Annotated in this window: 53 protein-coding genes and 5 tRNA genes (2 of these 58 only partly in view); 38 read left to right on the top strand and 20 right to left on the bottom strand. The window is 70.0% G+C overall.

Features of this window, described 5'->3' with window-relative positions; translation table 11 throughout:
* From ACIBI4_RS30375 to ACIBI4_RS30355, 5 genes are all read right to left on the bottom strand, one after another.
* Positions 1 to 1,104, bottom strand: the start of a protein-coding gene (locus ACIBI4_RS30375) for a nitrate- and nitrite sensing domain-containing protein (protein WP_399207343.1). It extends 2,139 nt beyond the left edge of the window; the window shows 1,104 of its 3,243 coding nt (coding positions 1–1,104); the start codon lies at positions 1,102 to 1,104; its stop codon lies off the left edge, out of view.
* A gap of 378 nt (positions 1,105 to 1,482) precedes the next feature.
* Complete coding sequence (locus ACIBI4_RS30370; protein ID WP_399207342.1) at positions 1,483 to 2,067, bottom strand: GTP-binding protein; 585 nt, start codon at positions 2,065 to 2,067, stop codon at positions 1,483 to 1,485.
* Positions 2,048 to 2,452 (bottom strand): DUF742 domain-containing protein, encoded by a 405-nt coding sequence (locus tag ACIBI4_RS30365; protein WP_399207340.1) that lies wholly within the window; start codon positions 2,450 to 2,452, stop codon positions 2,048 to 2,050. The genes ACIBI4_RS30370 and ACIBI4_RS30365 overlap by 20 nt, the downstream gene beginning before the upstream one ends.
* 102 nt (positions 2,453 to 2,554) lie before the next feature.
* A complete protein-coding gene (locus ACIBI4_RS30360) occupies positions 2,555 to 2,968 on the bottom strand; it encodes a roadblock/LC7 domain-containing protein (protein ID WP_399207355.1) in 414 nt (137 codons plus the stop codon).
* A 9-nt stretch (positions 2,969 to 2,977) separates the two neighbouring features.
* The gene (locus ACIBI4_RS30355; RefSeq protein ID WP_399207339.1) at positions 2,978 to 6,520 is read right to left on the bottom strand and encodes a nitrate- and nitrite sensing domain-containing protein; all 3,543 of its coding nucleotides are present in this window, start codon (positions 6,518 to 6,520) and stop codon (positions 2,978 to 2,980) included.
* 580 nt (positions 6,521 to 7,100) lie between these two features.
* Between ACIBI4_RS30355 and ACIBI4_RS30350 the strand changes: the two genes are divergently transcribed.
* The 3 genes from ACIBI4_RS30350 (at position 7,101) to gltX (ending at position 9,707) form a co-directional block, all read left to right on the top strand.
* Positions 7,101 to 7,319, top strand: coding sequence for a hypothetical protein (locus tag ACIBI4_RS30350; RefSeq protein ID WP_399207338.1), 219 nt, complete (start codon positions 7,101 to 7,103; stop codon positions 7,317 to 7,319).
* Between the two features lie 128 nt (positions 7,320 to 7,447).
* A complete protein-coding gene (locus tag ACIBI4_RS30345) occupies positions 7,448 to 8,221 on the top strand; it encodes a fumarylacetoacetate hydrolase family protein (RefSeq protein ID WP_399207337.1) in 774 nt (257 codons plus the stop codon).
* The gene (gene gltX, locus ACIBI4_RS30340) at positions 8,214 to 9,707 is read left to right on the top strand and encodes a glutamate--tRNA ligase (RefSeq protein WP_399207336.1); all 1,494 of its coding nucleotides are present in this window, start codon (positions 8,214 to 8,216) and stop codon (positions 9,705 to 9,707) included. Before ACIBI4_RS30345 ends, gltX begins: the two co-directional genes overlap by 8 nt.
* Positions 9,708 to 9,765: 58 nt before the next feature.
* Here gltX and ACIBI4_RS30335 read toward each other — a convergent pair whose 3' ends face one another.
* The 3 genes from ACIBI4_RS30335 to ACIBI4_RS30325 all read right to left on the bottom strand — a co-directional run bounded on the left by ACIBI4_RS30335 (position 9,766) and on the right by ACIBI4_RS30325 (position 12,591).
* Complete coding sequence (locus tag ACIBI4_RS30335; protein ID WP_399207335.1) at positions 9,766 to 10,281, bottom strand: hypothetical protein; 516 nt, start codon at positions 10,279 to 10,281, stop codon at positions 9,766 to 9,768.
* Between the two features lie 98 nt (positions 10,282 to 10,379).
* On the bottom strand, positions 10,380 to 12,248 hold the full coding sequence (locus tag ACIBI4_RS30330) for an alpha/beta hydrolase (protein ID WP_399207334.1): 1,869 nt from the start codon (positions 12,246 to 12,248) through the stop codon (positions 10,380 to 10,382).
* A 7-nt stretch (positions 12,249 to 12,255) separates the two neighbouring features.
* Positions 12,256 to 12,591, bottom strand: coding sequence for a hypothetical protein (locus tag ACIBI4_RS30325; protein ID WP_399207333.1), 336 nt, complete (start codon positions 12,589 to 12,591; stop codon positions 12,256 to 12,258).
* Between the two features lie 294 nt (positions 12,592 to 12,885).
* Here ACIBI4_RS30325 and ACIBI4_RS30320 point away from each other — a divergent pair, with 294 nt between their 5' ends.
* From ACIBI4_RS30320 to ACIBI4_RS30295, 6 genes are all read left to right on the top strand, one after another.
* Positions 12,886 to 13,608: an HAD family hydrolase gene (locus ACIBI4_RS30320; RefSeq protein WP_399207332.1), complete on the top strand. Its 723-nt coding sequence runs from the start codon at positions 12,886 to 12,888 to the stop codon at positions 13,606 to 13,608.
* Between the two features lie 84 nt (positions 13,609 to 13,692).
* Positions 13,693 to 13,764 (top strand) — tRNA-Gln (locus tag ACIBI4_RS30315).
* A 41-nt stretch (positions 13,765 to 13,805) separates the two neighbouring features.
* Positions 13,806 to 13,878 (top strand) — tRNA-Glu (locus tag ACIBI4_RS30310).
* Positions 13,879 to 13,940: 62 nt separating this feature from the next.
* A tRNA-Glu gene (locus tag ACIBI4_RS30305) sits at positions 13,941 to 14,013 on the top strand.
* A 22-nt stretch (positions 14,014 to 14,035) separates the two neighbouring features.
* Positions 14,036 to 14,107: transfer RNA gene (locus ACIBI4_RS30300), tRNA-Gln, on the top strand.
* A 22-nt stretch (positions 14,108 to 14,129) separates the two neighbouring features.
* A tRNA-Glu gene (locus ACIBI4_RS30295) sits at positions 14,130 to 14,202 on the top strand.
* Between the two features lie 46 nt (positions 14,203 to 14,248).
* Here ACIBI4_RS30295 and ACIBI4_RS30290 read toward each other — a convergent pair.
* A complete protein-coding gene (locus ACIBI4_RS30290) occupies positions 14,249 to 14,896 on the bottom strand; it encodes a MerR family transcriptional regulator (protein WP_399207331.1) in 648 nt (215 codons plus the stop codon).
* Positions 14,897 to 14,981: 85 nt separating this feature from the next.
* Here ACIBI4_RS30290 and ACIBI4_RS30285 point away from each other — a divergent pair, with 85 nt between their 5' ends.
* The gene (locus tag ACIBI4_RS30285) at positions 14,982 to 15,467 is read left to right on the top strand and encodes a DUF4188 domain-containing protein (protein WP_399207330.1); all 486 of its coding nucleotides are present in this window, start codon (positions 14,982 to 14,984) and stop codon (positions 15,465 to 15,467) included.
* A gap of 109 nt (positions 15,468 to 15,576) precedes the next feature.
* Here ACIBI4_RS30285 and ndgR read toward each other — a convergent pair whose 3' ends face one another.
* The gene (gene ndgR / locus ACIBI4_RS30280; protein WP_015036427.1) at positions 15,577 to 16,293 is read right to left on the bottom strand and encodes an IclR family transcriptional regulator NdgR; all 717 of its coding nucleotides are present in this window, start codon (positions 16,291 to 16,293) and stop codon (positions 15,577 to 15,579) included.
* Positions 16,294 to 16,480: 187 nt separating this feature from the next.
* Here ndgR and leuC point away from each other — a divergent pair, with 187 nt between their 5' ends.
* The 5 genes from leuC to ACIBI4_RS30255 all read left to right on the top strand — a co-directional run bounded on the left by leuC (position 16,481) and on the right by ACIBI4_RS30255 (position 20,126).
* Entirely contained in the window at positions 16,481 to 17,914 is a 1,434-nt protein-coding gene (gene leuC / locus ACIBI4_RS30275; RefSeq protein WP_399207329.1) for a 3-isopropylmalate dehydratase large subunit, read from the top strand.
* Positions 17,915 to 17,920: 6 nt separating this feature from the next.
* Positions 17,921 to 18,514, top strand: coding sequence for a 3-isopropylmalate dehydratase small subunit (leuD, locus tag ACIBI4_RS30270; protein ID WP_399207328.1), 594 nt, complete (start codon positions 17,921 to 17,923; stop codon positions 18,512 to 18,514).
* 251 nt (positions 18,515 to 18,765) lie between these two features.
* On the top strand, positions 18,766 to 19,011 hold the full coding sequence (locus tag ACIBI4_RS30265; RefSeq protein ID WP_399207327.1) for a hypothetical protein: 246 nt from the start codon (positions 18,766 to 18,768) through the stop codon (positions 19,009 to 19,011).
* 148 nt (positions 19,012 to 19,159) lie between these two features.
* Entirely contained in the window at positions 19,160 to 19,819 is a 660-nt protein-coding gene (locus ACIBI4_RS30260) for an HU family DNA-binding protein (protein WP_399207325.1), read from the top strand.
* Between the two features lie 103 nt (positions 19,820 to 19,922).
* Positions 19,923 to 20,126 (top strand): hypothetical protein, encoded by a 204-nt coding sequence (locus ACIBI4_RS30255; protein WP_399207324.1) that lies wholly within the window; start codon positions 19,923 to 19,925, stop codon positions 20,124 to 20,126.
* Here the strand turns inward: ACIBI4_RS30255 and cofC are convergent.
* Positions 20,098 to 20,778 (bottom strand): 2-phospho-L-lactate guanylyltransferase, encoded by a 681-nt coding sequence (gene cofC / locus ACIBI4_RS30250; RefSeq protein WP_399207323.1) that lies wholly within the window; start codon positions 20,776 to 20,778, stop codon positions 20,098 to 20,100. The genes ACIBI4_RS30255 and cofC overlap by 29 nt on opposite strands.
* Positions 20,779 to 20,930: 152 nt before the next feature.
* On the opposite strand from cofC, the gene ACIBI4_RS30245 reads away from it, so the two are divergent.
* The 3 genes from ACIBI4_RS30245 to ACIBI4_RS30235 all read left to right on the top strand — a co-directional run bounded on the left by ACIBI4_RS30245 (position 20,931) and on the right by ACIBI4_RS30235 (position 23,959).
* Positions 20,931 to 21,680 (top strand): lysophospholipid acyltransferase family protein, encoded by a 750-nt coding sequence (locus ACIBI4_RS30245; RefSeq protein WP_399207322.1) that lies wholly within the window; start codon positions 20,931 to 20,933, stop codon positions 21,678 to 21,680.
* On the top strand, positions 21,677 to 22,687 hold the full coding sequence (locus ACIBI4_RS30240) for an NAD(P)H-dependent glycerol-3-phosphate dehydrogenase (protein ID WP_399207321.1): 1,011 nt from the start codon (positions 21,677 to 21,679) through the stop codon (positions 22,685 to 22,687). Before ACIBI4_RS30245 ends, ACIBI4_RS30240 begins: the two co-directional genes overlap by 4 nt.
* Positions 22,688 to 22,768: 81 nt before the next feature.
* Positions 22,769 to 23,959 (top strand): D-alanine--D-alanine ligase family protein, encoded by a 1,191-nt coding sequence (locus ACIBI4_RS30235; protein ID WP_399207320.1) that lies wholly within the window; start codon positions 22,769 to 22,771, stop codon positions 23,957 to 23,959.
* A gap of 75 nt (positions 23,960 to 24,034) precedes the next feature.
* Here ACIBI4_RS30235 and ACIBI4_RS30230 read toward each other — a convergent pair whose 3' ends face one another.
* Together ACIBI4_RS30230 and ACIBI4_RS30225 are read right to left on the bottom strand one after the other, a co-directional pair.
* Positions 24,035 to 24,517, bottom strand: a complete 483-nt coding sequence (locus ACIBI4_RS30230) for a DUF3515 domain-containing protein (RefSeq protein ID WP_399207319.1) — start codon at positions 24,515 to 24,517, stop codon at positions 24,035 to 24,037.
* 20 nt (positions 24,518 to 24,537) lie between these two features.
* Positions 24,538 to 24,771 carry an Lrp/AsnC family transcriptional regulator gene (locus ACIBI4_RS30225; protein ID WP_052579718.1) on the bottom strand — a complete coding sequence of 78 codons (234 nt, stop codon included), beginning with the start codon at positions 24,769 to 24,771 and terminating at the stop codon, positions 24,538 to 24,540.
* Between the two features lie 272 nt (positions 24,772 to 25,043).
* Between ACIBI4_RS30225 and ACIBI4_RS30220 the strand changes: the two genes are divergently transcribed.
* Both ACIBI4_RS30220 and thiD read left to right on the top strand, forming a co-directional pair.
* Positions 25,044 to 26,009, top strand: a complete 966-nt coding sequence (locus tag ACIBI4_RS30220; protein ID WP_399207318.1) for a thiamine-phosphate kinase — start codon at positions 25,044 to 25,046, stop codon at positions 26,007 to 26,009.
* Positions 26,010 to 26,023: 14 nt separating this feature from the next.
* Positions 26,024 to 26,806, top strand: a complete 783-nt coding sequence (gene thiD, locus ACIBI4_RS30215) for a bifunctional hydroxymethylpyrimidine kinase/phosphomethylpyrimidine kinase (protein ID WP_399207354.1) — start codon at positions 26,024 to 26,026, stop codon at positions 26,804 to 26,806.
* A 96-nt stretch (positions 26,807 to 26,902) separates the two neighbouring features.
* Here thiD and rpmB read toward each other — a convergent pair whose 3' ends face one another.
* Positions 26,903 to 27,088: a 50S ribosomal protein L28 gene (gene rpmB / locus ACIBI4_RS30210; protein ID WP_037625034.1), complete on the bottom strand. Its 186-nt coding sequence runs from the start codon at positions 27,086 to 27,088 to the stop codon at positions 26,903 to 26,905.
* 249 nt (positions 27,089 to 27,337) lie between these two features.
* On the opposite strand from rpmB, the gene ACIBI4_RS30205 reads away from it, so the two are divergent.
* Positions 27,338 to 29,023, top strand: coding sequence for a DAK2 domain-containing protein (locus tag ACIBI4_RS30205; protein ID WP_399207317.1), 1,686 nt, complete (start codon positions 27,338 to 27,340; stop codon positions 29,021 to 29,023).
* 70 nt (positions 29,024 to 29,093) lie between these two features.
* On the opposite strand, the gene recG is transcribed toward ACIBI4_RS30205, so the two are convergent.
* Positions 29,094 to 31,295 (bottom strand): ATP-dependent DNA helicase RecG, encoded by a 2,202-nt coding sequence (gene recG, locus ACIBI4_RS30200; RefSeq protein ID WP_399207316.1) that lies wholly within the window; start codon positions 31,293 to 31,295, stop codon positions 29,094 to 29,096.
* A gap of 160 nt (positions 31,296 to 31,455) precedes the next feature.
* On the opposite strand from recG, the gene rsmD reads away from it, so the two are divergent.
* The 7 genes from rsmD to mutM all read left to right on the top strand — a co-directional run bounded on the left by rsmD (position 31,456) and on the right by mutM (position 36,541).
* Positions 31,456 to 32,061, top strand: a complete 606-nt coding sequence (gene rsmD, locus ACIBI4_RS30195) for a 16S rRNA (guanine(966)-N(2))-methyltransferase RsmD (protein WP_399207315.1) — start codon at positions 31,456 to 31,458, stop codon at positions 32,059 to 32,061.
* A 35-nt stretch (positions 32,062 to 32,096) separates the two neighbouring features.
* Positions 32,097 to 32,579 (top strand): pantetheine-phosphate adenylyltransferase, encoded by a 483-nt coding sequence (gene coaD, locus ACIBI4_RS30190; protein ID WP_399207353.1) that lies wholly within the window; start codon positions 32,097 to 32,099, stop codon positions 32,577 to 32,579.
* 101 nt (positions 32,580 to 32,680) lie between these two features.
* Positions 32,681 to 33,775: a cell division initiation protein gene (locus ACIBI4_RS30185; RefSeq protein WP_399207314.1), complete on the top strand. Its 1,095-nt coding sequence runs from the start codon at positions 32,681 to 32,683 to the stop codon at positions 33,773 to 33,775.
* A 156-nt stretch (positions 33,776 to 33,931) separates the two neighbouring features.
* Positions 33,932 to 34,585 (top strand): YceD family protein, encoded by a 654-nt coding sequence (locus tag ACIBI4_RS30180; RefSeq protein ID WP_399207352.1) that lies wholly within the window; start codon positions 33,932 to 33,934, stop codon positions 34,583 to 34,585.
* 2 nt (positions 34,586 to 34,587) lie between these two features.
* The gene (gene rpmF, locus ACIBI4_RS30175) at positions 34,588 to 34,761 is read left to right on the top strand and encodes a 50S ribosomal protein L32 (protein WP_030676011.1); all 174 of its coding nucleotides are present in this window, start codon (positions 34,588 to 34,590) and stop codon (positions 34,759 to 34,761) included.
* Positions 34,762 to 34,780: 19 nt separating this feature from the next.
* A complete protein-coding gene (rnc, locus tag ACIBI4_RS30170) occupies positions 34,781 to 35,569 on the top strand; it encodes a ribonuclease III (protein WP_399207313.1) in 789 nt (262 codons plus the stop codon).
* Positions 35,570 to 35,686: 117 nt separating this feature from the next.
* Entirely contained in the window at positions 35,687 to 36,541 is an 855-nt protein-coding gene (mutM, locus tag ACIBI4_RS30165) for a bifunctional DNA-formamidopyrimidine glycosylase/DNA-(apurinic or apyrimidinic site) lyase (RefSeq protein ID WP_399207312.1), read from the top strand.
* Positions 36,542 to 36,547: 6 nt separating this feature from the next.
* Here the strand turns inward: mutM and ACIBI4_RS30160 are convergent, their stop codons facing one another.
* Complete coding sequence (locus tag ACIBI4_RS30160; protein ID WP_399207311.1) at positions 36,548 to 37,276, bottom strand: hypothetical protein; 729 nt, start codon at positions 37,274 to 37,276, stop codon at positions 36,548 to 36,550.
* A gap of 83 nt (positions 37,277 to 37,359) precedes the next feature.
* Positions 37,360 to 38,226, bottom strand: coding sequence for a CAP domain-containing protein (locus ACIBI4_RS30155; protein WP_399207310.1), 867 nt, complete (start codon positions 38,224 to 38,226; stop codon positions 37,360 to 37,362).
* A 130-nt stretch (positions 38,227 to 38,356) separates the two neighbouring features.
* On the opposite strand from ACIBI4_RS30155, the gene ACIBI4_RS30150 reads away from it, so the two are divergent.
* The 4 genes from ACIBI4_RS30150 (at position 38,357) to ACIBI4_RS30135 (ending at position 44,475) form a co-directional block, all read left to right on the top strand.
* Entirely contained in the window at positions 38,357 to 38,638 is a 282-nt protein-coding gene (locus ACIBI4_RS30150; protein ID WP_399207309.1) for an acylphosphatase, read from the top strand.
* 380 nt (positions 38,639 to 39,018) lie between these two features.
* A complete protein-coding gene (locus ACIBI4_RS30145; protein ID WP_093607949.1) occupies positions 39,019 to 39,219 on the top strand; it encodes a hypothetical protein in 201 nt (66 codons plus the stop codon).
* A gap of 227 nt (positions 39,220 to 39,446) precedes the next feature.
* Entirely contained in the window at positions 39,447 to 43,001 is a 3,555-nt protein-coding gene (smc, locus tag ACIBI4_RS30140; protein ID WP_399207308.1) for a chromosome segregation protein SMC, read from the top strand.
* A 139-nt stretch (positions 43,002 to 43,140) separates the two neighbouring features.
* Positions 43,141 to 44,475, top strand: coding sequence for a sugar porter family MFS transporter (locus ACIBI4_RS30135; RefSeq protein ID WP_399207351.1), 1,335 nt, complete (start codon positions 43,141 to 43,143; stop codon positions 44,473 to 44,475).
* Between the two features lie 20 nt (positions 44,476 to 44,495).
* Here the strand turns inward: ACIBI4_RS30135 and ACIBI4_RS30130 are convergent, their stop codons facing one another.
* Complete coding sequence (locus ACIBI4_RS30130) at positions 44,496 to 45,476, bottom strand: LLM class flavin-dependent oxidoreductase (protein ID WP_399207307.1); 981 nt, start codon at positions 45,474 to 45,476, stop codon at positions 44,496 to 44,498.
* Between the two features lie 372 nt (positions 45,477 to 45,848).
* Here ACIBI4_RS30130 and ftsY point away from each other — a divergent pair, with 372 nt between their 5' ends.
* Complete coding sequence (ftsY, locus tag ACIBI4_RS30125; protein WP_399207306.1) at positions 45,849 to 47,066, top strand: signal recognition particle-docking protein FtsY; 1,218 nt, start codon at positions 45,849 to 45,851, stop codon at positions 47,064 to 47,066.
* 100 nt (positions 47,067 to 47,166) lie between these two features.
* Here ftsY and ACIBI4_RS30120 read toward each other — a convergent pair whose 3' ends face one another.
* Entirely contained in the window at positions 47,167 to 47,823 is a 657-nt protein-coding gene (locus ACIBI4_RS30120; RefSeq protein ID WP_399207305.1) for a bifunctional DNA primase/polymerase, read from the bottom strand.
* A 437-nt stretch (positions 47,824 to 48,260) separates the two neighbouring features.
* On the opposite strand from ACIBI4_RS30120, the gene ACIBI4_RS30115 reads away from it, so the two are divergent.
* From ACIBI4_RS30115 to ffh, 5 genes are all read left to right on the top strand, one after another.
* Positions 48,261 to 49,733 (top strand): hypothetical protein, encoded by a 1,473-nt coding sequence (locus ACIBI4_RS30115; protein ID WP_399207304.1) that lies wholly within the window; start codon positions 48,261 to 48,263, stop codon positions 49,731 to 49,733.
* A 313-nt stretch (positions 49,734 to 50,046) separates the two neighbouring features.
* Entirely contained in the window at positions 50,047 to 51,411 is a 1,365-nt protein-coding gene (locus tag ACIBI4_RS30110; protein ID WP_399207303.1) for an ammonium transporter, read from the top strand.
* The gene (locus ACIBI4_RS30105; RefSeq protein WP_030231663.1) at positions 51,408 to 51,746 is read left to right on the top strand and encodes a P-II family nitrogen regulator; all 339 of its coding nucleotides are present in this window, start codon (positions 51,408 to 51,410) and stop codon (positions 51,744 to 51,746) included. The genes ACIBI4_RS30110 and ACIBI4_RS30105 overlap by 4 nt, the downstream gene beginning before the upstream one ends.
* 30 nt (positions 51,747 to 51,776) lie before the next feature.
* Positions 51,777 to 54,212 (top strand): [protein-PII] uridylyltransferase, encoded by a 2,436-nt coding sequence (locus tag ACIBI4_RS30100; protein WP_399207302.1) that lies wholly within the window; start codon positions 51,777 to 51,779, stop codon positions 54,210 to 54,212.
* Between the two features lie 243 nt (positions 54,213 to 54,455).
* Entirely contained in the window at positions 54,456 to 56,012 is a 1,557-nt protein-coding gene (gene ffh, locus ACIBI4_RS30095) for a signal recognition particle protein (RefSeq protein WP_399207301.1), read from the top strand.
* 71 nt (positions 56,013 to 56,083) lie between these two features.
* On the opposite strand, the gene ACIBI4_RS30090 is transcribed toward ffh, so the two are convergent.
* Positions 56,084 to 56,131, bottom strand: partial view of a phosphopentomutase gene (locus ACIBI4_RS30090; RefSeq protein WP_399207300.1) — the end only. The gene runs 1,191 nt beyond the window's last position; the window shows 48 of its 1,239 coding nt (coding positions 1,192–1,239); its start codon lies off the right edge, out of view — the gene reads right to left on this strand; its stop codon occupies positions 56,084 to 56,086.

Genomic DNA, 56,131 nt, shown 5'->3' with positions numbered 1-56,131 from the left:
CTGCGCGGCGTCGGCCACGGCCTTGTCGATGAGGTCGGTCTCGACGGTGCCGTAGCCGTCCATCTTTGCGGTGCCGAGTGCCTGCCAGGTCTTGGCGTCGACGCCCTCGGCGTCGAGTACGGCCTTCGGGTTGTCCGTCTGGAAGGCCGCTGCCATCACCTGGAGCTGGGCGTCCATCGCGGGCAGTGCGCTGAACTGGCGGGACTGCGCGTCGCGTCCGCCCTCGGGCGCCTTCAGGCCCGTGGCCTTCTGCCGCTCGTCCATCTCGCTCTCGAGGGCCACGACGTCGTCCTCGGTACCACTGGAGACGTACTCGCCGACGGCGATGCCCTCCAGGTAGCGGTACGTGCTGAGCTGGCGCAGCTGCTCGGTGATGACCTTCTCGCTGCTGGGGCGCACGAGGATGTGGGTGCCGATGGAGCGCTGCAGCGAGGCGGCGGCGCGGGCCAGCGAGACGGCGTAGACGGTACGGCCGTAGCTCGTCACGTTGCCGGTCCCGAGGCTGAGCTCGTTGGCGAACTCCATCAGGAAGTGCTGGATGTCGCTGTAGGCCTCTTCGGTCTTCAGCGGGTCCTGGGCGCGCGTGTAGGCCTTGTCGCGGACCGTCTTGAGCTTGCCCTCGTTCGCCTGGAAGAGGTTGAGACGACGCTCCAGGCCCTGGTTCTGCGGCATGTCGGCGACGGCGGCGTCGAACTTGGCCTTCGCCTCGTCCGTGGCGTCGTACAGCTTCTCGACGCTCGTCGCGTCGCGGTTGCCGAGCAGCAGCGCGGGAGCGGAGAGGTCACGCTCGTCGAGCAGCGCATGGCTGTAGTCGGCGGCCGCGCGCACGATGAGCGCGGTCTTCTCCGCGTCCTGCGCCTCGGACCAGGTGTCGATGGAGCCCTTCACCTGGAAGCCGCCCATGACGAGGGCGATGAGCGCGGGTATGAGGAGAATCGCGTTCAGACGGACGGGCACGCGCCAGTTGCGCGGGGACAGCCGCCCCCCGCCGCCGGCCGGCGCGGGGTCGTTGCCCGGCATGGGCGCGGGAGCCATGGCTTCCCGCGGGGGCGGGGTGAAGTTGCCCCGTGCCGACGGCTCGGGACTGTTCTTGCTTCGCCTCACTCGACCAACAACCTCTCGGCGTCGGCACACCCTGCGCTGTGCCGCTGTCGTTTTTCGTTCAGCCCGGTACTACTGGGCAGTTCAGCGCATTCCAGCACGTCAGCGCAGGCGATTCCAAACGTTCGGAAGAAATCATTCCGGGTGATCTGCGCCTCAGATAAAACGGGCATAAAGAGCGAGCCCCGCCAAAAGGCGGGGCTCTTGTGAGCGCAGCGATACCGAGTGAACGCACGGGGTGTCGGGAGGCTCGGAATTCTCTGTCGAAACGTTATGAACACACGGGCGGATCGTGTCAAACGACACAGAGTGCTCACACAAGATCCTAGACAACTTACGGCAACTTCCGTATGTCCAGGAGTACTTGATCTCCGTACGCGACTACTTCAACCGTGCCATAAGTGCATGCTCGACCAGCGTGATCAGCGCGGACTTCGCATCTGCACGGTGTCGCGCGTCGGTCATGATGATTGGGGTGTCCGGTCCGATCTGCAGTGCTTCGCGCACTTCGTCGGGCTGGTACGGCTGGTGGCCCTCGAAGCCGTTCAGGGCGATGACGAACGGCAGGCCCGAGTTCTCGAAGTAGTCGACGGCAGGGAAGCAGTCCGCGAGACGGCGCGTGTCCACGAGGACCACGGCACCGATCGCACCCTTCACCAGGTCGTCCCACATGAACCAGAAACGGTCCTGACCCGGCGTACCGAACAGGTACAGGATCAGGTCCTGGTCCAGGGTGATACGGCCGAAGTCCATGGCGACCGTCGTGGTCGTCTTGTTCCCGGTGTGCGTGAGGTCGTCGATCCCGGCCGACGCCGAGGTCATCACGGCCTCGGTCCGCAGCGGGTTGATCTCGGACACGGCGCCGACGAACGTGGTCTTGCCCACGCCGAAGCCTCCCGCCACCACGATCTTCGCGCTGGTGGTGGCGGAACGGACGGCCTCGCCGCTAGAGCTTGCGAAGTCCACTGAGCACCCTCTCGAGCAGTGTTACGTCAGGCTGGCCGCCGGCGTTCTCGTCGCCGCCGGGCTGGTGGATGGCCACGAACCCGGCCTCGGCCAGGTCGGCGACAAGGATGCGGGCGACCCCGAGCGGCATCGTGAGCAGCGCGGAGACCTCCGCCACCGACTTGACCTCACGGCACAGATGGCAGATCCGCTGGTGCTCGGGGAGCAACCCCTGCAGCTGCACCGGATCGGCCGTGGTGCTCACCAAGGCCTCGATGGCCAGCTGGTAGCGCGGCCTGGTCCGGCCGCCCGTCATGGCGTACGGGCGGACCAGCGGCTGCTCGGCCTCCATCCCGTACTCGGCCTGAGCTCCGTACGGATCGTGAGAGGCGGTGGGCGGGGTCATGAATCCTCCGGGCGGGACAGCAAGTTGTCGGTGCCGTCTGGGTGGCCGGTGGGGGGATTGGGGGGCGGCCGGACGGGGTGAGCGGTTCGTGCGGACGACCGGTCAGTGCAGGAGGCTGCCCTGCAGCTCCGCGCGCAGGTCCGGGGTGAGGACCGTGCCCGCGCGGTCGACGAGCAGCGCCATCTCGTACCCGACGAGGCCGATGTCCGCCTCGGGGTGGGCGAGCACGGCCAGCGAGGAACCGTCGGAGATCGACATGAGGAAGAGGAAGCCGCGCTCCATCTCCACCACGGTCTGGGCGACTTCGCCGCCCTCGAAGATCCTCGACGCCCCCGCGGTCAGCGAGGTCAGACCGGAGGCCACGGCCGCCAGCTGATCGGCGCGGTCGCGGGGGAAACCCTCGGACAGGGCGAGCAGCAGGCCGTCGGCGGAGACCACCACCGTGTGCGACACCCCGGGGGTGTTGTCCACGAAGTTGGTGATCAACCAGTTCAGGTTCTGTGCCGCCTGGCTCATCTGGCTCAACTAACGCTCCTGCTGGTGAGAGGGGCTGGGGAAGCTGCCGGTGTCACCGGAGCCCGCCTGCCGGCCCTGCTGGATACCGCGCCGCAGATTCGTCAGCCGCCCGCGCACATCGTCGGGACGGCGGGAGACCTGCGGGCCGCCCTGGTGCTGCTGCTGTTCGGCCGTGCCCGCGACAAGGTTGGCGCGCGGCACACGGCGCGGCAGACCCGAGGTGGTGATGCCGCCCGCGGAGGGCTGCCGCACCCGCTCGGCCTGCCGGACGAGCTCGTCGTTGGGGGAGTTCCGCCAGGCCGGGTTGGCGGCCGGGGACTGCTGCGGACGCGGCGGCACCGGCGTCTGCGCGGTCTGCGGCTGCTGCTGCGGAGCGGCGGCCGGGGCCTGCTGGCCCTGCTGCTGACCGCCCCGGAACCAGTTGGTCTCCAGGGTGTCGTACAGCGGCGTGCGACCGTCACCGGGACCGCTGGCCGGAGGCAGCGCCCAGGCGTCGTTGTCGGCCTGCTGCTGCGGGGCCGGCTGCGCCTGCTGCTGCGGCGGTACGGGCTGCATCGGCCGGCCGCCGGGCGCCTGCTGCTGCGGAGCCGGACGGCTGTCCGGCGGACGCGGCACCGCGAACTCGGCGGCATCGCGCATCCCGCCCGGCGCACCGGCACCCGCGTGGGGAGCCTGCGGCGGTACGGGCTGCTGCGGAACGGACTGCGGCCGTACGGGCGGCTGCTGGGGCCGGCCCTGGCCGGGCTGCTGACCTTGGCGGCCGGGCTGCGCGAACTGACCGGTGGCACCCGGACCCTGCGGCCGCTGCGGGGCGGCGGGGTTCGGCGGGTTGGGTATCCCGGCCGGCCGCGGACCGTTGAAGTCCGGACGGTCGAACTGGGCGGTGGAGCCCGGGCCCTGACGGTCGTCCTGGCCCGCACCCTGGTGCCCGAAGCGCCCGGTGGTCTCCGGCTCCTCGTGCCCGCGCGGCTGCTCCTGCGGGATGTCCTTGCCCCAACTGGGCGTACGCGCCTGGGGGTTGCCGCCGGGCAGTTCGGCCCGCGGACCGCCGGTGGGCGGCAGCTGACGGCCGTCCTGGCCGTTCGGACCGTTCTGGCCACGGGCGCGCAGCGGCTGCTGCGGGGCGGCGGGCTGCTGCGAACCGGCCGTGGTGCCCCGCTGCGCGCCGTTGCCGGCGCCGCCCTGCGGTGCGTTCGGCCGCGGTGCGGCCGGGCCGCCGTCACGGCTGGGCAGGGCCGCCCGCGGACCGGTGCCCGCGACCTGGCCGCGCTGCGGGGAGGCGGCGAGCCGGCCCGCGCCTGCGGAGGTCTGCTGGCGCGCGGCCGCGGCACCCGCCGTGGCCTGGGCGATACCGCCGCCGCCACCGCCGGGGCCGCCCGCGGACGGACCCTTCTTGCCGCCCTGGGCGACATCGACGGGCAGCATGACGAGCGCGGTCGTACCACCGGAGTCGGAGGGACGCAGCTGGATCCGGATGCCGTGACGCTGCGACAGACGGCCGACCACGAACAGACCCATGCGGCGCGAGACCGAGACGTCCACGGTGGGCGGCGACGCGAGCCGCTCGTTGATCGCCGCGAGGTCCTCGGGCGAGAGGCCGATACCGGTGTCGTGGATCTCGATCAGTACGCGGCCGTCGGGCAGCGCGTGACCGGTCACCTTGACCTTGGTCTGCGGCGAGGAGAACGAGGTGGCGTTCTCGAGCAGCTCGGCGAGCAGGTGCACGAGGTCGTTGACCACGCGTCCCGCGACCTCGGTCGCGGGCACGGCGGCCAGTTCGATGCGCTCGTACTGCTCCACCTCGGAGGCGGCGGCGCGGAGCACGTCGACCAGCGGGACCGGGCGGGTCCAGCGGCGGCCGGGCTCTTCACCGGCGAGAACGAGGAGGTTCTCACCGTTACGGCGCATGCGGGTCGCGAGGTGGTCGAGCTTGAACAGCGAGGACAGCTGGTCCGGGTCGGCCTCGCGCGACTCCAGCTCGGAGATGAGCGAGAGCTGACGCTGGATGAGGCCCTGCGAACGGCGCGAGAGGTTGGTGAACATCGCGTTGACGTTGCCTCGCAGCAACGCCTGCTCGGCGGCGAGACGCACGGCCTCGCGGTGCACGTCGTCGAAGGCCGCGGCCACCTGGCCGATCTCGTCCCGGGAGTGCACACCGACGGACTCGACGGAGGTGTCGACGTCCTGCGGGTCCGCCTCGGAGAGCTGCTTGACGAGCTCGGGCAGCCGGTCCTGGGCGACGCGGGTCGCGGTGTCCTGCAGCCGGCGCAGCGAGCGGATCATGGACCGCGCCACGACGAAGGCGCCGATCAGCGAGATGCCGAGGACGAGCAGGATGACCGCACCGTTGAGGATGGCGGACTGCTCGGACTCGTTGCGGAGCTTGCGGGCTTCCTGCTCCATCTCGTTGAGGAGCTGCGTCTCGATGAGACGCATGTTGTGGATCTTGGAGTCGGCCTGGTCGGTCCAGTCGCGGTAGGACCGGGGGTCCTCGCTCTTCAGACCCCTGTCGGTCTCCAGGACACGCTTCGCGTACGCGTCGGACTCTCTGATGTCCTCGGACTGGATCGTCTGCAGGAGCTTGTTCGCGTCGCCGCCGGCGTCCTCGTACGAACGCTCCGCGTTCGAGAGAGCCACCTGCTCGTTCTCGTAGGCCGACCAGCCGTACTGACGGTCGGTCTCATCGATGGAACCGCGCTTCTCGTCGGTGTCCGGCAGCGCTGCCGCGATGACGGCGCGCTGGACCGACGCGTACTCCTTGGCCGACGAGAAGGCGGTGAGGATACGAGTGCGCTGGATGATCTCGGGGTTGCTCGTGGCGAGCGCCATGTCGCGTGAGAGGTCGAGCAGCTGCTCGATCAGACGGTTGTAGCTCTGAACGGTCTGGGAAGCAGGCACACCCTTCTTGAACGCGTCACGGCGCACGTCCTTGAGGGTGTTCAGGCGGGTCACGATCGCGTTCAGGTCCTGCCGGACCGAACGCAGGGACGTGTCGTCGCGCCGCTCGTTCAGGCCCAGCGTCGCCTTGACGAACTTGTCCTGGTCCCGCTGCGTCTCGTTCCGGTAGCCGACGACCTCGGTCGACTTCGCGTCGCTGCCCGTCGACAGCGGACCCGCCGTCTTGTCGCGCTCCTCCTGGAGTGCGCTGGCGAGCTGCGTCGCGCTCTTGGTCATCTCGGTGAGCAGCTTCATGTTGTCGAGCTGCTCGATCTCGTCCATCGACTCGTTGATCCGCAGCGCGCCGAGCGACGTGGCCGCGACCACGGGCAGCGCGAGCAGCGAGACGAGACGGGTCGAGATGCGCCAGTTGCGCAGGGCGAGCCGTGAGCCGGGTCCCTTGGCGGGGCTGCCCGTCAGGGCAGGGGTGGTCACGCCGCCTGCCGTGGTCGAGCCCGCGGAGCGCTCGGAGTCACCTGAAGCGCCCGAGGCGTGCGGGGGTGCGGAGTTGCCTGGAGTGGGGCCGGTCCCGCCGCGCAGCTCCGGCTCGTCCACCCCACCGGTCTGGCGGCCCTGGGGAGACCCCGAGCCATCCCTCTTGAAACGTCCCTGCACTAGCGTCGCAACCTCTGGACCAGGCGTCCCCCCGCGTAGACGGTGGGACGGTGTCGGCGTTATGGAGCGAAAAAGCCCCGGTGGTCGTCAGTGACCGGCGCGTCTTCCCCCCTTTTCCCACCGCCGCTCGACGCTGCGTTGCGTCATGCGCGCCGGCTCATTCCCACGGCGGTCCCGGCGATTCCAGCACAGTGCAGGATCTCCAACAAGGGCCAGGTATCGGGCTGTGACCTGCGTGACGCCATGTGAGGAGAGCGTCACAAGGTGTAGAGCGAGAAGCGCCGGATAGTGGACATTTGCTCTGAATCTGCTTACGGGGCGGGGGTGTCCCAGTCGCCATGATCAGAATCGGAATGGTGGGTTCAGTTACGGAATGTCCGTTCCGCACGTCGACATCACACCTCCGGAATGCCCGAATCATCCCTTCCCTGGTGAGCAAACTCACATGCTGATCAAGGCCGGATCCTCACACCGCGGGGAATCGGGATGTTTAGCCTGACGCTTTACAGGGATGGCCTGTTCGACAAGGCGCAGGCTCCGTCCCCCCGCGACCCCCGAGAGACCAGAGGTCAGTTCAGCCGTGAAGACGACTCCGATGTTCCGTATAGCCAACCCGCGCCGCACCACTCTCGCGCACCTCGCGGACGCGACGGACCTGGAGACATCGGCACTCGCCGCCTCGGACCCCGCCACGGAACTGCCCTCGAACACGGCCAACCCGCGCCGCACCATGCTGCAGAACGCCCCGGTCACCCCGGAGCCGGTCGTCATCACGGTCGCCGGCGCCGTCGCCCCGTAAGCGCGGACCGTCGCCCACCAGGGCGCGGCACGGCTTTTTCCGGCAGCCCGCACCACGTCGACCGCGTTAGCCTGAAGCCTCAACGACCCAGGCACCACCAGGTCCCCGGCAGGAATCAAGAGGCTTCCGTGCGCATCGCCAGATTCTCCATCGACGGCAATGTCGCCTTCGGCGCGGTCGAGGACGGGCCCGATGGTCTGGTGCTCGACATCATCAAGGGCATCCCGTACGCGGACTTCGAGCTCAGCGGCGTCAAGGTCCCGCTGAGCAAGGTCCGCCTGCTGCCGCCGGTGATCGGCAACAAGATCGTCGCGTTCGGCCGCAATTACGCGGAGCACGCCAAGGAGCTCGGCAACGAGGTGCCCGACGCCCCGTTCGCCTTCTTCAAGCCGACCACCTCGATGGTCGGCGACGGCGACCCCATCGAGTACCCCTCGTTCTCGAACGAACTGCACCACGAGGCCGAGCTGGCCGTCGTCATCGGCCGCATGTGCCGCGAGGTCCCGCGCGAACGCGTCAAGGACGTCATCTTCGGCTACACCTGCGCCAACGACGTCACCGCGCGCGACGTGCAGAAGCGCGAGAAGCAGTGGGCCAGGGCCAAGGGCTTCGACAGCTCCTGCCCCATCGGCCCCTGGGTCGAGACCGAACTCGACCCGTCCGACCTCGCGATCCAGTGCACGGTCAACGGCGAACAGCGCCAGCTCGGCTCCACGAGCCAGATGATCCACTCCATCGAGGATCTGATCGTCAACATCACCGAGGCGATGACGCTGCTCCCGGGCGACGTCATCCTGACCGGCACCCCCGCGGGCGTCGGCCCCCTCACCGTCGGCGACGAGGTCGCCGTCACCATCCAAGGCATCGGCACTCTCACCAACAAGGTGATCAAGCGTGGCTAACACCGCAAGCGGCACGGACGCTTCCGTCCGCGTCCGTTTCTGCCCCTCCCCGACCGGCAACCCCCACGTGGGCCTGGTCCGTACCGCCCTGTTCAACTGGGCCTTCGCCCGGCACAACGGCGGCACGATGGTCTTCCGCATCGAGGACACCGACGCGGCGCGCGACTCCGAGGAGTCGTACCAGCAGCTGCTCGACTCGATGCGCTGGCTCGGCCTGACCTGGGACGAGGGCCCGGAGGTGGGCGGCCCGCACGCCCCGTACCGCCAGTCGCAGCGGATGGACATCTACGCGGACGTCGCCGAGAAGCTGCAGGCCGGCGGGTACGCCTACCCCTGCTACTGCACCACCGAGGAGCTGGACGCCCGCCGCGAGGCCGCCCGCGCCGCCGGCAAGCCCTCCGGCTACGACGGCCACTGCCGCGATCTCACGGACGAGCAGAAGCAGGCGTACGAGGCCGAGGGCCGCTCGCACATCGTGCGCTTCCGCATGCCGGACGAGGCCACCACCTTCACGGACCTCGTCCGCGGCGAGATCACCGTCCAGGCCGAGAACGTCACGGACTACGGGATCGTCCGGGCCAACGGAGCGCCGCTCTACACGCTCGTGAACCCGGTCGACGACGCCCTGATGGAGATCACCCACGTTCTGCGCGGCGAGGACCTGCTCTCCTCGACCCCGCGCCAGATCGCGCTCTACAAGGCGCTGATCGAACTCGGCATCGCGCAGACGATCCCCGCGTTCGGCCACCTCCCGTACGTCATGGGCGAGGGCAACAAGAAGCTCTCGAAGCGCGACCCGCAGGCGTCCCTGAACCTCTACCGTGAGCGCGGCTTCCTGCCGGAGGGCCTCCTCAACTACCTCTCCCTCCTCGGCTGGTCCTTCTCCGCCGACCAGGACGTGTTCACCGTCTCGGACCTCATCTCGAAGTTCGACATCGCGGACGTCAACGCCAACCCGGCCCGCTTCGACCTCAAGAAGGCGGAGGCGATCAACGCCGACCACATCCGCCTGCTCGACCCGAAGGCCTTCGCGGCGGCCTGCGAGCCGTGGCTCAAGGCCCCGCACGCCACCTGGGCGCCCGAGTCCTTCGACCAGGCCAAGTGGGAAGCGATCGCCCCGCACGCGCAGACCCGCGTGCAGGTGCTTTCCGACATCACCGCCAACGTCGACTTCCTCTTCCTCGACAAGCCGGTCGAGGACGAGGCCTCCTGGACCAAGGCGATGAAGGGCGACCCGGTCGCACTCCTCACCACGGCCCGCGCCAAGCTCGACGCGGCGGACTGGTCGGACCCGGAATCGTTGAAGAACGCGGTCCTGGCAGCCGGCGAGGAGCACGGCCTGAAGCTCGGCAAGGCCCAGGCCCCGGTCCGCGTCGCGGTCACGGGCCGCACGGTCGGCCTGCCGCTCTTCGAGTCGCTGGAGATCCTGGGCAAGGAGGCGTCCCTGCTCCGCATCGACGCGGCTCTGGCGAAGCTGGCTGCGTAGCGTTCTTCCTGACGACTCCGAGGGCGCCGCTTCCGTTGGAGGCGGCGCCCTTTGCCGTTTAGCTCTTGGCGGACCAGAACGGGGACTTGAGGTAAGGGAGGCCCCATGGACCGTCAGCCAACGGGTCCTTGGGATCGTGGGGGTTGGGTGGGAGGCTCTCGGCCCCCGGGTCGACGGGCGGGTCGGCGACATTGGATTCGGTTACGCAGGGGGAGTGCACGTCGAGGAAGACCTGGCCCTTGTAGCCGACGAGCAGGCTGATGCGGAACCCGTCGGGGGTGGTCGCGATCATCGACGGGTTCCTGCGGTCTGCGTTGACGCTGGTGATCGTATAGCCGGCCTTCTTCCAGCTACGTTCCACAACTCCTAGAAAGCTGCCGCGTCGCTCGGGGGAGATGATGGTCAGGACGTGCTTTCTGCGCGTGATCTGGCCCTTGCCCGTGGCGTCATTCTTGAAATCTGTGCAGATAGGGTCGCTGGACGGTCCACGTCCCCATGTGACGACCGGCTCAATCCCGTTCTGGATGTGGGTAAGGATCGTCTCGGCGCGATCGGCAGCCTCTTGCATGTTCATTCCGCTCGCGTCCTTTCCGCGATTCTCTGGAGTGCCGGCGGGGCCACAAGCCGCGAGGAGTAAAAGAAGCCCCACGCTTGTGGTGCATCGGGATGACCTCACCGGTACTCCTCTCGATTCACGCTGTCGCCCCTGCCAGAGACGATTCGCGCGATATTCAGCGCAGACTCCGGATCCCTGTCCGGATTGAAGTAGTTCGAATGCGCCGGAGTCGCTCCTTCCCCGTCGATGACGGGACGGGGCCCGTCATCCACCTGAAACCGCCGCGCCCCGAATGCCTCGCTCGCCGGATCTTTGCCGAACCAGATGTCGTCGTCTCCTTGGTCGGCCACGTCTCCCATGACGTAACCCGTGGGCGGCCCGCTCGAGACCGTCCCCAGGCCTCCGATGAGCGCTTCCTGCTTGGAGGGGAGCATGGTCACCGGGTCGTTGTCGGCGGCCCCGACGTAGACGTGGTCCTTGCCCACCCCAAGGTCCTCTGCGCGGTCGACACCGACGCCGGGACTGCCGAGCAGGATGACGTCGTCGGCACCGGGGATGCCGCCCGGTTCCTGCGTTGCCGCGCCAACCGTGCGCGATCCGTAAGAGTGCCCGATCGCTGTCAGGTGGGGGTCTTCGTTCTCGTTGGTGACGCCCAGGCCGTCCATGAACGTGTTGTACGCAGGGGCGCCCTTCTCGGCGTCGTCCGAACTCATGACGCCGAAGTTGCCGAGGAGCGTCTCGGAATCCGATCCGAGCTGAGGGGCGTCATAGCCGAGCCATACGATCGACGCGCTCGACGGATCGATCGCTTGCGCCCCGAGGGCTGTGGCTCGTGCCCTCTCCACATCGTTGCTGGCGAAATCGGAATCGAGAGCCGTCCCCAGCCCTGGAACATAGGCGGACACATTCCGTGATGTATCCGGATTCCCGAACGAGACGATCGCTCGCCCGCGTCCCTCGTCCCCGATCCCCAGCAAATACATGGGCGGGGGCTTCTGTTCTCCCGGGCCGAGGCCGAACCCCAGCCGCTTCTCCATATTCGCCGTCATCTGGCGATCGATCTCTTGCAGGCCTGCCAACTGCGTCCGTGCCTTCTCTCCGTCCTCACCCGAAAGCTTCCCGATCAGCAACTGCAGATTGTCCCTGTTGGCCTCGTCCCGCACGATCGCCGGAATGCCGTCGAGGTTTCCGATGACGTCCGGATAGACGGCCAGGTATTCCTGGCGCTGCTCGGACGTGAGGTCGTTCCACCAGGCCTTGCGTTCGGCCGGTGACTTGTCCTCGGGAAGGCCGGCCGCGAGGTAGTCCAGGGCCACAGTACGTACCGCACCGGCGTCCCCTGCGGCGTCTGTCCAGTCCCTCGTGCCGATCTCAAGGCCGGGCCGGGCCTTGAGCCGGGCGAGGGCCCGGTTGCAGCGTTCATCGCTCTCATTCGCCTCATGCACCGCACGAGCGATCACATCCGCGATCTCTTCCGCCTTGGCGTAGTTGGGGTTCGCGTCGAGGCGGCCCGTACCGGCGGCGGCAGCGAGCCCGCCGTCGGCGGCGGGCCGGGGCGCGAAGGGGGAGGTGGTCCCCAGCACGGTGCCGCCGGGTGGCGGGGGGCCGCCGTCGGGATTCCGGCCCGCGGCCGGATACGTCACCCCACCATCCCCTCGCACCGTGAAGCCCGACGCCGCCGCATCATCCAACGCCTCCCGCACCCGCCGCTGCGGCGCTCGCAGCTCGAAGGCCAGGCTGTTCAACGTCGTGCGGATCAGGCCGCACTCGCCGTGGACGTAGTCGAAGTTCTCGTTGAGCCGGCGCAGCCGACGTACCGCCGCGGTCGCCGCCGCACCTTCCTGGGATTGCTCCAGCTTGGTGATCATCTCGGCGTTCGCCCGGTCGCGGCCCGAATCCGCCGCGTTGCTCACCGCACCCCAGCCGTCGGCCGCGTCCTCAAGACGGCCGCAGTCCAGGTCGCGCAGTAACTGCCAGGTCAGCATGTGCGGGTCACCGGCCCTCGGCCTGCGCGGGCACCTTCACCGCGTCCACCGTCGCCCTGACACCCGCATCCGTGCCGGTCAGATCCCGCCCCGTCCGCCGTAACGCGGATTCGAGCCACCCGCACTCGTCCTGGATCGCCGCGAGGCGCTTGTCCCAGGTGGCGAGGACGGCGCGCAGGGTGTCGGCGCTGTCGAGGCCGTCCATCCCCGTGGACAGACCGTGGTGCTGCAGCTCGGTTCTGTTGCGCACACCGTCGTGCCCCTTGCCGAGTCTGCCCAGCGCCGTGCTCATGCTGCCCTGAAGATCGCCGGCGACGGCCGCCGCCGCGGTCCACTGCCTCATGCTGTGCCGAAGACCCCCTGCCGCTCCTGCACCTGCGCCCGCCGCACCCGCCTCCGAAGCACCCGCCTGCGGACCACCCGCCTCCTCCGAAGCACTCGCCAGACGCAGCCGCGCCCCCGCCTTGAGCTGCTCCCACTCATCCCAGGCCACACAAACCTCCAGGTCAGGCCATCTGTCGATCAGGACCTTGGCAGGCGGAGCGCCGCATAGTGGCCGGGAAGGCAGGTACTCACTCATTCTGGGTATCGCGGGTGACGTCGACGGTTCCGGGCACGTTCCCGTACGGTCATTCGTATGCCGACCGATGCCACCAGCACGACGATCAAGGCCATCGTCTGGGACGTCGACGACACCCTCTTCGACTACGCCTCGGCCGACACCCTCGGCATGCGGGCCCACCTCTCCGCCGAGGGCCTGACCGCCCGCACGCTCGACGACTGGAAGCGGATCACGAGCGAGCACTGGGCCCGCTTCGAGGCAGGGCTCGTCGACTGGGACGGTCAGCGGCGCGAGCGCGTGCGGGCCTTCACCGGCGAGGAGCTCAGCGACGCCGAGGCCGACGGCTGGTTCGAGCGCTATCTGCGTCATTACGAGGCCGCCTGGGCGCTGTTCCCCGACACGGTCCCCGCGCTCGACGCCCTCGCCGACGCGTACCGGCACGGCGTCCTCTCCAACTCCTCGCTCCTCAACCAGGACCGCAAGCTGCGCACCCTCGGTGTCCGCGACCGCTTCGAGGCGCTCCTCTGCGCGGCGGAACTGGGGGTGGCCAAGCCCGAGGCGGCCGCGTTCCACGCGGTGTGCGAGGCGATGGGTCTCGCGCCGCACGAAGTCGCGTACGTGGGAGATCAGCCGGACACCGATGCGCGCGGCGCCGTCGAGGCCGGCCTCAAGGGCATCTGGCTGGACCGCGCCGGTCGTGGCGGGCGGCCCGAACTCGTCCGCATCACAGGCCTGGAGCAGCTTCCGGCGGCGCTGGCGGCCGATACCCGTTTTGGAGCGCCGGACACCTTCGGGTAATGTTCTTTCTGCGCCGCTCGCAGGCCCCGGCCCGGGAGAGACGCAGAACACAAAGCAAGATCCCCACCGGGGGTTGCGTTTTGATGGCCTATGGTGTAATTGGCAGCACGACGGTTTCTGGTTCCGTTAGTCTTGGTTCGAGTCCAGGTAGGCCAGCTCGCAGAGCTCATCTGCACCGCGGATACCAGATCCGCAAAGCCCCCGTTGTGTAGCGGCCTAGCACGCTGCCCTCTCACGGCAGTAGCGCCGGTTCGAATCCGGTCGGGGGTACAGATCCTTCCCGCGGGGACGGCTTGGGTAGCTCCCACCGACCCTGATGCAGGATCGCTAGGGCCCCCGTTGTGTAGCGGCCTAGCACGCCGCCCTCTCAAGGCGGTAGCGCCGGTTCGAATCCGGTCGGGGGTACGCAGGTGGTCTAGACCACCAGTGGGCTATGGTGTAATTGGCAACACGAAGGTTTCTGGTTCCTTTGTTCTAGGTTCGAGTCCTGGTAGCCCAGCGCAGTAACAGCAGTACCGCAAGCCCCCGTTGTGTAGCGGCCTAGCACGCCGCCCTCTCAAGGCGGTAGCGCCGGTTCGAATCCGGTCGGGGGTACGCATCGAGAAGGCCCTCCCCAGTCGGGGAGGGCCTTTTCGTGTGTTCACTTCCCGGCGAACCTCCGGCGCGACTCCTCGGCCTGGGCGAGCCGGCGCAGACTCAGGAGTACCGGCTCGTACAGCACGGTCAGGGCCACCGCCGCCTCGACCTGCTCATCCGGCGATCCGCCGTAGCGCTCCACCAAGTCCAGGTCGGTGACGGCGAGTTGGTCCATCGCGCGAGCGTGCGGCTCCAAGTCCTCGATGCCGCAGGGGTATCCGAGGCGCTCCAGCGTCACGATCGCGGTGACGAGCATCCCGTACGCGGGCGAAGTCGCCCCGGACGCGCGGCTGTAGAGCCAGCCCATCCGCTCGAAGAGCGTGTCCACGCGGCGTCGGGCCGTCTCTGTGGCCGGGTCTTCCTCGTCCTGCGCGGGACCGTGCGGCAGCGCCCACACGGCCGTGCCCAGGCGCGCGTTGTGGTCGAGCGAATCGTCCTGCAGCGCGGACAGCACCTCTCGTGTCGTGCTCACCGGGATCTTCGCCACCTGGATCAGCGCGCGCACAAGCCGCAGCCGGCGCAGATGCTCCTCGCTGTACTCGGCCTGGGTGGCGGTGATCCGGCGGCCCGGCTGGAGCAGGCCCTCGCGCAGGTAGTACTTGATCGTGGCGGTCGAGACGCCGCTGCGCTCACTCAGCTCCGCGAGCTTCATATCCCCTTGCGTCCTTCCTTGGAGAGTGCCACTATCTATACATGGATAGTGGCGCTATCCAACACTCGTCGAGGAGGGGTACCTCATGGGCACCGAAGTGATCGAGGGGCGCAGGACCGCCGCCGCCGAGGGCGAGGTCGTCGTCTTCCTCATCGGGATGCGGATCAACAAGCTGCGCAGGATGCGGAGTTGGCTGCCCGTGTTCCGTGCGATGCCGCGCATGCTGCGCGAGCTCGCGCAGGACAAGGAGTCGGGGCTGCTCGGCTACCGCCTGATGCTGGGCGGGCCGCGGCTGTTCACGGTCGTGCAGTACTGGGAGACGAAGGAGAAGCTCCTCGCGTACGCCATGGACGCGGACAAGGAGCACCGGCCGGCCTGGACCGCGTACAACCGCAGCGCGCGCAACGCCGGGGGAGTGGTGGGGATTTGGCACGAGACCTATGTGGTGCCCGCGGGCCGATACGAGAACATCTACGTCAACATGCCCGAGTTCGGGCTCGGGGCGGCCCACGGCACTCAGCCGGTCGCCCGTCGCGGGGACCGCGCGGCCGACCGGCTGAAGGTGGCTTAGAGCAATTCGGTGGTACGGGTGACAGGGGCGCCCCATGGACGGTGGGGCGTCGACTCGGAGGGTCCGCCGCGGCGTTGAGGCGGGCCTCCTTTGTGGGTACGGGGCCGGCTCAGCCCGTGCGGCGCAGGGCCTCGGAGAGGCGGGCGGCCGCGTCGATGACGGCCTGGGCGTGCATCCGGCCCGGGTGACGGGTCAGGCGCTCGATCGGTCCGGAGACCGAGACGGCCGCGACCACGCGATTGGAAGGGCCGCGCACCGGCGCCGAGACCGAGGCCACGCCCGGCTCCCGCTCGCCGATCGACTGGGCCCAGCCGCGGCGCCGTACGCCGGACAGGGCCGTGGCCGTGAAGCGCGCGCCCTGGAGGCCGCGGTGCAGGCGCTCCGGCTCCTCCCAGGCCATGAGGATCTGCGCGGAGGAACCGGCCTTCATGGTGAGCGTGGAGCCCACCGGGACCGTGTCCCGCAGGCCGGAGAGACGCTCCGCCGCGGCCACGCAGATGCGCATGTCGCCCTGGCGGCGGTACAGCTGGGCGCTCTCGCCCGTCACGTCGCGCAGGTGGGTCAGGACCGGGCCCGCGGTCGCGAGCAGACGGTCCTCACCGGCTGCCGCTGCGAGCTCGGCGAGGCGAGGGCCGAGAATGAAACGGCCCTGCATGTCACGCGCCACCATGCGGTGGTGCTCAAGGGCCACGGCAAGGCGGTGTGCCGTGGGTCGTGCCAGTCCGGTCGCTGCGACCAGCCCTGCGAGGGTGGCCGGACCGGACTCCAGAGCGCTCAAGACCAGAGCCGCCTTGTCGAGAACGCCGACGCCGCTAGAGTTGTCCATGCGTCGATATTCGCGTCTCACTCTGTGAAACGCAAGTTCAATTTTCTGCGGAACTTGTCACCCTGTACGGACGACGGCCCGCAGACCACCGGGCCAGGCGGCCGACGTCCGGCACGTGGGGAGCGGACGAGGCGGTCACACATCTCTAGTTGAGCCGGGCGTCACACCACCGGCCGGAGGGAAAGCGATGGGTAGGACACTCGCGGAGAAGGTCTGGGACGACCACGTCGTCCGGCGCGCCGAGGGCGAGCCCGACCTCCTCTACATCGATCTGCACCTGCTGCACGAGGTGACCAGCCCGCAGGCCTTCGACGGTCTGCGCAAGAGCGGCCGCCAGGTGCGCAGGCTCGATCTCACCATCGCGACCGAGGACCACAACACCCCCACCCTCGACATCGACAAGCCGATCGCCGACCCGGTCTCGCGTGCCCAGCTCGAGACGCTGCGCAAGAACTGCGCGGACTTCGGCGTACGCCTGCACTCCCTGGGCGACGTCGAGCAGGGCGTCGTCCACGTGGTGGGCCCGCAGCTGGGCCTGACCCAGCCGGGCACCACGGTCGTCTGCGGCGACTCGCACACCTCCACGCACGGTGCCTTCGGCGCCCTGGCGTTCGGCATCGGCACCTCGCAGGTGGAGCACGTCCTGGCCACCCAGACGCTGCCGCTGGCCCGCCCGAAGACCATGGCCATCACGGTCGAGGGCGACGAACTGCCCGAAGGTGTCTCGGCGAAGGACCTGATCCTGGCGATCATCGCCCGTATCGGTACGGGCGGCGGCCAGGGCTACATCCTCGAATACCGCGGCCCCGCCATCGAGAAGCTCTCGATGGAGGCCCGGATGACCATCTGCAACATGTCGATCGAGGCCGGTGCCCGCGCGGGCATGATCGCCCCCGACGAGACCACCTTCGAGTACATCAAGGGCCGCGACCACGCCCCGCAGGGCGAGGACTGGGACGCCGCCGTCGCGTACTGGAAGACCCTGAAGACCGACGCCGACGCCGAATTCGACGCCGAGGTGGTCATCAAGGCCGACGAGCTCTCCCCGTTCGTCACCTGGGGCACCAACCCCGGCCAGGGCGCTCCCCTGTCGGCCAATGTCCCCGACCCGGCTTCGTACGAAGACGCTTCGGAGCGCCTGGCCGCCGAGAAGGCGCTGGAGTACATGGGCCTCGAGGCCGGACAGCCGCTGCGCGACATCAAGGTCGACACCGTTTTCGTCGGCTCCTGCACCAACGGCCGTATCGAGGACCTGCGGGCCGCCGCGGACATCGTCCAGGGCCGCAAAATCGCCGACGGCGTGCGGATGCTGGTCGTCCCCGGCTCGGCGCGCGTGGGTCTGCAGGCCGTGTCCGAGGGCCTGGACAAGGTGTTCAAGGACGCCGGCGCCGAATGGCGGCACGCGGGCTGCTCGATGTGTCTGGGCATGAACCCCGACCAACTCGCCCCGGGCGAGCGCTCCGCGTCCACCTCGAACCGCAACTTCGAGGGGCGGCAGGGCAAGGGCGGCCGCACCCACCTGGTCTCGCCCACCGTCGCCGCCGCGACGGCCGTGCTCGGCCACCTGGCCTCGCCCGCCGACCTGTCCGAAGCCGACGCCCGTACGCCCGCTGGAGTCTGATCAGCCATGGAAGCATTCACCACGCACACCGGCCGGGCCGTCCCGCTGCGCCGCAGCAACGTCGACACCGACCAGATCATCCCCGCGCACTGGCTGAAGAAGGTCACGCGCGACGGGTTCGAGGACGGGCTCTTCGAGGCCTGGCGCAAGGACCCCGAGTTCATCCTCAACCGCCCCGAGCGCGAGGGCGCCTCCGTCCTGGTGGCCGGCCCCGACTTCGGTACGGGCTCCTCGCGCGAGCACGCCGTCTGGGCCCTGCAGAACTACGGCTTCAAGACGGTCATCTCCGCCCGCTTCGCCGACATCTTCCGCGGCAACTCGCTGAAGAACGGCCTCCTGACCGTCGTACTCGACCAGAAGGTCGTGGACGCGCTGTGGGAGCTGACGGAGAACGACCCGACCGCCGAGATCACGGTCGACCTGCAGGAACGCCAGGTGCGCGCCGAGGGCGTCACCGCCGACTTCGAGCTGGACGAGAACTCCCGCTGGCGGCTCCTGAACGGCCTCGACGACATCAGCATCACGCTGCAGAACGAGGGTGACATCGCCTCGTACGAGACGAAGCGCCCCGCCTACAAGCCGCGCACCGTCCAGGTGTGATGCGCCATTCGGGCACCTGAGCCCGACGACTTTTCCGAACCGCGGTCTGCGTGCAGGCCGCGGTTCGGTGTTTTGGGCCACGAGTGCCCCAAGTCCTTCCGGGCCGGGGCGAGTTGGGCTCGTACGGCCGACGTGCCGCGGACCGTCCGCGTGGAGCGACTTCAGGCATCCGGCGGCCCCGAAATCCCCTTCTGCGCGGCGCGCTGAGACCTCGTGAGGCGACAACTCAGGCCAGATGGCACAATCGGTGCATGGATCGCGAACGCCAACTCGAGCTCTACGGCGAGGTCGCGGACCAGCTGAAAGAGGCGCACCGCAGGGTGCGCGCACTGCAAGTACCGGAGAGCGTACGGATGGCGCTGACCCGGAAGCTGCTGGTCATTACGGCCGCGGCCAAACACGATCTCGCCGATGCGGCAAGACGCCTTGGGCAGTTCATGGATGAGCTGGACGCAAGGGCCTTATCCGATCGCGGACCCACGGACGGAAGTCCCTGAACCCCTCAGTTCGCTGCGGTTGATGCCCCAGTTCGCTGCTGCGGGTGGGTGATTCGCCCGTTTCGTGTTTGATTTGCGGTATATATCTGCCTAACGTGCGAAAAAGCCAGAACAGATTCGTTCCGGCAATGTCTCCGAAGGGGAAGACGTGAACAAGGCGCAGCTCGTAGAAGCGATTGCCGACAAGGTCGGCGGCCGTCAGCAGGCCTCCGACGCGGTCGACGCCGTACTCGACGCCATCGTCCGTGCCGTGGTCAGTGGCGACCGCGTCTCGGTCACGGGCTTCGGCTCGTTCGAGAAGGTCGACCGCCCGGCCCGCTACGCGCGCAACCCGCAGACCGGTGAGCGCGTCCGGGTCAAGAAGACCTCGGTGCCGCGCTTCCGCGCCGGTCAGGGCTTCAAGGACCTCGTGAGCGGCTCCAAGAAGCTCCCCAAGAACGACGTGGCGGTCAAGAAGGCCCCCAAGGGCAGCCTGACCGGCGGCGCTTCCGCGACGGTCAAGAAGGCTGCGGCCAAGAAGGCCACCGCCAAGAAGGCGGCGGCGAAGAAGGCCACCGCGAAGAAGACCACCGCCAAGAAGACGACGGCGAAGAAGACCACCGCCGCCGCGAAGAAGACCACGGCGAAGAAGACGACCGCCAAGAAGGCCACGGCGAAGAAGACCACGGCCAAGAAGGCGGCCCCGGCCAAGAAGGCGACGGCGAAGAAGACCGCCCCCGCCAAGAAGGCCACCGCGAAGAAGGCGCCCGCCAAGAAGTCCACGGCGCGCAAGACCACCGCCAAGAAGGCCACCGCCAGGAAGAAGTGACGGGCGGCGGAACACGCCTCGCAGGGCTCACTCACACGCCGGGCCGGTCCCCTCACCGGGGGACCGGCCCGCGGTGCGTTCACGGGGCCGATACGCTGCGGGCATGCAGGCCACCGCGTACACGTACGATCCCGAGACCCGCAACGGCAGTGTGCTCCTGGACGACGGCACCCCCGTCACGTTCGCGGCCGAGGCCTTCGACGCCGGCGGTCTGCGGCTGCTGCGCCCCGGTCAGCGCGTACGGATCGAGGTCGAAGGGGACGGCGACGGGCGGCGGATCACGCTGGTGACCCTGCAGACCTTCTGAACATCTCCGCGCTGCGCGGTCCAAGCCCCAGACGGTGGGCCGTGCGCAGGTCCTCCCAGGTGTCCACGTCCTGACGGACGCTGTCGACGCCCGCGAGCGCCAGCTCGACCGCCCCCGACGCCGTGTGCCGGGCGCGCGAGGCGCCGCCGAACGCCGGGGCCAATTCCGTTCCGGGAGCCGCGGCGAGCAGCGTCGTACCGATTCCTGCGGCATCCGCGAGGAATGCGCGGGGGAATTGTGCGGCATGGTCGAGCACGGCGGTCAATTCCGCCGGGCGCAGGGCCGGCAGATCCGCGTTGAGGGCCGCTATCGCGGCGCGCGGGCGGTCGGCCCGTATGGCCTGCTCCCCGTGCGCGAGCGCACCGTTCAGGCCCGTGCCGGGCTCGTCGCGGACGATCCGTGCGCCCAGTGCCGCCAGTTCGCGCGCCGCCAGCTCGTCGTCCGTGACGACCACCACATCCCGTACCGCCGGACAGGCCGCGACCGCGGCCACCGTGTCCTGCGCGAACGCCAGGGCGAGCGTGGGGCGCAGCGGGGCCGTGCCCTGGACGGGGAGTGGCTCCACGAGCCTGCTCTTCGCCAGCGCGAGGGGCTTCAGGGGGATGACCAGGCTCCACGCGAGCGGAACCGGGCGGCCGTTGTCGGTGCGCATCGCGCCCATTCTGGCCCGGCACTCCCCGCGTCCGTACTCAAGGGTGGGCGTACGGTGTTCTCGACAGACCGGGGACCTGGGGCGACACTTGTGCGGCCGCCCACCCGGCCCGTTTCCCCCAGCACATCAGGTCCGTAGAGGAAGGTGTCCGAGTGCCCCGCCGCAGAATCGGCTTCTGGTACCGCCTTGCGGCGGTCATCGCCAAACCGCCGCTGATCGTTTTCCTCAAGCGGGACTGGCGCGGGATGGAACACATTCCGGCCGAGGGCGGATTTATCACCGCGGTGAACCACAATTCGCATGTCGACCCATTCGCATACGCGCACTATCAGTACAACACCGGACGTGTGCCGCGTTTCCTGGCCAAGCACGGCCTATTCAAGAGCGGCTTTGTCGGCATGATGATGCGGGGCACAGGACAGATCCCCGTCTATCGCGAGTCCACCGATGCGCTGAGCGCCTTTCGCGCCGCCATCGAGGCGGTCGAGCGCGGTGAATGCGTCGCCTTCTATCCGGAAGGCACGATCACCCGCGATCCGGACCAGTGGCCGATGACCGCGAAGACCGGTGCCGCACGCGTCGCACTGCAGACCAAGTGCCCGGTGATTCCCGTGGCCCAGTGGGGCGCCAACGGGCTGCTGCCCCCGTACGCGAAGAAGCCGGATCTCTTCCCGCGCAAGACGAGCCAGGTGCTCGCGGGACCGCCGGTGGACCTTTCGGCCTTCTACGACCGGGAGATGACCCCCGAGGTGCTGCAGGAGGCGACCGAGGTCATCATGCGCCGCGTCACCCTGCTCCTGGAGGAGCTGCGCGGCGAGAAGGCACCCGACAAGCCCTACGACCCGCGTCAGGCACGGATCGAGCAGCGTCGCAAGCTGGCCGAAGGAGAGACCGAGAAGTGAGCACAGCGGTGAAGGCGGCCGTCTTCGGTACGGGTTCGTGGGGCACGGCCTTCGCGATGGTCCTCGCGGACGCGGGCTGCGAGGTGACGCTCTGGGGGCGCAGGCCCGAGCTCGCCGAGGCCATCAACTCCACGCGCAGGAACCCCGACTACCTCCCCGACGTCGAACTCCCCGCGCGGATCAGGGCGACGACGGACGCCGCCGAGGCCGCGGCCGGCGCGGACTTCACCGTGCTCGCCGTCCCCTCGCAGACACTGCGCGCCAACCTCACGGAGTGGGCGCCGCTGCTCGCGCCCGACACCGTCCTCGTCTCCCTGATGAAGGGGGTCGAGCTCGGCTCGGCGATGCGGATGAGCGAGGTCATCGCCGATGTCACCAAGGTGCCCGCCGAGCGCATCGCCGTGGTCACAGGGCCCAACCTGGCCCGCGAGATCGCCGCACGCCAGCCCGCCGCCTCCGTGGTGGCCTGCCCCGACGAAGCGGTGGCCCAGCGGCTGCAGCAGGCCTGCCACACCCCGTACTTCCGTCCGTACACGAACACGGACGTCGTCGGCTGCGAACTCGGCGGCGCCGTCAAGAACGTCATCGGGCTCGCGGTCGGCATCGCCGACGGCATGGGTCTCGGCGACAACACCAAGGGCTCGCTGATCACGCGCGGCCTCGCCGAGACCACCCGGCTCGGCCTCGCGATGGGCGCCGACCCGCTCACGTTCTCCGGACTCGCGGGCCTCGGCGACCTGGTGGCCACGTGCTCCTCGCCGCTGTCGCGCAACCACACCTTCGGTACGAACCTCGGCAAGGGCATGACGCTCGAGGAGACCATCGCGGTCACCAAGCAGACCGCCGAGGGCGTCAAGTCCTGTGAGTCCGTGGCCGATCTGGCCCGGCGGCACGGCGTCGAGATGCCGATCACGGACACGGTCGTGGACATCGTGCACAACGGGAAGCCGCCGCTCGTCGCGCTCAAGGAGCTGATGTCGCGCAGCGCGAAGTCCGAGCGGCACTGATCCGTCACCGAGCGTGATGGCCGGCAGGGCGCGCGTTGGGGCTCCCTGGGGCGCGGTCACGCAAGGTAGTCTCAACGCGATATGAGCAGCGAGACCTCCCCCCAGAGCCCCGTTCCTGCCGCTTCCGGTGCCACCGGTGCCACCGGCGGGAACGTCCGCAAGCCGCGCGTGGCCGTCGTGTTCGGCGGGCGCAGCTCCGAGCACGGCATCTCGGTCGTCACGGCCGGTGCGGTGCTCAGCGCGATCGACCGCAGCAAGTACGACGTCCTGCCCATCGGCATCACCGCCGACGGCCGCTGGATGCTGACCGCCGACGAGCCCGAGCGGATGGCCATCACCGACCGCACGGTGCCGAGCGTCGAGCAGGTCGCCGAGAACACCGAAGGCGGCGTGATCCTGCCGGTCGACCCCGCCAACCGCGAGGTCGTCTACACCGAGCCCGGTGCCGTGCCCAAGGCGCTCGGCGAGGTCGACGTGGTCTTCCCGATGCTGCACGGCCCGTACGGCGAGGACGGCACCCTCCAGGGTCTGCTCGAACTGTCCGGAACGCCCTATGTGGGCTCGGGAGTTCTGGCCTCCGCGGTCGGCCAGGACAAGGAGTACATGAAGCGCGTCTTCACCTCCTTCGGTCTGCCCGTCGGCCCGTACCTGGTGATCCGCCCCCGCGAGTGGGACAACGACCGGGCCGATGCCCGCCAGAAGATCGCCGAGTTCGCCGGTGAGCACGGCTGGCCGCTGTTCGTGAAGCCGGCCCGCGCCGGCTCCTCCTTCGGCATCACCAAGGTCGACTCCTTCGACGGCCTGGACGAGGCCATCGAGGAGGCGCGGCGCCACGACCCGAAGTTCCTCGTGGAGGCGCTCCTTCGCGGCCGCGAGATCGAGTGCGGCGTCCTGGAGTTCGAGGACGGCCCCCGCGCCAGCCTGCCCGCCGAGATCCCGCCGGTCACCGACCACGCGTTCTACGACTTCGAGGCGAAGTACATCGACTCGGCCTCCGGGATCGTGCCCGCCCCGCTGACCCCCGAGCAGACCGCCGAGGTCCAGCGCCTCGCGGTCGCCGCCTTCGAGGCGGCGAGCTGTGAAGGTCTGGTGCGCGCGGACTTCTTCCTCACGGAGGACGGCGAGTTCGTGATCAACGAGATCAACACGATGCCGGGCTTCACGCCGATCTCGATGTACCCGCGCATGTGGCAGGAGTCCGGCGTCTCGTACCCGGAGCTGGTGGACCGCCTGGTCCAGGCGGCCCTCAACCGGCCGACCGGCCTGCGCTGACCGCACAACACGGAAGCCGCACCTCGCAGACGCGGGGTGCGGCTTTTTTGCGTGCGGTACGGGGCCGTACGGAACTCAGGTCGCGATGCCGTCAGGAACCGTCTTCTTGAGCAGTCGCCCGAAATCCACGAGCACCCCCGCACCCTGCTCCGCGTGCTCCTTGCTGAGGGTGACCTCGACGTAGGCCTCGCGCAGCGCGCTCGTAAAACGGTACGAACCGTCCCCGGGCTCCTCCACCAGCCAGCCCTGGCCGTCGACCGTGGTGCTCGGCGGGTTCGGATCCAGCATCTTGGCGGGCTGGGGAACTCCGCAGCGCAGTATGATCGCCGAGCCTCCCCACCCGGCGGTGAACTCCGAGCTCGGCTCGGGATCACTCCGGTCGAGGCCGTCGAGCCGGTCGGGCAGCGCCTTGTCCAGCTTTCGGCAGTGACCGGAGGTCCGGGCGTCCGGGGAGGGAACCACAGCCGTCACCGTGTCGTCCGTCCATGAGCAGCCCGCGGCCAGAAGCACGAGGCCGAGGGCGGGGAGCGGGACGAGCCGGCGGCGGAAGAAGTTCACCGGCCAAGCGTAGACGGGGGCTACAAGTGCACGACCGGGCAGGTCAGGGTGCGGGTGATGCCGTCCACTTGCTGGACCTTGGCAACCACCATGCGACCGAGGTCGTCGACGGTGTCCGCCTGCGCGCGGACGATGACATCGTAGGGACCGGTGACGTCCTCGGCCTGGATCACTCCCGGGATCTTGCCGATCAGATCGGCGACGGTCGACGCCTTGCCGACCTCGGTCTGGATCAGGATGTACGCCTGTACCACGGAACCTCCAGGGCGGCCACGAGGATCATCGCGGGGATCGCGGGGATCATGCGGGGAGAAGGGACGCCACGGTATCGCGTTGCCGCATCCCGCGGGGAGACCCGTGGTGACTCGGGACCGGATGCGGCGGCCTCCGCACCCGCGTGCGCCGAGGCGTACGCATCTGCGCGTGCCTCGGCGTGCGCACCACAGAAGTTGACGTACTCGTTGACGGTACCCGCGGCCGCAGGGCCCCGCTACCGCAAGGGCGCCGGCACAGAAAGGGCGTTTCGATGAAGGGCACCGTGGGGGAGCTCGGAGAGTTCGGGCTCATTCGAGAGCTCACCTCCCGGCTCACGACCACACCGGCGGTCAGGATCGGCCCCGGCGACGACGCGGCGGTCGTGTCCGCGCCCGACCGCAGGGTCGTGGCGAGCACCGACATCCTGATCGAGGGGCGGCACTTCCGCCGCGACTGGTCCACCGCGTACGACGTCGGCCGCAAGGCCGCCGCGCAGAACCTCGCGGACATCGCCGCCATGGGCGCCGTACCGACCGCGCTGCTGCTCGGCCTGGTGATCCCGGCCGACCTCCCGGTCACGTGGGCCACCGAGCTGATGGACGGCCTGCGCGACGAGTGCCAGGTCGCGGGCGCCGCCGTCGTGGGCGGCGATGTCGTACGCGGCGACACGATCACCGTGTCGATCACGGCACTTGGCGATCTGCGCAACCACGAACCGGTCACGCGCGCGGGCGCGCAGCCCGGCGACGTGGTCGCGTACACGGGCTGGCTGGGCTGGTCGGCGGCGGGGCACGCGGTGCTCTCGCGCGGCTTCCGCTCGCCGCGCGCGTTCGTCGAGGCGCACCGCCGTCCCGAACCGCCGTACCACGCGGGTCCCGCGGCGGCCGGGCTCGGGGCGACCGCGATGACGGACGTGAGCGACGGACTGATCGCCGACCTCGGCCACATCGCGGACTCCAGCAAGGTCCGGATCGACATCAAGTCCGCTGCGATCGACGTGCCTTCGCAGATGAACGACATCGGCCAGGCCGTCGGCATCGACCCGCTGCAGTGGGTGCTCAACGGCGGCGAGGACCACGCGATCGTGGCGACCTTCCCCGGGGACGTGAAGCTGCCGGCGCGCTGGAAGGTGATCGGCGAGGTCCTCAACCCGTCGGCGCTGCCCCAGGTGACGGTCGACGGCGCACCCTGGACCGGCAAGGGCTGGGACCACTTCGGCGAGGACATCGAGCCGTGAGCGGCGCCGGGCCGATACCCCCGCGGGTGCTCACCGTCGCGGGCTCGGACTCCGGCGGCGGCGCCGGGATCCAGGCCGACCTCAAGACGATGCTCGCGCTCGGCACGCACGGCATGAGCGTGCTCACGGCGGTCACCGCGCAGAACTCCCTTGGCGTCCAAGGCGTTTGGGAGCTGCCCGTCGAGGCGGTGCGGGCGCAGTACCGCAGCGTCGTCGACGACATCGGCGTACAGGCCGTGAAGACCGGCATGCTCGCCTCGCCCGAACTGGTCGAGGCGGTCGCGGAGTTGCTGGCGGGCACGGACGCGCCCGCGGTCGTGGACCCCGTCGGGGTCTCCAAGCACGGCGACTCACTGCTCGCGGCCTCCGCCCTCGACGCCGTACGCACCAAGCTCCTGCCGGCCGCCACGGTGGCCACGCCCAATCTGGACGAGGTGGCGCAGCTCACGGGCATCCAGGTGGCGGCGGAAGGCGATCTGCGCCGGGCCGCTGCCGCGATCCTGGGGTTCGGCCCGCGCTGGGCCCTGATCAAGGGCGGGCATCTGCCCGGCGAGGCGGTCGACCTCCTCACGGACGGCACCGAGGAGCTGTGGCTCCGTGCCCCGCGCCACGACAACCGCCACACCCACGGCACGGGCTGCACCCTGGCCAGCGCCATCGCCGCGGGCCTCGCCCAGGGCCGCACGGTCCCGGAGGCGGTCACGGCGGCGAAGGAGTACGTGACGGGGGCGATCGCGGCGGGCTTCCCCCTCGGAGGCGGAATCGGCCCGGTCCGCCATGGCTGGCAGTTCAGCTAGCGGGCACACTCGCCCACCCGGAACGCAAGAAGCCGGTCCGTCCCCGAGGGGACGGACCGGCTTCTTGAAGCAACCAGCTAGGTGGCCGCGCTGCGATTAGCGCGTGACCTTGCCGGCCTTGATGCACGAGGTGCAAGCGTTCACGCGCTTCGGCGTCCCGCCCACCACGGTACGAACGCGCTGGATGTTCGGGTTCCAGCGGCGCGGCGTACGGCGGTGAGAGTGCGAGATGTTGTTGCCGAAGCCCGGGCCCTTGCCACAGACGTCGCAGTTGGCAGCCACGGGTCACTCCAAAGACTTCAGATGCACTTACGGTTGAAACCCGGCATGCCGAGTCGAGTTCCGTGAGGATCTGAGTGGCGCTGCCAGGGAATGGCCCGATCCGAATCGGGCAACCGAAGCAGCATACATCGGCTGCGTCGGTACAAGAAAACTACCATGTCCGCCCAGGCCTCAGGCCCGGGCCTCGGTTACCCGGCGTACGGGGCAGCACTAGTCTGCGACTGATCCCGCCCGCTGACAGGAGGCACCGTGCCGCAGACTCCCGACGCCCTGGTGGTGCGCGGCTGGTGCGGACTCGCGCTGGACGCCCTCGGGCGGGCCCGCGAGGAGATCGACGCCATCAACGTCTATCCCGTGGCCGACGCGGACACGGGCACGAACCTGTATCTGACGGTGGAGTCGGCGGCCCACGCGGTCGAGGCCATCTTCGCCGCGCACGAGGCGGCCGGCTCGGACGACAGCCCTTCCCTCGCCGAGGCGGTACGGGCCATGGCGCACGGCGCGCTGATCGGGGCGCGCGGCAATTCCGGGACGATCCTGGCGCAGCTGCTGCGGGGGATGGCGCAGGTGCTGGCGGGGGAGGGTGACCTTTCTCACGAGGCCGATGCGGCGTCCGCAGGGGCGTTCGTACGGGCCCGTCGCCTGAAGGAGGCGCTGCGGCAGGCCGCCGCCTCCGGGTACCAGGCCGTGGCCCACCCCGTGGAGGGCACGGTGCTCTCGGTGGCGACCGCGGCGGCCCGGGCGGCCGAGGACGCCGAGGACGACTGCGGGGCCGTGGCGCGGGCCGCGTACGACGGGGCCTGTGCGGCGCTGGAGCGGACGCCCTCGCAGCTGGCCGTGCTCGGACGGGCCGGAGTGGTGGATGCCGGCGGGCGAGGGCTCGTGGCGGTGCTCGGGGCGCTGGTCGAGGCGGTGTCGGGGCAGGTGGTCGCTGCGTACACGGCCTCCGCGCAGCCTGGGCTGCCGGCCGAGGAGCCGGCCGACTCCTGCGGGCAGGAGAGCTCGGGCGGTCCGGCCTTCGAGGTGATCTACCTCCTGGAGACCGCCGACGACGCACAGGTCGAGCGCCTGAAGACACGGCTCGACGCGCTCGGCGACTCCCTCGTCGTGGTCGGCGGAGACGGACTGTGGAACGTCCATGTGCACGTGGACGACGCCGGCGCCGCGGTCGAGGCAGGAGTCGAGGCGGGACGGCCGTACCGGATCCGCATCACGCACTTCGGTGACGGGGACGCGCACAGCGCGGGTTTCGTGGCGCCGCCGCGCGAGAAGGCACAGCGGGCGATCGTCGCCGTCGTGCCGGGGGAGGGGCTCGCGGGGCTGTACGCGGAGGCCGGCGCGACCACTGTCCTGGCCCGGCCGGGTGAGCCGCCCGCGAGCGGGGAACTGGTCGACGCGGTCCGGCGGGCACACGCGCGCGAGGTGGTGCTGCTGCCCAACGACGCCGACCTGCGGCACACGGCCGCGGCGGCCGCGGAGCAGGCGCGTACGGAAGGGGTACGGGTCGCGCTGATCCCCACCCGCTCGGCGGTCCAGGGCATCGCGGCCCTCGCCGTGCATGAGCCGGAGCGCCGCTTCGACGAGGACGTGGTCGCGATGACGGCCGCGGCGGGCGCGACCCGCTACGGCGAACTGGCCGTCGCGGAACGGCAGTCGTGGACCATGGCCGGGATCTGCCAGGCCGGCGACATGCTCGGCCTCATCGACGGGGACGTGGCCGTGATCGGCGCGGAACTCCCCGAGACCGCACGGGCCGTCCTCGACCGGATGCTCTCGGCGGGCGGCGAGATGGTGACCCTCGTCCTCGGCGACGAGGTCCCGGAAGGCGTGGCCGCGACGCTGGAGGAGCACGTTCGCGAGGCGTACCTGGCGGTGGACACGGTGGTGTACCGGGGCGGCCGGAAGTCGGCTCTGCTGCTGATCGGGGTGGAGTAGGACGTCCGCCGCGCTGTCGTGTGCATCCGAGCTTCGCTCGGATCTGCTCAAACGCCGCAGGGGCTGAGAGTCACCCCTTCTCCAGAAACTCCTCCCGCTCCTTGGAGACGAGCGCGTCCAACGCCACCCGCAACTCCGGATAGTGCGCCAGCTCCGGGTCCTTGCGGACGATCTCCGTCGCCTCCTCGCGCGCCTCCGCGATGACCTCCTCGTCGTCGATGACCGCGAGGACCCGCAGCGAGGAGCGGACGCCCGACTGGGCCTGGCCGAGGACATCGCCCTCGCGCCGCTGCTCCAGGTCGATCCGGGAGAGCTCGAAGCCGTCGAGCGTGGAGGCGACCGCGGAAAGCCGCCCGCGGGCCGGGCTCGCCTCGGGCATCTCCGAGACCAGCAGACACAGACCCGGCGCCGACCCGCGCCCCACGCGCCCGCGCAGCTGATGCAGCTGCGAGACGCCGAAGCGGTCGGCGTCCATGATCACCATGGCCGTCGCGTTCGGCACGTTCACCCCGACCTCGATGACCGTCGTGGCGACCAGGACATCGACCGTGCCCGCGGCGAAGCGCCGCATCACGTCGTCCTTGTCGTCCGGAGCCATCCGGCCGTGCAGGATCTCCACCCGCAGCCCGGCCAGCGGGCCCGCGGTGAGCTGTTCGGCGACCTCGACCACGGCGAGCGGCGGCCGCTTCTCCGCCTCGTCCTCCGCCGACTTCTTCTTCGCGCCCTTGCCCGCCGCCTTCTCGTCCAGGTCGTCGCCGATCCGCGGGCACACCACGTACCCCTGGTGCCCGTTCTCCACCTCCTCGCGGACCCGCTCCCAGGCGCGCGCCAGGAAGTGCGGCTTGTCGGCGGCCGGAACGACATGGGTGGAGATCGGGGAGCGCCCCGCGGGCAGCTGGTCGAGGACCGAGGTCTCCAGATCGCCGAAGACCGTCATCGCGACCGTCCGCGGAATCGGCGTCGCCGTCATGACCAGCAGGTGCGGCGGCTGCTTGCCCTTGGACCGCAGCGCGTCCCGCTGCTCCACACCGAACCGGTGCTGCTCGTCGACCACGACGAGACCCAGGTCGTGGAACTGCACCTTGTCCTCGATCAGCGCATGCGTGCCGATCACGATCCCGGCCTCGCCGGTCACCAGGTCGAGCAGCGCCTGCCGCCGGGCGGCCGCCCCCATCGACCCGGTGAGCACCACCACCTTGGTGGCATGGTCGGACCCGCCCAGCATGCCGCCCTCGGCCAGCTCGCCCATCATCTCGGTGACCGACCGGTGATGCTGCTGCGCCAGCACCTCGGTGGGCGCCAGCATCGCCGCCTGCCCACCCGCGTCGACCACGGCGAGCATCGCGCGCAGGGCGACCATCGTCTTGCCCGAACCCACCTCGCCCTGCAGCAGCCGATGCATCGGATGCTCCGTCCCCAGGTCGTCGAAGATCTCCTTCGAGACCTTCTCCTGGCCCTCGGTCAGGGTGAACGGCAGCTTTGCGTCGAAGGCGTCGAGCAGGCCGTCCGGCACCGGGCGGCGGGCCACGGCCGGGAGCTGGGTCTCCGTGTGGCGGCGGCGGGCGAGGGCGACCTGGAGGACGAAGGCCTCGTCCCACTTCAGGCGGGCCCTGGCGTCCTCGATGTCCGTCTTGGCGTGCGGCCGGTGGATCTTCAGCAGCGCCTCAGGCAGCGTCACCAGACCGCGGCCCGAGCGCAGACTCCGCGGCAGCGGGTCGACGGCCTCCTGGGCGCTGGGCAGGACCGCGTCCACCGCCTTCGCGATCTTCCAGGACTCCAGCTTCGCCGTCGCCGGATAGATCGGGATCAGCGCACCGGCCCAACTGCCGACGGCGTCCTCGGAATCGTCCCCCCGCAGCAGCTCGTACGCCGGATGCGCCAGCTGCAGCTTGCGGTTGAACGCCGAGACCTTGCCCGCGAACATCGCGCGCGTGCCGGGCAGCAGATCCTTGTGCGGCTTGTGGATGCCGCGCCCGAAGAAGACGAGCTGCAGCTGGCCGCTGCCGTCGGTGATCACGACTTCGAGCCGCTGCCCGCGCCCGTTGTTGAACTTCAGGATCCGCGCGCTCGCCACCTGCGCGACCACGGTCACATGCTCGTCCAGCGGCAGGTCGGCGAGCGCGGTCAGCTCGCCCCGCTCCGCATAGCGCCGCGGATAGTGGTGCAGCAGATCGCCGACCGTGTGCAGGTCGAGATGCTCGGCCATGACCTTCGCGGTGGCGGGGCCGAGCAGCTTCTTCAGAGGTTCTTCGAGCACGGGCACGCAGCCCATTGCACACCACGGGACTGACAGGCGGGGCGACCTGTGGACAACGCGGCCCGGCGGCTGTGGACAGCACACCCCGCCGGCCCGTGGACAACCCGCCCCGGGCGACCGCCCGCACCGCCCCATATCGTGGGACCCACCGCATTCCCGGCCAGAAGGACCCCACATGACCCGCGTGATCGCCGGTACCGCCCGTGGGCGCCGGCTGTCCGTGCCGCCGGGCAACGGCACCCGCCCCACGTCCGACCGCGCCCGAGAGGGCCTGTTCTCGACCTGGCAGTCGCTCCTCGGCGGCCCGCTGGACGGCGAGCACGTCCTCGACCTGTACGCAGGCTCCGGCGCCGTGGGCCTGGAGGCGCTGTCGCGCGGAGCGGGCCACGCGCTGCTCGTCGAGGCGGACGCGAAGGCCGTCCGGACGATCCGCGAGAACGTGAAGTCGCTGGCCCTGCCCGGCGCGGAGGTCCGGGCGGGCAAGGCCGAACAGGTCGTCGCGGGACCGGCGCCGAAGGACCCGTACGACATCGTCTTCCTCGATCCTCCGTACGCCGTCACCGATGACGATCTTCGCGAGATCCTGCTCACACTCGGCGCTCAGGGCTGGCTCGCCGACGATGTGCTCGTCACCGTGGAACGCAGCACAAGGGGCGGCGCATTCGCCTGGCCGGACGGCTTCGAGCCGCTCAGGTCCCGGCGTTACGGCGAAGGCACGTTTTGGTACGGTCGCGCCGCCTCGACCAGCGAGGCCGTACCGACCACCGACGAGCCGTCATGACCATCCGGCCCGCACCGGAGAGCGAGGGACACAAGTTGCGCCGCGCCGTCTGTCCGGGGTCGTTCGACCCCATCACCAACGGACATCTCGACATCATCGCCCGGGCCTCCAAGCTGTACGACGTCGTGCACGTGGCCGTGATGATCAACAAGTCCAAGTCGGGCCTGTTCGCCGTCGACGAGCGGATCGAACTGATCCGCCAGGTCACCGCCGAGTTCGGCAACGTCGAGGTCGAGGCCTTCCACGGCCTGCTCGTCGACTTCTGCAAGCAGCGCGACATCCCGGCCATCGTGAAGGGCCTGCGCGCGGTCAGCGACTTCGACTACGAGCTGCAGATGGCCCAGATGAACAACGGCCTGTCGGGCGTGGAGACCCTCTTCGTCCCCACCAACCCCACCTACAGCTTCCTGTCCTCCTCGCTCGTCAAGGAGGTCGCGGCCTGGGGCGGCGACGTGGCCCACCTCGTTCCGCCGGTCGTCCTCGAAGCGCTCACCGAGCGCCTCGGCCACGACCGCTGACCCCCACGGTCGGCTGACGGTTCGTCAGTCGGTGTCGCGGGCGCACCCCGTGGCCGTACAGTCGTGCCGTCCGTCTCCCAACCAGAAAGCGGCGAGCCACGGTGGACGTGCAGAAGAAGCTCGACGAGATCGTCCAGGCGGTCGAGGGCGCACGGTCGATGCCCATGTCGGCCTCGTGCGTGGTCAACCGCGCCGACCTCCTCTCGATGCTGGAGGAGGTGCGCGGCGCGCTGCCCGGCTCGCTCGCCCAGGCCCAGCAGGTCATCGGCGGCAGCGAGCAGCTGGTCGAGCAGGCCCGCCAGGAGGCCGACCGGATCGTCGAATCCGCCCGCGCCGAGCGCGGCTCGCTGATCTCGGACACCGAGATCGCCCGCCAGTCGCGCGACGAGGCCGAACGCATCCTCGACGCGGCCCGCAAGGAGGCCGAGGAGGTCAAGGAGGAGGCCGACGTCTACGTCGACTCCAAGCTCGCCAACTTCGAGGTCGTCCTCACCAAGACCCTCGGCTCCGTAGGCCGCGGCCGCGAGAAACTCCTCGGCACCGGCGAGGGCCTGGACGCACAGGGATACGAGGACCCGGACTTCACCGAGGCGCCCGCGCGCAGCCTCGACCCCGAGACCCAGCGCCTGAACGCCGACTCGTACGTGGACGGCAAGCTCGGCGCCTTCGAGGCGGTCCTCGCCAAGACCCTGGAAGCGGTCGGCCGCGGCCGCCAGAAGCTTCAGGGCCGTATCGCCAGCGACGACCTGGGCCGCCTGGACGCGTTCCCGCAGCAGCAGACGAGCGACGCGGACTTCCTCGCGGACCTCGCCGACCCGGAGCCCCCGACCGAGTCCCCGCAGCAGCCCGAGGCGCCCCAGCAGACGGCCGGCTACCAGCAGGACGCGTACCAGCAGCCCGACCCGTATGCCTATCAGCAGCAGCCCACCCAGGACCCGTACGCCGGCTACCAGCAGCAGGGCTACGACCAGGGCACCGGCGGCTACGGAGGCCAGGCCGACCCCTACGCGTACCAGCAGCAGCCCGCACAGGACCCGTACGCCGCCTACCAGCAGCAGGGCTACGACCAGAGCGGCGCCTATGCGGCGGACGCGCAGCAGCAGGCGGCGGCGCTCGACGAGACCAGCCTGTTCGACACGAGCATGATCAGCGTGGACCAGCTGCGGCAGTACGAGCAGGGCCGCGGCCAGAGCTGACGGGCCCGAGGACGGTCCGCGAGGACCGGATTGGGCCGTGAGCGAAAGGTCCAGTATCCTGGCTCTTCGGTCGCGCAACGCCCGCGATCCCGGCTGCCCGCCTTCCGCGTCGGCAGCCGCCTTCTCGACTTCCATGAACCGAAAGCAGGAAAAGCCCTGAACGGCCGCCTTGACCACCGCAACCCCCTCGTGTTCGACACACACGAGCTGGGTCGGCGTCCTGGTGCGCTGCAGCGCCTTTCCCGCACCGTGGAGGCACCCGCCGGGGACGAGATCCTCGGTGTCCCGGGTGTCATCGGAGTGCCCGCGGGCGCTCCGGTGGAGCTGGCGCTCCGCCTCGAATCGGTGATGGAAGGGGTGCTTGTCACAGGCACCGCCCGTGCACGGGCCGAGGGGGAGTGCGTAAGGTGTCTGGAGCCGGTCGAGCAGCAGCTCGATGCGGACTTCCAGGAGATGTTCTCGTACCCCGACGCCGACGACCGGGGCCGCAAGCGCGCGGAACCGGGCGACGACGCCGAGGAGGACGAGGAGATCATCCCCCTCGAGGACGGACTCTTCGACCTCGAACCCGTGCTGCGGGATGCGGTGGTGCTCGCACTGCCGATGCAGCCGGTGTGCCGGGAGGACTGTGCAGGTCTCTGTTCCGAATGCGGAATGAACCTGAACGACAACCCGGACCACCACCATGACGTCGCCGACATCCGTTGGGCGGCATTGCAGGGACTCGCCGGTTCGCTCCAGAGCGGTGAGAAGGACGAGATGAGCGGCGCCGAAGCTGAAGCGGGCGTCGACGAGAAGCAGGAGAAGTAGCCGTGGCTGTTCCGAAGCGGAAGATGTCGCGCAGCAACACGCGCCACCGCCGGTCGCAGTGGAAGGCTGCGGTCACCCCCCTGGTGTCGTGCGAGCGCTGCCAGGAGCCCAAGCAGCAGCACATTGCGTGCCCGTCTTGCGGCACCTACAACAAGCGCCAGGTCCTCGAGGTCTGAGCGGCTGGTGAGAGGCACGATGTCTGAACCGTCGAACAAAAAGCAGACGGAGAACACGGCCTCGTCCCACACGCTTCTGGAAGGGCGGCTCGGGTACAAGCTCGAGTCCGCCCTTCTGGTGCGTGCTCTGACCCACCGTTCGTACGCGTACGAGAACGGCGGTCTGCCGACGAACGAGCGTCTGGAGTTCCTCGGGGACTCCGTGCTCGGCCTCGTCGTCACGGACACGCTGTACACGACCCACCCCGACCTGCCCGAAGGCCAGCTGGCCAAGTTGCGGGCCGCGGTGGTCAATTCGCGTGCGCTGGCGGAGGTGGGCCGTGGGCTCGACCTCGGTTCCTTCATCCGGCTCGGCCGGGGTGAAGAGGGCACGGGCGGCCGGGACAAGGCGTCCATCCTCGCCGACACCCTTGAAGCGGTGATCGGCGCGGTCTATCTCGACCAGGGTCTGGACGCGGCTTCCGAGCTGGTCCACCGGCTCTTCGACCCGCTGATCGAGAAGTCGTCGTCGCTCGGTGCCGGCCTGGACTGGAAGACCAGTCTCCAGGAGCTCACCGCGACCGAAGGGCTCGGCGTTCCCGAGTACCTGGTCTCGGAGACCGGCCCCGACCATGAGAAGACCTTCACAGCTGCCGCCCGCGTCGGAGGCGTCTCGTACGGCACCGGCACCGGCCGCAGCAAGAAGGAAGCGGAGCAGCAGGCCGCCGAGTCCGCGTGGCGTGCGATTCGCGCCGCCGCGGACGAGCGGGCCAAGGCGGCCGAAGCCGAGGCTCAGTCCTCGACGGAGGCCGACGCCGCTACCGCGTAGCGCTGTCCGATGCATACGACGGCCCGCCCTCGGTTCTCCGGGGGCGGGCCGTCGTCGTGCTCCCGCGGCTTCGGGGGTCGGAACCGACTGCCGGCACGGGAGTGGGAGACTGCCTACGTGCCTGAACTCCCGGAAGTCGAAGTCGTACGGCGTGGGCTCGAGCGGTGGGTCAGCGGTCGCGTCGTCACCGACGTGGACGTGCTGCACCCCCGGGCCGTGCGCCGGCATCCCGCCGGCGGGGCGGACTTCGCCGCCCGGCTCAAGGGGCACCGGTTCGGGATCGCCCGGCGGCGCGGCAAATACCTGTGGCTTCCGCTCGCCGACAGCCCCGGCTCCGTGCTCGCCCACCTCGGCATGAGCGGTCAGCTGCTCGTCCAGCCGCTCGACGCCGCAGACGAGAAGCACCTCCGTATCAGGATCGGCTTCGACGACGACCAGGGCACCGAGCTGCGCTTCGTCGACCAGCGGACCTTCGGCGGGCTCTCACTGCACGAGAACACGCCCGACGGCCTCCCGGACGTCATCGCCCACATCGCCCGCGACCCCTTGGACCCCGGCTTCGACGACGCGGCCTTCCACGAGGCACTGCGCCGCAAGCGGACCACCATCAAGCGGGCGCTGCTCGACCAGTCGCTGATCAGCGGCGTCGGCAACATCTACGCCGACGAGGCACTCTGGCGCGCCAAGCTGCACTACGAGCGCCCGACCGCAACCTTCACCCGGCCCCGTACCGCCGAACTCCTCGGCCATGTCCGGGACGTGATGAACGCGGCGCTCGCCGTCGGCGGCACCAGCTTCGACAGCCTCTACGTCAACGTGAACGGCGAGTCCGGCTACTTCGAGCGCTCGCTCGACGCATACGGCAGGGAGGACGAGCCGTGCCGACGCTGCGGCACACCGATGCGCCGCCGCCCGTGGATGAACCGGTCCAGCTACTTCTGCCCGAGATGCCAGCGGCCGCCGCGGATGTGACGGCACTCAGGTGCGCTGTGCGGCCTGAAGCCGCTTCACCTGCTGTCGGATCACCTCGTCGGGGAAGGACGCACGCGTACCCACTTCCATCGTCGTGAACATCACGATGGTGTTCCCCACACGCACGATGACGTACTGCGCTTCATTGGTCGCACTGTCAGAGGCGGAATCCGAGGCAGTAGGGATGAGCTCACGGAAACTCACGGCTTCGTCGCCGACCTGTGGCGCGGTTTCCACTTCAACCGTTGCGCTGATCTTTCCCGAGTAGCCTTCTCGGGTGTAGGCGCGGCAGGACGCCAGTGCTTGCTCGAGCTTCGCGAACTGTTGCTCTGCAGCTTCGCCTTGGTAGGAAGCCAAGTGCGACGAGCCAGGAAAGGCGCTCTCCTTCCAGTTGAAGCCCTGGCGGATGCGCGACGGGGCCTCCACGCCATTGCCGACCTCGATGATGGTCTGGCAGTTGGGGTCCGAGGCAGGCGGGAACGTGCGTCCTGAACCTTCGGGTTCGGGCACACTCAATGGCGTGGATCTGGCCTGCGGGACCTCTCCCTCTTTGAAGGCAACGGCCTTCAGCTCGGGCACGGTCAAAGCGGGTCCGAGAGTCCTCGATGCGGCATTTTCGGAAGGGACAGGGGTGCGCTTGGGGGCTTCCTGCTGCTCGGAACACCCAGAGACCAACAGCGCGCCGACAGCGAGCAGTGCAGCGATCGGCATCAGCCGTGGTACGCGCTTGGACATCTGTCCCCCTACTTGATGTTGGTATCGAGCAGAAGGTAGCGGGATGGATGGCCTGCGAACAGGTGTTCCGACCTGCGGCTATCTCAGAAACCGAAGTCCTGCGTCCACCACGGGCCGCCCGACCCGAAGTGGGTGCCGACGCCGAGGGTCTTGTACTCGCAGTTGAGGATGTTCGCGCGGTGGCCCGGGCTCTTCATCCAGGAGTCCATGACCGACTGGGCGTTCGCCTGGCCGCGGGCGATGTTCTCGCCGCCGAGGTTCGCGATGCCCTCCGCGTCCGCGCGGTCCCACGGGGTGTCGCCGTCGGGGTCGGTGTGGTCGAAGAAGCCGCGCGAGGCCATGTCGGCGCTGAAGTCCGAGGCCAGTTCGGCCAGTTCGCCGTCCGCCTTGACCGGCTGGCAGCCGGCCTGGGCGCGCTCCTGGTTGACCAGGGCGAGCACCTGGGCCTCGGCGCCGGACTGGGTGTCCGGGATGTTCGGGGCGGCGGGCTTCTCGGGAGCCTTCGTCTTCTCCTTGGCCGGGGCCTCGGCCTTGCGGCCCGAGTCCTTGCCGGAGGAGTCCTCGGCGGTGCGCGAGGGGGTCGGTGAGGGCTTGGCGGCCGGCTTCGACGCGCTCGCCGAGGGCGACTCGCGCTGCTCGTCCCGGCTGGCCTCGTCCGCCTGGCGCTCCGGCGTCTTCGAGGTGTCGCCCTGCGACTGGACATCGCCGGTGACGTCGGCGGCCTGCACCTTCTCCGGTGCGTTGTCGTTGCCGAGCCTGTAGTTCTCGGTGCCGGGCAGCACACCGGAGGCGACCGCTATGGCACCGAGGGCCACGGCCGCGGAGACACCGAGCAGACCCGTGCGCACGGGCTTCGCGGCGCGCTTCTTACGACGGTGCGTTCCGCCGTTTCCCTGCGTCGCCGTACTGGGCTGCTCTGTGGCGGCGGTGACGCGTCGGTGGCGTCCCATCTCGGGGCCTTTCTCATTCTTGCGGTCAACGTGGCTCACCCGAACGGGTGAGGCTCATCTTTCGCGACTGTACGCGATGACAGATGGGGGCGAAGTGCTCGATGAGGAATTGGCCGGTTAGCTTTCCCACATGAATGAGGAAGTACGGATGGTGGCCTGGGTCCGCGGACGAGTGCAGGGCGTGGGCTTTCGCTGGTTCACCAGGGCCCGCGCGCTGGAGATCGGCGGACTCGTAGGATTCGCGCTCAATTTGGACGACGGCCGGGTGCAGGTCGTGGCGGAGGGAACCCGGTCCGGCTGCCAGCAACTGCTCGACTGGCTGCAGCGGGGCGACACACCCGGGCGGGTCGACGGGGTGACCGAGATCTGGGACACACCGCGCGGGATCTACGAGACCTTCGCGATCCGCTGACCCCTGTCACGCTCCGACCTGGAGGTGGGCCCCGTGCAGATGCCACTGGCAACTGTGCGGGGCAGAAATGACCTGGTGGTTGCCAATAGTGGTCGCCCGTGCAAGGCTGCGCGATACGAAGATCTCCACGCCCCCAGGGCCCTGAAGGAGAGCACCCGCCCCAAGGTTCGAGGCGCTGTGCCCCCGGGTTTGCCCGCCAATACGGGGCGTGATCGTGTTGACCGTCAAACTTTTTGGTGAGACGCTGGAAGCCCCGCGCACCCTAGCTGTTTGGCATGTGAGAACGGCAGCACGACAAGCAGTGCCAGCCAGCCGCGGGTGCGATTCCCTCACGACCCACACCGCTTCGGTCGGTCACTCAGTGTGGAGGACCATCCATCATGGCAAAGGCGCTTCTCGGTTACGTCGGCGGCACCGACCCGCGACTTCTCGCCGAGATGCGACGGCTCCAGCAGCGCGTCCAGGACCTGGAATCCGAGCTCGTACGGATCCAGGCCGAAAACGATGCGCTGACGGCTACTGCTGTCGCTTCGCACAGCGAGCTCATCGACGTACCCCAGGCGGAGCCTGCGCTCACCTGATCCACGTCATAGAGTCACGGATCAGGCTGCCCTGTCAGCCGCTTGAAGATCTGCAAGGGACGCTTCGGCGTCCCTTTTTCTTTTTCTCCCCCGCCCCCGTCGTGTCCCCTCACGTCTGATGTGCCCTGCATCTTCCCAGGCGAAACCGCAAGTTCATCCAGGGAACGCGTCACCGCGGTCCGACTTGCCCCCTGTCACACGGCCCCCGCCCGGTAAAGTCCGTCGGCGTGCACCTCAAGGCCCTGACCCTGCGCGGGTTCAAATCCTTCGCCTCGGCGACGACGCTCAAGTTCGAGCCGGGGATCACGTGCGTCGTGGGACCCAACGGCTCCGGCAAGTCCAATGTCGTGGACGCCCTGAGCTGGGTCATGGGCGAACAAGGGGCCAAATCGCTGCGCGGCGGAAAGATGGAGGACGTCATCTTCGCCGGCACCACCGGGCGCCCGCCGCTCGGCCGTGCCGAGGTCTCGCTGACGATCGACAACTCCGATGGTGCGCTGCCCATCGAATACGCCGAGGTCACCATTACGCGGATCATGTTCCGTAATGGCGGCAGCGAATACCAGATCAATGGCGATACCTGCCGATTGCTGGATATCCAGGAGCTGTTGTCCGACTCGGGTATCGGGCGCGAGATGCATGTCATCGTCGGCCAGGGCCAGCTCGACTCCGTGCTGCATGCCGATCCGATGGGACGCAGGGCCTTCATCGAGGAGGCCGCGGGTGTTCTCAAGCACCGCAAGCGCAAGGAGAAGGCGCTGCGGAAACTCGACGCGATGCAGGCGAATCTCGCCCGCGTGCAGGACCTCACCGACGAACTGCGGCGGCAGCTGAAGCCGCTCGGCCGGCAGGCCGCCGTCGCACGCCGGGCCGCCGTCATCCAGGCCGATCTGCGCGACGCGCGGCTGCGGCTGCTCGCCGACGACCTCGTACGGCTGCAGGAAGCCCTCAACACCGAGATCGCCGACGAGGCCGAGCTGAAGCGCCGCAAGGAGAGCGCCGAGGCGGAGCTCAAGGCGGCGCTCGCGCGCGAGGCCGATCTGGAGGACGAGGTACGGCGGCTCACGCCGCGGCTGCAGCGGGCACAGCAGACCTGGTACGAGCTGTCGCAGCTGGCCGAGCGGGTGCGCGGCACGGTCAGCCTCGCGGACGCCCGCGTGAAGAGCGCGTCGGCGGCGCCCGAGGAGGAGCGGCGCGGGCGCGACCCCGAGGACATGGAGCGCGAGGCCGCGCGGATCCGGGAGCAGGAGGCCGAGCTGGAGGCCGCCCTGGAGGCGGCGCAGCGGGCGCTCGACGACACTGTTTCCCACCGGGCCGAGCTGGAGCGCGACCTGCAGAGCGAGGAGCGGCGGCTCAAGGACGTGGCGCGGGCCATCGCCGACCGGCGCGAGGGGCTCGCGCGGCTGACCGGCCAGGTCAACGCCGCCCGCAGCAGGGCCGGCTCCGCGCAGGCCGAGATCGACCGGCTCGCGGCCGCGCGGGACGAGGCGAACGAGCGGGCAGTCGCGGCGCAGGAGGAGTACGAGCAGCTCAAGGCCGAGGTCGACGGGCTCGACGCCGACGACACCGAGCTGGGGGAGCGGCACGACGCCGCGAAGCGGGCGCTCGCCGAGGCCGAGGCCACGCTGAGCGCCGCCCGCGAGGCGGCCACCGCGGCCGAGCGGAAGCGAGCCGCCGTGGCCGCGCGGCGCGAGGCGCTCGCGCTGGGGCTGCGGCGCAAGGACGGCACCGGAACACTGCTCGCCGCCAAGGAGCGCCTGGCCGGACTGCTCGGACCGGCCTCCGAACTGCTCGCCATCACCCCGGGGTACGAGGTGCCGCTCGCCGCGGCGCTCGGTGCCGCCGCCGACGCGATCGCCGTGTCGAACCCCGCGACCGCCGCCGAGGCGATCCGGCTGCTCCGCAAGCAGGACGCCGGACGCGCCGCGATACTGCTGGGCGGCGGGCCCGATGACGTACGCGGGGAACGGCGGCCGGACGGACCGCCGTTCGCGGCCGACCTCGTGCGCGGACCCGATGAGCTGATGCCCGCCGTGCGGCGGCTGCTGCGCGGGATCGTGGTCGTCGGGACGCTGGAGGACGCCGAGGACCTCGTCTACGCGCAGCCGGAGCTGACGGCCGTGACCGCCGAGGGCGATCTGCTCGGGGCGCACTTCGCGCACGGCGGTTCGGCCGGTGCGCCGAGCCTGATCGAAGTGCAGGCCTCGGTGGACGAGGCGGCGGCGGAGCTGGAGGAACTCTCCGTGCTCTGCGAGGAGTTGGCCGGGGCGCAGCACGCCGCCACAGAGAAGCGCCGGGAGAGCGCCGCGCTCGTCGAGGAGCTGGGGGAGCGGCGACGGGCCGCCGACCGCGAGAAGTCGTCCGTGTCGCAGCAGCTGGGGCGGCTCGCGGGCCAGGCCCGAGGCGCGGCGGGCGAGGCCGAGCGGTCCACGGCGGCCGCGGCCCGCGCGCAGGACGCGCTTGACAAGGCGCTGATGGACGCCGAGGAGCTGGCCGAGCGGCTGGCTGTGGCCGAGGAAGCGCCGGTCGAGGAGGAGCCCGACACCTCCGTACGCGACCGTCTGGCGGCCGACGGTGCCAACGCGCGGCAGACCGAGATGGAGGCCCGGCTCCAGGCGCGCACGCACGAGGAGCGGGTCAAGGGCCTGGCCGGGCGGGCCGACGGGCTCGACCGGGCCGCGCGCGCCGAGCGCGAGGCGCGGGCCAGGGCCGAGCAGCGCCGCAACCGGATGCGGTACGAGGCGCGGGTCGCCGAGGCCGTGGCCTCGGGGGCGCGGCAGCTGCTCGCGCATGTGGAGGTCTCCCTCGTACGGGCGCAGGAGGAGCGCGAGGCGGCCGAGCTGGCGAAGGCCGAGCGGGAGCGGGAGCTGAACACCGCGCGCGGACAGGGCCGCGACCTGAAGGCGGAGCTCGACAAGCTGACCGACTCGGTGCACCGCGGCGAGGTGCTCGGCGCCGAGAAGCGGATGCGGATCGAGCAGCTGGAGGCCAAGGCCCTGGAGGAGCTCGGCGTGGAGCCGGCGGGGCTCGTCGGCGAGTACGGGCCCGACCAGCTCGTGCCGCCCTCGCCGCCGGCCGAGGGCGAGGAGCTGCCCGAGGACCCGGAGCACCCGCGCAACAAGCCGCGCCCGTTCGTACGGGCCGAGCAGGAGAAGCGGCTCAAGGCCGCCGAGCGCGCGTACCAGCAGCTCGGCAAGGTGAACCCGCTCGCGCTCGAGGAGTTCGCGGCGCTGGAGGAGCGGCACAAGTTCCTCAGCGAGCAGCTGGAGGACCTGAAGAAGACGCGCGCCGATCTGCTGCAGGTCGTCAAGGAGGTCGACGAACGGGTCGAGCAGGTCTTCACCGAGGCCTACCGCGATACGGCGCGGGAGTTCGAGGGCGTCTTCAGCCGGCTGTTCCCCGGCGGCGAGGGGCGGCTGATCCTCACCGACCCGGAGAACATGCTGACCACCGGCGTGGACGTCGAGGCGCGGCCGCCCGGCAAGAAGGTCAAGCGGCTCTCGCTGCTCTCCGGCGGCGAGCGCTCGCTGACCGCCGTGGCCATGCTGGTGTCGATCTTCAAGGCCCGCCCGAGCCCGTTCTACGTGATGGACGAGGTCGAGGCCGCGCTCGACGACACCAACCTGCAGCGGCTCATCCGGATCATGCAGGAGCTCCAGGAGTCCTCGCAGCTGATCGTGATCACGCACCAGAAGCGCACGATGGAGGTCGCCGACGCGCTGTACGGCGTCTCCATGCAGGGCGACGGCGTCTCGAAGGTGATCAGCCAGCGACTGCGCTGACCTGGGCTCCTTTGGTCACTCTCCAGTGGTGGCCTGTTGTGATCTGTGCGCCACTGGACGGGTGACCAGCACACAAGAAGCGCGCGCCGCCGCTCCGGATCATCTCGGCCACGTCATCTTCATCACCGCGGCCGCCGCGATGGGCGGATTCCTGTTCGGCTACGACAGCTCCGTGATCAACGGCGCCACGGTCGCCATCCAGGACAGGTTCGGCCTCAGCGCGGACACGCTGGGGTGGGTCACCGCGATCGCGCTGCTCGGCTGCGCGGCCGGCGCCGCGCTCGCGGGCCGGCTGGCCGACCGGCTCGGCCGGATCCGCGTCATGCACATCGCGGCCATCCTCTTCACCGTCAGCGCCGTGGGTTCGGCCCTGCCGTTCGCCGTCTGGGATCTGATGATCTGGCGGTTCATGGGCGGCATCGGCATCGGTATGGCCTCGGTGATCGGCCCCACGTACATCGCCGAGGTGGCGCCGCCCGCGTACCGGGGCCGGCTCGCCTCGTTCCAGCAGGCCGCCATCGTCATCGGTATCGCCGTCTCCCAGCTGGTCAACTGGGGCATCCTCAACATGGCGGACGGCGACCAGCGCGGAAAGATCGGCGGGCTCGAGGCCTGGCAGTGGATGCTCGGCGTCATGGTCGTCCCGGCCGTCCTGTACGGGCTGCTGTCCTTCGTGATTCCCGAGTCGCCGCGCTACCTGATCTCCGCGGGCCGTATCCAGCAGGCCAAGAAGGTGCTCGCCGAGGTGGAGGGCACTTCCGTCGACACGGACGTGCGGGTCGCGGAGATCGAGGCCGGCATGCGCAGCGAGCACAAGTCGACGTTCAAGGATCTGCTCGGCAGCAAAATGGGCTTCCTGCCGATCGTCTGGATCGGCATCGGGCTCTCCGTATTCCAGCAGCTCGTCGGCATCAACGTGATCTTCTACTACTCGAACCAGTTGTGGCAGTCGATCGGCAAGGACCCCTCCAGCTCGTTCCTGTACTCGTTCGAGACCTCGATCGTGAACATCATCGGTACCGTCATCGCGATGATCTTCGTCGACCGGATCGGCCGCAAACCGCTCGCGATCATCGGCTCGGTCGGCATGGCCGTCGCCCTGTTCACCTGTGCCTGGGCCTTCTCGTACAAGACGGGATCCGGTGACAGCGTCTCGCTGCCGAACGCCCAGGGCCTGACCGCGATCATCGCCGCCAACGCGTTCGTGCTCTTCTTCGCCCTCTCCTGGGGCGTGGTGGTCTGGGTGCTGCTCGGCGAGATCTTCCCGGGCCGGATCCGGGCCGCGGCGCTCGGTGTGGCGGCCTCCGCCCAGTGGCTGGCCAACTTCGCCATCACCAAGACGTTCCCGAGCATGTCGGAGTGGAGCCTGAGCGGCTCGTACGTCATCTACGGCGCCTTCGCCGTGCTCTCCATCCCGTTCGTCCTGAAGTTCGTGAAGGAGACCAAGGGCAAGGTGCTCGAAGAGATGGGCTGAGCCCTTGGTCCCTCCGCGGCTCAGAGCTTGCAGTTCGGCAGCACCTGCTCGGTGAACAGGTGCAGGCTGCGCCAGCCCTCGTCGATCGGCATGCCGCCGCACAGCGGGTGCAGGACGAGGTTGCCGAGCGTGGTGTCGGCCGCCGTGACGCACTCCTCGGGCGTGAGGATCCGGTAGACGCCCTCCGCGCGCAGCTCCTCGACGGTGCTCGCGCCCGAGCTGACCGCGGACTTGATGTCCTTGTTCTGCCAGGACTTGTACATCTGCGCCTCGTGCAGGAAGTGGTGCCCGAACTCGGCCCAGGTGCGGTCCGGGTCCTCCGAGATGTGCAGCAGCGGCGTCTCCTCGCCGGGCATCAGGACCCAGCCCTCGGTGCCGTACTCCGCGAGCATCTCGTTGTAGTACGTCTCCAGCTCGGGCAGGTGCGCGCTCGGGAAGAACGGCAGGCCGAGGCGGGCGGCGCGGCGCGCGGCCGGCTTGGAGGAGCCGCCGACGACCAGCATCGGATGCGGATCGGTGTACGGGCGCGGGGTGACCTTGACCGTACGGCCCTCGTACTCGAAGGGCTCGCCCGTCCAGGCCTTGAGGAGGGTCTCCAGGAGTCGGTCCTGGAGCTTGCCGCGCCGGCCCCACTCGACGCCGAACATCTCGTACTCCTCGGGCCGGTAGCCGATGCCCGCGACCGTCATCAGACGGCCCTTGCTCATCAGGTCGAGTACGGCGATCTCCTCGGCGATCCGCAGCGGGTCGTGCAGCGGGCCGAGGATCGCGGAGATCGTGACCGCGATGTTGCGCGTCGCACCGAAGACACCGGCCGCGAAGTGGAACGGGGACGGCAGCCAGTTGTTGTCGGTGCCGTGGTGCTCCTCGGTCTGGATCATGGTCATGCCCGCACTGTCGGCGAAGCGGGCCATCTCCAGCGCGGCGCCGTAGCGGTCGGCCAGCTGCGCGGGTGTGCCTTCGGGGTCGATGAGGTTGAAGCGTGCGACCGAGACGGGCATGACGGGCGTCCCCTTTGACGACGGTGGTCGGGTGGGGGCAGCCGCGCTGACGTCCCCCTTGGGCCGTGTCGGGGGACGGTAGCTGACGTGGCGTCAGATGGATAGGGGTGGGGTGGGCTGTCCTGTACGGGTGTCTCGGCCGGGGGAGCGGACAGCGGACGGCCTCGAACGACGTTTCTGTGGCGGCCCTCGGAGTGAGGGCCGCCACACTGTAGGGCGCTGAGCGCCCGACCCCGCCGACGCTGATACTGGCTGGGTTGTGACTCCGCCCGCGAGGGCTTCCCGTCAATCCCGAGACTGATCGGTGGACCAGCCCGGCCCCGCCAGGACAACGCCGGTGTGTGCCTCCGGGTCACGCATACTGGGCCTGTTATGGAAATCGTCATCCTTGCTGTAGTCATCGCCCTGGTCGCGGTCGGCGCGATCAGCGGGCTCGTGGTCAGCGGCCGCAAGAAGAAGCAGCTGCCGCCCTCGGCCCCGTCGAGCACTCCGACCATCACCGCTCCCCCCGCCGAGCCGCACGTCGGCGATGAGGCCGCGGAGCCGAAGGAAGAGCCGCGCCGCACGATCGAGGAGGTGGAGCTCCCCCAGGCCGCGGCCCCCGTCGAGGAGGCCGAGCCGGTCGTCGAGGAGGAGCTCCCGCCCACGCCCGAGATCGAGGTGCCCGAGCCCACGGCCGGCCGCCTGGTCCGGCTGCGCGCCCGGCTGGCCCGCTCCCAGAACTCGCTCGGCAAGGGGCTGCTCTCGCTGCTCTCGCGCGAGCACCTCGACGACGACACCTGGGAGGAGATCGAGGACACCCTGCTCACCGCGGACGTCGGTGTCGCGCCCACCCAGGAGCTCGTCGAGCGCCTGCGCGAGCGCGTGAAGGTGCTGGGCACCCGGACGCCCGACGAGCTGCGGGCGCTGCTGCGCGAGGAGCTGCTCACGCTTCTCGGCACGGACTTCGACCGTCAGGTGAAGACCGAGAAGGAGGGGGAGGGCCCCGGCATCGTGATGGTCGTCGGCGTCAACGGCACCGGCAAGACCACCACCACCGGCAAGCTCGCCCGTGTCCTTGTCGCGGACGGCTCCACCGTCGTGCTCGGCGCGGCGGACACCTTCCGTGCCGCGGCCGCCGACCAGCTGCAGACCTGGGGCGAGCGTGTCGGTGCCTACACCGTGCGCGGCCCCGAGGGCGGTGACCCGGCCTCCGTCGCGTTCGACGCGGTGAAGGAGGGCAAGGAGATGGGCGTCGACGTGGTGCTCATCGACACCGCAGGGCGGCTGCACACCAAGACCGGTCTCATGGACGAGCTCGGCAAGGTCAAGCGGGTCGTCGAGAAGCACGCGCCGCTCGACGAGGTGCTGCTCGTGCTGGACGCGACCACCGGGCAGAACGGTCTGGTCCAGGCGCGGGTCTTCGCCGAGGTCGTGGACATCACCGGCATCGTGCTCACCAAGCTCGACGGCACCGCCAAGGGCGGCATCGTCGTCGCGGTCCAGCGCGAGCTCGGTGTGCCGGTCAAGCTGGTCGGTCTCGGCGAGGGGCCGGACGACCTGGCGCCGTTCGAGCCGGAGGCGTTCGTGGACGCGCTGATCGGGGACTGATCTCCCGCGTTCGTACGTGACGAAGGGCCCGCTCCCGGAAGGGATGCGGGCCCTTTGCGTGGGCGGGCGGCGGCAGGGGCCGGGTGGGGCCGGGCGCGGGCTAGGTGCGGTGCGACGCGTAGGCCAGCGCGCCCAGAACCAGCCGTGCCTGGGGCGGATTCGAGGCGGAGTCGAGGTCCGGCGCGCGCAGCCAGCGGACCGGGCCGAGGCCCGCGCGGTCGGACGGGGGAGCGGTGATGTGGTCGCCGCGGCCCAGGCCCCGCAGGTCGAGGTCGGCGTCGTCCCAGCCCATCCGGTAGAGCAGCGCGGGCAGTTCGGCCGCGGCGCCCGGGGCGACGAAGAACTGGGCGCGGCGGTCCGGGGTGGAGATCACGGGGCCGAGGGGCAGGCCCATGCGCTCCAGACGGATCAGCGCGCGGCGGCCCGCGGACTCGGAGACCTCGAGGATGTCGAAGGTGCGGCCGACCGGGAGCATCGCGGCGGCGCCGGGGAACTCGCCCCAGGCGTGCGTCACTTCGTCGAGCGTGGCGCCCGCGGGCAGCTCGCCGGCGAAGGTGAGGGGGTGGGCGCCGGGCGCCTCACACCGTGTGTCGCCGCAGGAGCAGCTGCCGGACGCGGCCCGGGCGCCCGGGACGACGGACCAGCCCCACAGTCCGGTGAATTCGGCCACGGCCGTGCACTCGGACATACGGCCGCGCCGCCGTGCACCGGTGCGGTTCTCGCGGATACCGCGGCTGCCGCCGATCGTGAAGCCCATGCCCCCTCCAACGGGTCGAACGCGTCCATGGTTACGAGCCGGAGTGCGCCCCTCACTCTCCGTGCAACGGCGCCCCAAGGGTCAGGTGCGGCGCCCGGAGGGGGCTCGGGTGGTGCGACGACCGGCGCGCGCCCCGGTGCGCTTCGCTCCGCCCACTCCCGTCCGTCATGTGTCAAGTGAATCGCGTGTAGCGGCAACTGAGTTCATTCGAAGGGGTGGCGAAAGGTGGCGTTTCTCGGAACGCCCTCGCCGGGAGGGTGATCGTAGGATTACTTTCGGTTCACAGGCCGAGAGATGTATGCGGTTGCGGGTATGCCGGAGGCAAGTCGGTTTCCTGTTCGACGGGTGGCGAAGTGCCGGACAGGGAGACATAACTCACGGCATTCTGTAAGGACTTGAGTCCGAGCAGAGTTGACTTCAGGGATGGGGGCGTTCCAGTGGGCGGCACGGGAGGCAGCGGTTCGCATGCCGAGAAGCGCCCCAACGAGCAGCTGACGTCCTGGTTCGTCCGGAGCGGCTGGTCCAAGGGCGAGCTGGCCCGTCAGGTCAACCGCCGTGCCCGCCAGATGGGCGCGAACCACATCTCCACCGACACCTCCCGCGTACGCCGCTGGCTGGACGGCGAGCAGCCGCGCGAGCCGATCCCGCGGATCATGTCGGAGCTGTTCTCCGAGCGCTTCGGCGCCGTCGTCGCCGTCGAGGACCTGGGTCTGCGCACCGCGCACCAGGCGCCGTCCGTGTCCGGTGTGGACCTGCCCTGGACCGGCGAGCAGACCGTCGACATGATCAGCGAGTTCTCGCGCAGCGACCTGATGCTCGCCCGCCGCGGCTTCCTCGGCAGCTCCCTCGCCCTCGCCGCCGGTCCCGCCCTGATCGAGCCGATGCAGCGCTGGCTGGTGCCGAGCCCCGCCGGCGGCCTCGCCCCTGAGCCCGCCACCCCGATCCGGCGCGGCACGCGGCTCTCCGGCCCCGAGCTCGACCTGCTCGAATCCACCACTGTGATGTTCCGCCAGTGGGACGCGCAGTGCGGCGGCGGTCTGCGGCGCAAGGCCGTCGTCGGCCAGCTCCACGAGGTGACCGATCTGCTGCAGGAGCCGCAGCCCGAGGAGACCCAGCGGCGGCTGTTCCGGATCGCGGCCGAACTGGCCGAGCTGGCCGGGTGGATGAGCTATGACGTCGGTCTGCAGCCCACCGCGCAGAAATACTTCGTGCTCGCGCTGCACGCGGCGAAGGAAGGCAACGACAAGTCCCTCGGCTCGTACATCCTCTCCGGGATGAGCCGGCAGATGATCCATCTCGGCCGTCCCGACGACGCCCTCGAGCTCATCCACCTCGCGCAGTACGGCAGTCGGGACTGCGCCACGTCGCGCACCCAGGCGATGCTGTATGCGATGGAGGCCCGGGCGTACGCGAACATGGGCCAGCCCAGCAAGACCAAGCGGGCCGTGCGGATGGCCGAGGACACCTTCGCGGACGCGCTGGAGTCGAGCGAGCCCGAGCCCGACTGGATCCGCTTCTTCTCCGAGGCGGAGCTCAACGGGGAGAACGCACACTCGTACCGCGACCTCGCCTACGTCGCGGGCCGCAGCCCCACCTACGCCTCGCTCGCCCAGCCCGTCATGGAGCGCGCGGTCGAGCTGTTCGCGAAGGACAGCGAGCACCAGCGCTCGTATGCGCTGAATCTGATCGGGATGGCGACCGTGCATCTGCTCCAGAAGGAGCCCGAGCAGAGTGTCGTCCTCGCCGAGAAGGCGCTGACCGTCGCGAAGAAGGTGCGCTCCGAGCGCGTCAACACGCGGCTGCGCAAGACCCTCGACACCGTGGTGCGCACCTACGGCGAGGACACCACCATCTACGACCTGACCGACCGGCTCACCCGGCAGCTGCCCGAGGCGGCGGAGGCCGTGTAGTCACCCGCACCACCCACGAGACTCCGGCCGCGGCCGGCCATCCGAACCACCCGACTCGGCTCCCCCACCGCCAGGTCAATCGGATGGCCCCCGCGGCCGGTTTTTTGTGGGCCGCCCGGGAGGAATGCGGGCAAGCCCCCCGACCGGGGCAGTTCATGTACGCGTAACACGCACGACCTCTTCGTCACTGCCGCGAAACATCGAGCGGCACTCCTCGAAACCGCGGCGCGGGAATCTCTGGCCAATAACCGGCCCACCCCTCATGCACCGCGCTTCGCCCGCACGGGCCGTACACGACGACGAGGAGACGCCGATGCCCCCAGGCATCCTGCTCGCCGCAGAGGAGCCCACGCTCTCCTCTGCCAACACCGGGTTCATGCTCATCTGCTCCGCCCTGGTGATGCTGATGACGCCCGGCCTTGCCTTCTTCTACGGAGGCATGGTCCGCGTCAAGTCCACGCTGAACATGCTGATGATGAGCTTCATCAGCCTCGGGATCGTCACGATCCTGTGGGTGCTCTACGGCTTCAGCATCGCGTTCGGCACCGACACCGGCGGCCTCTTCGGCTGGGAGGGCGACTACGTCGGCCTCAGCGGGCTCGGGATCACCCAGCTCTGGGACGGCTACACGATTCCCGTCTATGTCTTCGCCGTCTTCCAGCTGATGTTCGCGATCATCACGCCCGCCCTGATCAGCGGCGCGCTCGCGGACCGTGTGAAGTTCACGGCCTGGGCGCTGTTCATCGCCCTGTGGGCCACGATCGTCTACTTCCCGGTCGCGCACTGGGTCTGGGGTACCGGCGGCTGGGCCTTCGAGCTCGGCGTCATCGACTTCGCCGGCGGTACCGCCGTGCACATCAACGCCGGTGCCGCGGCCCTCGGTGTGATCCTCGTGATCGGCAAGCGCGTCGGCTTCAAGAAGGACCCGATGCGGCCGCACTCCCTGCCGCTCGTGATGCTCGGCGCCGGTCTGCTGTGGTTCGGCTGGTTCGGCTTCAACGCCGGCTCGTGGCTCGGCAACGACGACGGTGTCGGCGCGGTCATGTTCGTCAACACGCAGGTGGCCACGGCCGCCGCGATGCTGGCCTGGCTCGCGTACGAGAAGATCCGCCACGGCGCGTTCACCACGCTCGGCGCGGCCTCGGGGGCCGTGGCCGGTCTCGTCGCCATCACCCCGTCCGGCGGTGCCGTCTCGCCGCTCGGTGCCATCGCCGTCGGTGCCATCGCCGGTGTGCTGTGCGCCATGGCCGTCGGCCTCAAGTTCAAGTTCGGCTACGACGACTCGCTCGACGTCGTCGGTGTCCACCTCGTCGGCGGCATCGTCGGCTCGCTGCTCGTCGGCTTCTTCGCCACCGGCGGTGTCCAGTCGGACGCCGCGGGTCTCTTCTACGGCGGTGGGCTCGGCCAGCTCGGCAAGCAGGCCGCTGGAGTCTTCGGGGTCCTCGCGTACTCCCTTGTCGTCTCTGCCATCCTCGCCTTCGTCATCGACAAGGCGATCGGCATGCGCGTGGCCGAGGACGACGAGGTCGCGGGCATCGACACGGTCGAACACGCCGAGTCCGCCTACGACTTCAGCGGCGCGGGCGGCGGTGCGGCACCTCGTACCGCCTCGGTTCCCGCACCGCCCTCAGCCACGGCCCAGGACGCCGGCGCACCCGCAAAGAAGGTTGACGCATGAAGCTGATCACCGCGGTCGTGAAGCCGCACCGGCTCGACGAGATCAAGGAGGCCCTGCAGGCCTTCGGCGTGCACGGTCTGACCGTCACCGAGGCCAGCGGCTACGGCCGCCAGCGCGGGCACACCGAGGTCTACCGGGGTGCCGAGTACACCGTGGACCTCGTACCGAAGATCCGTATCGAGGTCCTGGTCGAGGACGACGACGCCGAGCAGCTGATCGATGTCGTCGTGAAGGCCGCCCGCACCGGCAAGATCGGCGACGGCAAGGTCTGGTCGATCCCGGTCGAGACGGCGGTACGCGTCAGGACCGGCGAGCGCGGACCCGACGCGCTCTGAGTGGCAACTGAAAAGGCAAGGAGCTGCTGGGTGACGACTACGGACACCACGACGGAATCTGTGGGGGATTCAGGACCCAGCGGTTATGCGGCGGCCCGGCTGCGCCTCCTTCAGGGGGAGGCGCAGTCCGGGCCGCCGCGCCGTGCGGCCCTGGCGCAGCTGACGGACGAGTGGCTGGCGGGCCTCTTCGGTCCGGTGAAGGGCGCCTCGCTCGTGGCCGTCGGGGGATACGGCCGCGGGGAGCTGTCGCCGCGCAGCGACCTCGATCTGCTCCTGCTGCACGACGGCAGCGCGGGCGCCGGCGAGATCGCCGCGCTCGCGGACCGGATCTGGTACCCGGTGTGGGACCTCGGGCTCGCCCTCGACCACTCCGTACGGACCCCCGGCGAGGCGCGCAGGACCGCGGCCGAGGACCTCAAGGTCCAGCTCGGCCTCCTCGACGCCCGGCATGTCGCGGGTGACCTGGGGCTCACCGCCGGACTGCGGACCGCGGTGCTCGCCGACTGGCGCAACCAAGCACCGCGCAGGCTCGGTGAGCTGCAGGAGCTGTGCGCGGAGCGCGCCGAGCGGCAGGGCGAGTTGCAGTACCTGCTCGAACCCGACCTCAAGGAGGCGCGCGGCGGTCTGCGCGACGCCACCGCCCTGCGCGCCGTCGCGGCCTCCTGGCTCGCCGACGCGCCCCGCGCCGGACTCGACGAGGCGCGCCGCCGTCTGCTCGACGTCCGCGACGCCCTGCACCTCGTCACCGGGCGCGCCACCGACCGGCTCGCGCTGCAGGAGCAGGACCAAGTGGCCGAATCCCTGGGCCTGCTGGACGCCGACGCGCTGCTGCGGCAGGTATACGAAGCGGCCCGGACCATCTCGTACGCGAGCGACGTCACCTGGCGCGAGGTGAGCCGGGTGCTGCGGGCGCGGAAGGCGAAGCCGCGGCTGCGGGCCATGCTGGGTGGCGGGAAGGCCGTTCCGGAGCGCACCCCGCTCGCCGAAGGAGTGGTCGAGCAGGACGGCGAGGTGGTGCTCGCGCGCGTGGCGCGGCCCGAACGCGATCCGGTGCTCCCGCTGCGGGCCGCCGCGGCCGCCGCCCAGGCCGGACTCCCGCTCTCCCTGCACGCCGTACGGGCGCTCGCGAGCATGACGCGTGCTCTGCCCACGCCGTGGCCGGCCGAGGCGCGCGAGCAGTTCGTGACGCTGCTCGGGGCCGGGCGGCCGACGGTCGCCGTGTGGGAGGCCCTGGAGGCCGAGGGCCTGATCACCCGGCTGCTGCCCGACTGGGAGCGTGTGCGCTGCCGTCCGCAGCGCAACGCGGTGCACACCTGGACCGTGGACCGGCACCTCGTCGAAGCCGCCGTCCAGGCCGCGGAACTGACCCGGCGCGTGCACCGGCCCGACCTGCTGCTCGTCGCCGCGCTCCTGCACGACATCGGCAAGGGCTGGCCCGGCGACCACTCCGAGGCGGGCGAGGTCATCGCGCGGGACGTGGCAGCGCGCATCGGCTTCGAGCGCGCCGACGTCGAGGTGATCGCCACGCTCGTACGGTGTCATCTGCTGCTCATCGACACGGCGACCCGGCGCGACCTGGACGATCCGGCCACCATCCGGTCCGTGGCGGAGGCGGTGGGATCCGCCTCGACCCTGGAACTGCTGCATGCGCTCACGGAGGCGGACGCGTACGCGACCGGGCCCGCCGCCTGGTCCTCGTGGCGCGGCTCCCTGGTGGCCGACCTGGTGAAGCGGGTGGGGGCGGTGCTCGCCGGGGGGCCGGTGCCCGATCCTGTCTCGCTGCCGAACACCGTCGAGCAGGAACGGCTCGCACTGGAGGCGTTCCGCACCGGAGGGCCGGTTCTGGCGCTCCGGGCGCAGACCGAGGGAACGGCGTCCGACGAACCCGTCGGCGTCGAACTCCTCGTGGCCGTGCCCGACCAGCCGGGCGTGCTGCCCGCGGTGGCGGGCGTCCTCGCGATGCACCGGCTCACCGTGCGGACGGCGGATCTGGGGGTGGTGTCGCTCCCGGACGAGGTGGAATCCGGGGCCGCTGCGGGCTCGGTACTGCTGCTGCAGTGGCGGGTGGCCGCCGAGTACGGCTCGCTGCCCGAGGCGGCCCGGCTGCGCGCCGACCTCGTACGCGCCCTGGACGGCTCCCTCGACATCGCCGCCCGGCTCGCCGAGCGGGACGCGGCGTATCCGCGGCGCCGAGGGGCCGTGGCTCCGCCGGCCCGGGTGTCGGTCGCGCCCGCGGGCTCGCGGCTGGCAACGGTGATCGAGGTACGGGCCCAGGACGCACCCGGCCTGCTGCACCGGATCGGACGCGCCCTGGAGGCAGCGGGCGTGCGGGTGCGCTCGGCACACGTCAGCACGCTGGGGTCCAACGCGGTGGACGCGTTCTATGTCACCGGACCGGAGGGGGCGCCGTTGGCTGCGGGGGATGCGGCGGAAGTGGTGCGGGGGGTGGAGGGGGCACTGGGGTAACGCAGGCCAACCCAGCCCCGCCGGCGTTTGAGGCGATCCGAACGAAGTTCGGATGAGGGGGGTCCGGGGGCGAAGCCCTCGGTTTCGGGAAGGGGCGGGGTGGGGGAGAAAGCCCGCCGCAGGCGCCCCACCCGTACCCCCACCGACCGGAGTCCCGGCCACGAGAGCTGACTGCTTGCGGCGCCGGATACCCTGGAAGGCGCACATGCCCGCCCGCCCCCGACCCGAGGATTCGCGACCGCCGTGTTCGATACTCTCTCCGACCGCCTCGCAGCGACATTCAAGAACCTCCGCGGCAAGGGTCGCCTCAGCGAGGCGGACATCGACGCCACGGCACGGGACATCCGTATCGCGCTGCTCGAGGCCGACGTCGCCCTGCCCGTCGTGCGCGCCTTCATCAAGCAGGTCAAGGAACGCGCCGCCGGCGTCGAGGTCTCGCAGGCGCTGAACCCGGCGCAGCAGGTCATCAAGATCGTCAACGAGGAGCTCATCGGCATCCTCGGCGGCGAGACCCGCCGGCTGCGCTTCGCCAAGTCCGGCCCGACCGTGATCATGCTCGCGGGTCTGCAGGGTGCCGGTAAGACCACGCTCGCCGGAAAGCTCGGCCAGTGGCTCAAGGGCCAGGGCCACGCGCCGCTGCTCGTCGCCTGTGACCTGCAGCGCCCCAACGCCGTCAACCAGCTCAGCGTCGTCGCCGAGCGCGCCGGCGTCGGCATCTACGCGCCGCAGCCGGGCAACGGGGTGGGCGACCCGGTGCAGGTCGCGCAGGACTCCATCGAGTACGCGAAGACCAAGCAGTACGACGTGGTCATCGTCGACACCGCGGGCCGCCTCGGTATCGACCAGGAGCTGATGCAGCAGGCCGCGGACATCCGCGACGCCGTGAAGCCCGACGAGGTCCTCTTCGTCGTCGACGCGATGATCGGTCAGGACGCGGTCAACACCGCCGAGGCCTTCCGCGACGGTGTCGGCTTCGACGGCGTGGTGCTCTCCAAGCTCGACGGTGACGCCCGTGGTGGTGCCGCGCTCTCGATCGCGCACGTCACCGGCCGCCAGATCATGTTCGCCTCCAACGGCGAGAAGCTTGACGATTTCGACGCGTTCCACCCGGACCGCATGGCGTCCCGCATCCTCGGCATGGGCGACATGCTCAGCCTCATCGAGAAGGCCGAGCAGACCTTCTCGCAGGCCGAGGCCGAGAAGATGGCCGCCAAGCTGCAGAGCGCCAAGGGCGGCAAGGACTTCACGCTCGACGACTTCCTGGCTCAGATGGAGCAGGTCAGGAAGATGGGCTCGATCTCGAAGCTGCTCGGCATGCTGCCGGGCATGGGCCAGATCAAGGACCAGATCAACAACATCGACGAGCGCGATGTGGACCGTACGGCGGCCATCATCAAGTCGATGACCCCCGCGGAGCGCGCGGACGCCACGATCATCAACGGCTCGCGCCGTGCCCGTATCGCCAAGGGTTCCGGTGTCGAGGTCAGCGCGGTCAAGAACCTGGTCGAGCGCTTCTTCGAGGCGCGCAAGATGATGTCGCGGATGGCGCAGGGCGGTGGCATGCCGGGGATGCCCGGGATGCCGGGCATGGGCGGTGGCCCGGGCCGGCAGAAGAAGCAGCAGAAGCAGGCCAAGGGCAAGCGGAAGTCGGGCAACCCGATGAAGCGGAAGGCCGAGGAGCAGGCGGCTCAGGCCAAGCGCGAGCAGGCGGCGCAGGGTGGCGGCGCGTTCGGTCTGCCGGGCGGGCAGCAGGGGCAGGACTTCGAGCTTCCGGACGAGTTCAAGAAGTTCATGGGCTGAGGTTCTTGGTTGTACGGGTAAGGGCTCGGGTCACCGTGACGGTGACCCGAGCCCTTACCTTTTCTCGGTCCTCAGGAACCGACCGGGGTGCTGTGCAGTGCAAGCCCGCTCGCCAGCCC

The sequence above is a fragment of the Streptomyces sp. NPDC050418 genome (genome assembly GCF_044458745.1).
Lineage (GTDB): Bacteria > Actinomycetota > Actinomycetes > Streptomycetales > Streptomycetaceae > Streptomyces.
This window is presented reverse-complemented; position numbering and strand designations above follow the sequence as displayed.

Bases quoted from the DNA above. Each gene is read 5' to 3' on its own strand.
- ndgR (WP_015036427.1), bottom strand. From the start codon at position 16,293: ATGGACAACTCTAGCGGCGTCGGCGTTCTCGACAAGGCGGCTCTGGTC.
- ACIBI4_RS30110 (WP_399207303.1), top strand. From the start codon at position 50,047: ATGCCCCCAGGCATCCTGCTCGCCGCAGAGGAGCCCACGCTCTCCTCT.
- leuD (WP_399207328.1), top strand. From the start codon at position 17,921: ATGGAAGCATTCACCACGCACACCGGCCGGGCCGTCCCGCTGCGCCGC.
- ACIBI4_RS30235 (WP_399207320.1), top strand. From the start codon at position 22,769: ATGAGCAGCGAGACCTCCCCCCAGAGCCCCGTTCCTGCCGCTTCCGGT.
- cofC (WP_399207323.1), bottom strand. From the start codon at position 20,778: ATGCGCACCGACAACGGCCGCCCGGTTCCGCTCGCGTGGAGCCTGGTC.
- ACIBI4_RS30120 (WP_399207305.1), bottom strand. From the start codon at position 47,823: ATGGGCTTCACGATCGGCGGCAGCCGCGGTATCCGCGAGAACCGCACC.
- ACIBI4_RS30150 (WP_399207309.1), top strand. From the start codon at position 38,357: ATGAATGAGGAAGTACGGATGGTGGCCTGGGTCCGCGGACGAGTGCAG.
- ACIBI4_RS30255 (WP_399207324.1), top strand. From the start codon at position 19,923: ATGCAGGCCACCGCGTACACGTACGATCCCGAGACCCGCAACGGCAGT.
- ACIBI4_RS30145 (WP_093607949.1), top strand. From the start codon at position 39,019: ATGGCAAAGGCGCTTCTCGGTTACGTCGGCGGCACCGACCCGCGACTT.
- ACIBI4_RS30320 (WP_399207332.1), top strand. From the start codon at position 12,886: ATGCCGACCGATGCCACCAGCACGACGATCAAGGCCATCGTCTGGGAC.
- ACIBI4_RS30360 (WP_399207355.1), bottom strand. From the start codon at position 2,968: ATGAGCCAGGCGGCACAGAACCTGAACTGGTTGATCACCAACTTCGTG.
- ACIBI4_RS30290 (WP_399207331.1), bottom strand. From the start codon at position 14,896: ATGAAGCTCGCGGAGCTGAGTGAGCGCAGCGGCGTCTCGACCGCCACG.
- ACIBI4_RS30335 (WP_399207335.1), bottom strand. From the start codon at position 10,281: ATGAACATGCAAGAGGCTGCCGATCGCGCCGAGACGATCCTTACCCAC.
- ACIBI4_RS30265 (WP_399207327.1), top strand. From the start codon at position 18,766: ATGGATCGCGAACGCCAACTCGAGCTCTACGGCGAGGTCGCGGACCAG.
- ACIBI4_RS30365 (WP_399207340.1), bottom strand. From the start codon at position 2,452: ATGACCCCGCCCACCGCCTCTCACGATCCGTACGGAGCTCAGGCCGAG.
- ACIBI4_RS30105 (WP_030231663.1), top strand. From the start codon at position 51,408: ATGAAGCTGATCACCGCGGTCGTGAAGCCGCACCGGCTCGACGAGATC.
- ACIBI4_RS30155 (WP_399207310.1), bottom strand. From the start codon at position 38,226: ATGGGACGCCACCGACGCGTCACCGCCGCCACAGAGCAGCCCAGTACG.
- rsmD (WP_399207315.1), top strand. From the start codon at position 31,456: ATGACCCGCGTGATCGCCGGTACCGCCCGTGGGCGCCGGCTGTCCGTG.
- ACIBI4_RS30135 (WP_399207351.1), top strand. From the start codon at position 43,141: ATGGGCGGATTCCTGTTCGGCTACGACAGCTCCGTGATCAACGGCGCC.
- ACIBI4_RS30325 (WP_399207333.1), bottom strand. From the start codon at position 12,591: ATGAGGCAGTGGACCGCGGCGGCGGCCGTCGCCGGCGATCTTCAGGGC.
- rnc (WP_399207313.1), top strand. From the start codon at position 34,781: ATGTCTGAACCGTCGAACAAAAAGCAGACGGAGAACACGGCCTCGTCC.
- ACIBI4_RS30285 (WP_399207330.1), top strand. From the start codon at position 14,982: ATGGGCACCGAAGTGATCGAGGGGCGCAGGACCGCCGCCGCCGAGGGC.
- ACIBI4_RS30130 (WP_399207307.1), bottom strand. From the start codon at position 45,476: ATGCCCGTCTCGGTCGCACGCTTCAACCTCATCGACCCCGAAGGCACA.
- leuC (WP_399207329.1), top strand. From the start codon at position 16,481: ATGGGTAGGACACTCGCGGAGAAGGTCTGGGACGACCACGTCGTCCGG.
- ftsY (WP_399207306.1), top strand. From the start codon at position 45,849: ATGGAAATCGTCATCCTTGCTGTAGTCATCGCCCTGGTCGCGGTCGGC.
- ACIBI4_RS30220 (WP_399207318.1), top strand. From the start codon at position 25,044: ATGAAGGGCACCGTGGGGGAGCTCGGAGAGTTCGGGCTCATTCGAGAG.
- ACIBI4_RS30330 (WP_399207334.1), bottom strand. From the start codon at position 12,248: ATGCTGACCTGGCAGTTACTGCGCGACCTGGACTGCGGCCGTCTTGAG.
- recG (WP_399207316.1), bottom strand. From the start codon at position 31,295: ATGGGCTGCGTGCCCGTGCTCGAAGAACCTCTGAAGAAGCTGCTCGGC.
- ACIBI4_RS30160 (WP_399207311.1), bottom strand. From the start codon at position 37,276: ATGTCCAAGCGCGTACCACGGCTGATGCCGATCGCTGCACTGCTCGCT.